The organism is Herbaspirillum lusitanum, from assembly GCF_026127345.1.
In the GTDB taxonomy this organism is placed as follows: Bacteria; Pseudomonadota; Gammaproteobacteria; order Burkholderiales; family Burkholderiaceae_D; genus Herbaspirillum; species Herbaspirillum lusitanum.
In genome coordinates this window covers 112,427-169,505 of the sequence record NZ_QXFG01000010.1, presented here as the reverse complement: position 1 = coordinate 169,505, position 57,079 = coordinate 112,427, and the positions used below count along the sequence as shown (strand labels likewise).

52 protein-coding genes and 1 tRNA gene (1 of these 53 only partly in view) are annotated in these 57,079 nt (G+C 60.5%); 25 read left to right on the top strand and 28 right to left on the bottom strand.

What is annotated here, in order from left to right; genetic code table 11:
* The 3 genes in view from DXT88_RS15565 to DXT88_RS15555 are tightly spaced (at most 21 nt apart) and all read left to right on the top strand, a layout consistent with a single transcriptional unit that may run on beyond the window.
* Positions 1-351 carry the end of an SDR family oxidoreductase gene (locus tag DXT88_RS15565; RefSeq protein WP_265214809.1) on the top strand. Its footprint begins 423 nt before the window's first position, so the window shows 351 of its 774 coding nt (coding positions 424-774); the start codon falls outside the window, past its left edge; it ends in the stop codon at positions 349-351.
* Positions 352-363: 12 nt separating this feature from the next.
* A complete protein-coding gene (fmt, locus tag DXT88_RS15560) occupies positions 364-1,329 on the top strand; it encodes a methionyl-tRNA formyltransferase (protein ID WP_265214807.1) in 966 nt (321 codons plus the stop codon).
* 21 nt (positions 1,330-1,350) lie between these two features.
* Positions 1,351-2,256, top strand: coding sequence for a LysR family transcriptional regulator (locus DXT88_RS15555; protein WP_265214805.1), 906 nt, complete (start codon positions 1,351-1,353; stop codon positions 2,254-2,256).
* Positions 2,257-2,325: 69 nt separating this feature from the next.
* Here DXT88_RS15555 and DXT88_RS15550 read toward each other — a convergent pair whose 3' ends face one another.
* The 3 genes from DXT88_RS15550 to DXT88_RS15540 all read right to left on the bottom strand — a co-directional run bounded on the left by DXT88_RS15550 (position 2,326) and on the right by DXT88_RS15540 (position 4,121).
* Positions 2,326-2,778 (bottom strand): cupin domain-containing protein, encoded by a 453-nt coding sequence (locus DXT88_RS15550; protein ID WP_265214803.1) that lies wholly within the window; start codon positions 2,776-2,778, stop codon positions 2,326-2,328.
* A 24-nt stretch (positions 2,779-2,802) separates the two neighbouring features.
* The gene (locus tag DXT88_RS15545; protein ID WP_265214801.1) at positions 2,803-3,414 is read right to left on the bottom strand and encodes a cysteine hydrolase family protein; all 612 of its coding nucleotides are present in this window, start codon (positions 3,412-3,414) and stop codon (positions 2,803-2,805) included.
* Between the two features lie 92 nt (positions 3,415-3,506).
* Entirely contained in the window at positions 3,507-4,121 is a 615-nt protein-coding gene (locus DXT88_RS15540) for a phosphorylase family protein (RefSeq protein ID WP_265214798.1), read from the bottom strand.
* Between the two features lie 194 nt (positions 4,122-4,315).
* On the opposite strand from DXT88_RS15540, the gene metH reads away from it, so the two are divergent.
* From metH to DXT88_RS15520, 4 genes are all read left to right on the top strand, one after another.
* A complete protein-coding gene (gene metH / locus DXT88_RS15535; RefSeq protein ID WP_265214796.1) occupies positions 4,316-8,062 on the top strand; it encodes a methionine synthase in 3,747 nt (1,248 codons plus the stop codon).
* Positions 8,063-8,116: 54 nt separating this feature from the next.
* Positions 8,117-8,392, top strand: a complete 276-nt coding sequence (locus DXT88_RS15530) for a hypothetical protein (protein ID WP_265214794.1) — start codon at positions 8,117-8,119, stop codon at positions 8,390-8,392.
* 341 nt (positions 8,393-8,733) lie between these two features.
* Positions 8,734-9,915, top strand: a complete 1,182-nt coding sequence (locus tag DXT88_RS15525; RefSeq protein WP_321161119.1) for an MFS transporter — start codon at positions 8,734-8,736, stop codon at positions 9,913-9,915.
* Between the two features lie 105 nt (positions 9,916-10,020).
* Positions 10,021-10,701, top strand: coding sequence for a MarC family protein (locus tag DXT88_RS15520; protein WP_016834912.1), 681 nt, complete (start codon positions 10,021-10,023; stop codon positions 10,699-10,701).
* A gap of 6 nt (positions 10,702-10,707) precedes the next feature.
* Here DXT88_RS15520 and DXT88_RS15515 read toward each other — a convergent pair whose 3' ends face one another.
* The 4 genes from DXT88_RS15515 to DXT88_RS15500 all read right to left on the bottom strand — a co-directional run bounded on the left by DXT88_RS15515 (position 10,708) and on the right by DXT88_RS15500 (position 16,279).
* Positions 10,708-11,322, bottom strand: a complete 615-nt coding sequence (locus DXT88_RS15515) for an LON peptidase substrate-binding domain-containing protein (protein WP_016834911.1) — start codon at positions 11,320-11,322, stop codon at positions 10,708-10,710.
* 128 nt (positions 11,323-11,450) lie between these two features.
* Complete coding sequence (locus DXT88_RS15510; protein WP_193365584.1) at positions 11,451-13,013, bottom strand: SpoVR family protein; 1,563 nt, start codon at positions 13,011-13,013, stop codon at positions 11,451-11,453.
* The gene (locus DXT88_RS15505) at positions 13,010-14,275 is read right to left on the bottom strand and encodes a YeaH/YhbH family protein (protein WP_029363597.1); all 1,266 of its coding nucleotides are present in this window, start codon (positions 14,273-14,275) and stop codon (positions 13,010-13,012) included. The genes DXT88_RS15510 and DXT88_RS15505 overlap by 4 nt, the downstream gene beginning before the upstream one ends.
* Positions 14,276-14,356: 81 nt before the next feature.
* A complete protein-coding gene (locus DXT88_RS15500; protein WP_016834908.1) occupies positions 14,357-16,279 on the bottom strand; it encodes a PrkA family serine protein kinase in 1,923 nt (640 codons plus the stop codon).
* Positions 16,280-17,279: 1,000 nt separating this feature from the next.
* Between DXT88_RS15500 and rpmH the strand changes: the two genes are divergently transcribed.
* The 5 genes from rpmH (at position 17,280) to mnmE (ending at position 21,317) form a co-directional block, all read left to right on the top strand.
* The gene (gene rpmH, locus DXT88_RS15495; RefSeq protein WP_039784652.1) at positions 17,280-17,414 is read left to right on the top strand and encodes a 50S ribosomal protein L34; all 135 of its coding nucleotides are present in this window, start codon (positions 17,280-17,282) and stop codon (positions 17,412-17,414) included.
* Between the two features lie 31 nt (positions 17,415-17,445).
* Positions 17,446-17,856, top strand: a complete 411-nt coding sequence (gene rnpA / locus DXT88_RS15490) for a ribonuclease P protein component (RefSeq protein WP_085944040.1) — start codon at positions 17,446-17,448, stop codon at positions 17,854-17,856.
* Positions 17,856-18,125, top strand: coding sequence for a membrane protein insertion efficiency factor YidD (gene yidD, locus DXT88_RS15485; protein ID WP_083830972.1), 270 nt, complete (start codon positions 17,856-17,858; stop codon positions 18,123-18,125). Before rnpA ends, yidD begins: the two co-directional genes overlap by 1 nt.
* Before the next feature lie 19 nt (positions 18,126-18,144).
* On the top strand, positions 18,145-19,797 hold the full coding sequence (gene yidC, locus DXT88_RS15480) for a membrane protein insertase YidC (protein ID WP_265214785.1): 1,653 nt from the start codon (positions 18,145-18,147) through the stop codon (positions 19,795-19,797).
* 113 nt (positions 19,798-19,910) lie between these two features.
* Positions 19,911-21,317 carry a tRNA uridine-5-carboxymethylaminomethyl(34) synthesis GTPase MnmE gene (gene mnmE, locus DXT88_RS15475; RefSeq protein ID WP_265214783.1) on the top strand — a complete coding sequence of 469 codons (1,407 nt, stop codon included), beginning with the start codon at positions 19,911-19,913 and terminating at the stop codon, positions 21,315-21,317.
* Positions 21,318-21,524: 207 nt separating this feature from the next.
* Here mnmE and DXT88_RS15470 read toward each other — a convergent pair whose 3' ends face one another.
* Complete coding sequence (locus DXT88_RS15470) at positions 21,525-21,716, bottom strand: hypothetical protein (protein WP_265214781.1); 192 nt, start codon at positions 21,714-21,716, stop codon at positions 21,525-21,527.
* A gap of 262 nt (positions 21,717-21,978) precedes the next feature.
* Between DXT88_RS15470 and DXT88_RS15465 the strand changes: the two genes are divergently transcribed.
* On the top strand, positions 21,979-22,575 hold the full coding sequence (locus tag DXT88_RS15465; RefSeq protein WP_265214780.1) for a nitroreductase family protein: 597 nt from the start codon (positions 21,979-21,981) through the stop codon (positions 22,573-22,575).
* A gap of 77 nt (positions 22,576-22,652) precedes the next feature.
* Positions 22,653-22,729: transfer RNA gene (locus tag DXT88_RS15460), tRNA-Asp, on the top strand.
* Between the two features lie 168 nt (positions 22,730-22,897).
* Here DXT88_RS15460 and fusA read toward each other — a convergent pair.
* Entirely contained in the window at positions 22,898-25,006 is a 2,109-nt protein-coding gene (gene fusA / locus DXT88_RS15455) for an elongation factor G (RefSeq protein ID WP_265214779.1), read from the bottom strand.
* A gap of 347 nt (positions 25,007-25,353) precedes the next feature.
* Here fusA and DXT88_RS15450 point away from each other — a divergent pair, with 347 nt between their 5' ends.
* The gene (locus DXT88_RS15450) at positions 25,354-25,986 is read left to right on the top strand and encodes a TetR/AcrR family transcriptional regulator (protein WP_265214776.1); all 633 of its coding nucleotides are present in this window, start codon (positions 25,354-25,356) and stop codon (positions 25,984-25,986) included.
* An 86-nt stretch (positions 25,987-26,072) separates the two neighbouring features.
* On the opposite strand, the gene DXT88_RS15445 is transcribed toward DXT88_RS15450, so the two are convergent.
* The 8 genes from DXT88_RS15445 to DXT88_RS15410 form a co-directional block, all read right to left on the bottom strand.
* Positions 26,073-27,005 carry a recombination-associated protein RdgC gene (locus DXT88_RS15445; protein ID WP_016834899.1) on the bottom strand — a complete coding sequence of 311 codons (933 nt, stop codon included), beginning with the start codon at positions 27,003-27,005 and terminating at the stop codon, positions 26,073-26,075.
* 117 nt (positions 27,006-27,122) lie between these two features.
* Positions 27,123-28,277, bottom strand: coding sequence for a DNA polymerase IV (gene dinB / locus DXT88_RS15440; RefSeq protein ID WP_265214773.1), 1,155 nt, complete (start codon positions 28,275-28,277; stop codon positions 27,123-27,125).
* A 63-nt stretch (positions 28,278-28,340) separates the two neighbouring features.
* Positions 28,341-28,553, bottom strand: a complete 213-nt coding sequence (locus DXT88_RS15435; protein ID WP_265214771.1) for a SlyX family protein — start codon at positions 28,551-28,553, stop codon at positions 28,341-28,343.
* The gene (locus tag DXT88_RS15430; RefSeq protein ID WP_265214769.1) at positions 28,550-29,851 is read right to left on the bottom strand and encodes a TIGR03862 family flavoprotein; all 1,302 of its coding nucleotides are present in this window, start codon (positions 29,849-29,851) and stop codon (positions 28,550-28,552) included. The genes DXT88_RS15435 and DXT88_RS15430 overlap by 4 nt, the downstream gene beginning before the upstream one ends.
* A complete protein-coding gene (locus tag DXT88_RS15425) occupies positions 29,832-30,575 on the bottom strand; it encodes an amino acid ABC transporter permease (protein WP_265215230.1) in 744 nt (247 codons plus the stop codon). Before DXT88_RS15425 ends, DXT88_RS15430 begins: the two co-directional genes overlap by 20 nt.
* A gap of 125 nt (positions 30,576-30,700) precedes the next feature.
* Complete coding sequence (locus DXT88_RS15420; protein WP_265214768.1) at positions 30,701-31,501, bottom strand: basic amino acid ABC transporter substrate-binding protein; 801 nt, start codon at positions 31,499-31,501, stop codon at positions 30,701-30,703.
* Between the two features lie 248 nt (positions 31,502-31,749).
* The gene (locus DXT88_RS15415) at positions 31,750-32,568 is read right to left on the bottom strand and encodes an alpha/beta hydrolase (RefSeq protein WP_265214766.1); all 819 of its coding nucleotides are present in this window, start codon (positions 32,566-32,568) and stop codon (positions 31,750-31,752) included.
* Between the two features lie 180 nt (positions 32,569-32,748).
* On the bottom strand, positions 32,749-34,830 hold the full coding sequence (locus DXT88_RS15410) for a UvrD-helicase domain-containing protein (RefSeq protein WP_265214764.1): 2,082 nt from the start codon (positions 34,828-34,830) through the stop codon (positions 32,749-32,751).
* A 111-nt stretch (positions 34,831-34,941) separates the two neighbouring features.
* Here DXT88_RS15410 and DXT88_RS15405 point away from each other — a divergent pair, with 111 nt between their 5' ends.
* Entirely contained in the window at positions 34,942-35,415 is a 474-nt protein-coding gene (locus tag DXT88_RS15405; RefSeq protein WP_265214763.1) for an SRPBCC family protein, read from the top strand.
* On the opposite strand, the gene DXT88_RS15400 is transcribed toward DXT88_RS15405, so the two are convergent.
* A complete protein-coding gene (locus DXT88_RS15400; RefSeq protein WP_265214762.1) occupies positions 35,404-36,483 on the bottom strand; it encodes a YeiH family protein in 1,080 nt (359 codons plus the stop codon). The two genes, DXT88_RS15405 and DXT88_RS15400, sit on opposite strands and share 12 nt — an antisense overlap.
* A 129-nt stretch (positions 36,484-36,612) precedes the next feature.
* Here DXT88_RS15400 and DXT88_RS15395 point away from each other — a divergent pair, with 129 nt between their 5' ends.
* On the top strand, positions 36,613-37,524 hold the full coding sequence (locus DXT88_RS15395) for a LysR family transcriptional regulator (protein WP_265214761.1): 912 nt from the start codon (positions 36,613-36,615) through the stop codon (positions 37,522-37,524).
* A gap of 274 nt (positions 37,525-37,798) precedes the next feature.
* Here DXT88_RS15395 and DXT88_RS15390 read toward each other — a convergent pair whose 3' ends face one another.
* Positions 37,799-38,503 (bottom strand): DsbA family oxidoreductase, encoded by a 705-nt coding sequence (locus tag DXT88_RS15390; RefSeq protein ID WP_265214760.1) that lies wholly within the window; start codon positions 38,501-38,503, stop codon positions 37,799-37,801.
* 20 nt (positions 38,504-38,523) lie between these two features.
* Entirely contained in the window at positions 38,524-39,474 is a 951-nt protein-coding gene (locus tag DXT88_RS15385; RefSeq protein ID WP_265214759.1) for an SDR family oxidoreductase, read from the bottom strand.
* Positions 39,475-39,584: 110 nt separating this feature from the next.
* Between DXT88_RS15385 and DXT88_RS15380 the strand changes: the two genes are divergently transcribed.
* On the top strand, positions 39,585-39,947 hold the full coding sequence (locus DXT88_RS15380; RefSeq protein WP_265214758.1) for a winged helix-turn-helix transcriptional regulator: 363 nt from the start codon (positions 39,585-39,587) through the stop codon (positions 39,945-39,947).
* 26 nt (positions 39,948-39,973) lie between these two features.
* On the opposite strand, the gene DXT88_RS15375 is transcribed toward DXT88_RS15380, so the two are convergent.
* Both DXT88_RS15375 and DXT88_RS15370 read right to left on the bottom strand, forming a co-directional pair.
* Entirely contained in the window at positions 39,974-40,471 is a 498-nt protein-coding gene (locus DXT88_RS15375) for an asparaginase domain-containing protein (RefSeq protein WP_265214756.1), read from the bottom strand.
* 80 nt (positions 40,472-40,551) lie between these two features.
* On the bottom strand, positions 40,552-43,176 hold the full coding sequence (locus DXT88_RS15370; RefSeq protein ID WP_265214754.1) for a chemotaxis protein CheW: 2,625 nt from the start codon (positions 43,174-43,176) through the stop codon (positions 40,552-40,554).
* Between the two features lie 323 nt (positions 43,177-43,499).
* Between DXT88_RS15370 and DXT88_RS15365 the strand changes: the two genes are divergently transcribed.
* Complete coding sequence (locus tag DXT88_RS15365; protein WP_265214752.1) at positions 43,500-44,255, top strand: L-asparaginase; 756 nt, start codon at positions 43,500-43,502, stop codon at positions 44,253-44,255.
* Here the strand turns inward: DXT88_RS15365 and DXT88_RS15360 are convergent.
* Positions 44,233-45,219: a D-2-hydroxyacid dehydrogenase family protein gene (locus DXT88_RS15360; RefSeq protein WP_265214751.1), complete on the bottom strand. Its 987-nt coding sequence runs from the start codon at positions 45,217-45,219 to the stop codon at positions 44,233-44,235. The two genes, DXT88_RS15365 and DXT88_RS15360, sit on opposite strands and share 23 nt — an antisense overlap.
* A 578-nt stretch (positions 45,220-45,797) precedes the next feature.
* On the opposite strand from DXT88_RS15360, the gene DXT88_RS15355 reads away from it, so the two are divergent.
* Positions 45,798-47,666 carry a phosphoenolpyruvate carboxykinase (GTP) gene (locus tag DXT88_RS15355; protein ID WP_265214750.1) on the top strand — a complete coding sequence of 623 codons (1,869 nt, stop codon included), beginning with the start codon at positions 45,798-45,800 and terminating at the stop codon, positions 47,664-47,666.
* Between the two features lie 60 nt (positions 47,667-47,726).
* Here DXT88_RS15355 and DXT88_RS15350 read toward each other — a convergent pair whose 3' ends face one another.
* A complete protein-coding gene (locus DXT88_RS15350) occupies positions 47,727-48,167 on the bottom strand; it encodes an acyl-CoA thioesterase (protein ID WP_265214748.1) in 441 nt (146 codons plus the stop codon).
* 319 nt (positions 48,168-48,486) lie between these two features.
* Between DXT88_RS15350 and ahpC the strand changes: the two genes are divergently transcribed.
* On the top strand, positions 48,487-49,050 hold the full coding sequence (gene ahpC, locus DXT88_RS15345; protein WP_016834879.1) for an alkyl hydroperoxide reductase subunit C: 564 nt from the start codon (positions 48,487-48,489) through the stop codon (positions 49,048-49,050).
* A gap of 162 nt (positions 49,051-49,212) precedes the next feature.
* Entirely contained in the window at positions 49,213-50,808 is a 1,596-nt protein-coding gene (gene ahpF / locus DXT88_RS15340) for an alkyl hydroperoxide reductase subunit F (protein ID WP_029363584.1), read from the top strand.
* A gap of 122 nt (positions 50,809-50,930) precedes the next feature.
* On the opposite strand, the gene DXT88_RS15335 is transcribed toward ahpF, so the two are convergent.
* The 4 genes from DXT88_RS15335 to DXT88_RS15320 form a co-directional block, all read right to left on the bottom strand.
* Positions 50,931-52,076, bottom strand: a complete 1,146-nt coding sequence (locus DXT88_RS15335) for a D-alanyl-D-alanine carboxypeptidase family protein (protein ID WP_265214746.1) — start codon at positions 52,074-52,076, stop codon at positions 50,931-50,933.
* Between the two features lie 173 nt (positions 52,077-52,249).
* Positions 52,250-52,885 carry an alpha/beta hydrolase gene (locus DXT88_RS15330; RefSeq protein WP_265214745.1) on the bottom strand — a complete coding sequence of 212 codons (636 nt, stop codon included), beginning with the start codon at positions 52,883-52,885 and terminating at the stop codon, positions 52,250-52,252.
* 28 nt (positions 52,886-52,913) lie between these two features.
* Positions 52,914-53,252: a (2Fe-2S) ferredoxin domain-containing protein gene (locus tag DXT88_RS15325; RefSeq protein WP_265214744.1), complete on the bottom strand. Its 339-nt coding sequence runs from the start codon at positions 53,250-53,252 to the stop codon at positions 52,914-52,916.
* 42 nt (positions 53,253-53,294) lie between these two features.
* On the bottom strand, positions 53,295-54,380 hold the full coding sequence (locus DXT88_RS15320) for a VanZ family protein (protein ID WP_265214743.1): 1,086 nt from the start codon (positions 54,378-54,380) through the stop codon (positions 53,295-53,297).
* A gap of 179 nt (positions 54,381-54,559) precedes the next feature.
* Here DXT88_RS15320 and DXT88_RS15315 point away from each other — a divergent pair, with 179 nt between their 5' ends.
* From DXT88_RS15315 to DXT88_RS15305, 3 genes are read left to right on the top strand one after another with little or no spacing between them, the layout of a single operon-like run.
* A complete protein-coding gene (locus DXT88_RS15315) occupies positions 54,560-55,411 on the top strand; it encodes a biotin--[acetyl-CoA-carboxylase] ligase (protein ID WP_407649349.1) in 852 nt (283 codons plus the stop codon).
* Between the two features lie 4 nt (positions 55,412-55,415).
* Positions 55,416-56,177 (top strand): type III pantothenate kinase, encoded by a 762-nt coding sequence (locus tag DXT88_RS15310; protein ID WP_265214741.1) that lies wholly within the window; start codon positions 55,416-55,418, stop codon positions 56,175-56,177.
* 13 nt (positions 56,178-56,190) lie between these two features.
* Positions 56,191-56,976 carry a hypothetical protein gene (locus DXT88_RS15305; protein ID WP_265214740.1) on the top strand — a complete coding sequence of 262 codons (786 nt, stop codon included), beginning with the start codon at positions 56,191-56,193 and terminating at the stop codon, positions 56,974-56,976.
* Positions 56,977-57,079: the final 103 nt, after the last annotated feature.

The window sequence follows — 57,079 nt, the reverse complement described above, 5'->3', positions numbered from 1 at the left end:
GCAGGTATCCGCGGTCTGCCCGGCGCCGAGGCGTATAGTGCATCGAAAGCGGCGGTCATCAGCTATTGCGAATCGCTGCGCATCGAACTGCGCGCCAGCGGCATCAAGGTGGTGACGATTGCGCCCGGGTACATCGACACCCCGATGACGCAGATCAATCACTACCGCATGCCCTTCCTGATGCCGGTGCAGAAATTCGCGGCGCGCGCGTTGACCGCCATCGCCGCCGGCGACAGCTATCGCGTGATCCCGTGGCAAATGGGCGTGGTTGCCAAACTGCTGCGCCTGTTGCCCAACAGTGTGTACGACTTCGCGTTTTCGAAAGCGCCGCACAAGAAACGACATCTCTGAACGAGCAAGACCATGAAAATCATCTACGCCGGAACCCCCGAATTCGCCGCCGTCGCGCTGGAAGCGCTGTATGCCGCAGGCCATGACGTCACGCTGGTGCTGACTCAGCCCGATCGTCCTGCGGGCCGCGGCATGCAGTTGCATGCTTCGCCGGTGAAGCAATGTGCGCTGGCGCACGGCACGCCGGTGGCGCAGCCGGTGTCGCTGCGCCTGGACGGAAAATATCCGGACGTCGCACGCGAGGCGCACGAATTGCTGCGCAACACGCCGCACGACCTCATGATCGTCGCCGCCTACGGCCTGATCCTGCCGCGCAGCGTGCTGGACATTCCGCGCCTGGGTTGCATCAATATCCACGCTTCGCTGCTGCCGCGCTGGCGCGGCGCAGCGCCGATCCATCGCGCCATCGAAGCCGGCGACAGCGAAACCGGCATCACCATCATGCAGATGGAAGAAGGCCTCGACACGGGGCCGATGCTGCTGATCGAATCGCTGCCGATCGCCGCCGACGACACCACCGCCAGCCTGCACGACAAGCTGGCGGCGCTGGGCGGCAAGATGATCGTCGAGGCCGTGCGCAAGCTTGAGCTCGGCGCGTTGCCGGCCACGCCGCAACCGGACGAAGGCGCCAACTACGCCGCCAAGGTCGGCAAGGAAGAAGCTGCGCTGGACTTTACGCAGCCGGCCGCGGTGTTGGCGCGAAAAATCCGCGCATTCAATCCTTTCCCGGGCGCCTCGGCGCAATTTGCAACACCTGCGGGTGATGTCACCGTCAAGCTGTGGCAGGCGCAGGCGCTCCCCGAAAAGACGGGCGCCGCGCCCGGCAGCATACTCACCGCCAATGCGCATGACGGTGTCAAGGTGGCGTGCGGCGAGGGTATGCTGCACGTGACGGAATTACAAAAGCCGGGTGCAAAGCGTTTGCCGGTGGCCGAATTTCTCAAAGGCTTTGCACTGGCGGACGGCACGTTCCGATAACGCAGTTTCTGCGGAGAGACAATGGATCAATTGGCGGCAATGCGCATTTTCAGGCGCGTGGTGGAAAGCGGCGGATTCTCGGCCGCCGCCGACGCGCTCGACATTTCGCACACGGTGGTGTCGCGCCAGGTGCGCCAGCTTGAGGAGTTGCTCGGCGCGCAGTTGCTCAACCGCACCACGCGGCGCTTTTCGCTGACTGAGGTCGGCCAGCTTTATTACCAGCGCTGCATCGACATCATCGACCAGGTGGAAGACGCTGCACGCGTAGTTTCGCATCATCATGCGCGGCCGGCCGGCGTACTGCGCATCAATGCGCCGATGGTGTTCGGCACGCTGGAAATGCCCAACTGGCTGCCGCAGTTCATGCAGGCGTATCCCGAACTGAAAGTCGACGTGGTTTGCAACGACCGCTTTGTCGACCTCATCAGCGAAGAGTTCGACGTTGGCTTGCGCATCACGCGCTCTTTGCCCGACTCGACGCTGGTGGCCAAGCGGCTGACGGTCAGCGACATGGCGCTGGTGGCGACGCCCGCCTATCTGGAAAAGCACGGTACGCCGCGCGAACCGAAGGATTTGCAGCAACACAATTTCCTGGCGTATTCGCTCGCGCTGCAAACCACCGAACTCGTGTTCACCGGTCCCGACGGCCGGGAGCAGCTGGTCAGTCTGAGCGGCAACGTCCAGGCCAACACCGGCCTGATCGTCTGCGCCGCCGCGCGCGCCGGTATGGGTATCACGGCATCGGCCACCTTCGTGGTGCACGAGGACCTGAAGCGCGGCGAGCTGGTCGAAGTGCTGCCCGAATACCGGCTGCAGTCGCGCGACTTGTATGTGCTGTATCCGCGAAACCATCACCTCTCGCCCAAGGTGCGCGCCTTCGTTGATTTCCTGGCGGACTACTACGCTACGCCGCGCTGGCCTGTGTAGAACGGCGCTCAGACGAGAAAAAGGCTGCACCCGCAAAGGTGCAGCCTTTTCTTCATTCATGCAGCGGGATTACTTTTTCTCGACCGGCACCAGGTCGAAATGATCGGCCTGATACTGGAACAGCAGGCAGTCCTCGCCCTTGGTGCAACCGCTGTAATGCGGCATGCTGGCCGGCAGGTTATAGAACGAACCGGCCGGATACTCGATGCGCTTGCCGTCAATGACGGCGTAGAACGTACCTTTCAGGACCACGGTCGGGAGGTTCTGCGTGTGCAGGTGATAAGGATTGTCCTTGCCAGCCGGGAAAATCACGAAGGCGTCATATGCGCCCTTGCCGGTAATGCTGCCGCGCACGTCGGCTACCTTGATGCCGCCGGTGCCGGGCAGTTCACGCCACTTCAGATCGGCGGCCGGAAAGGAAACCAGCGGCTGGGCGACAGGCTTGCCGGCTTTGGCGTTGTTGCCTGCGAAGCTGGAGCCGGCTGCGGCCAGTAACAGCAAGGCGCTTGCGATATGTTTCATGATGATTCTTTCAGTGTGAGAGATTTACTGCACTTGCAGTTCGAGAATGGCGCTGGTGTCGAGCACGTCGCCGAAAGTATCGGCGATGGTCGTCAGCGCGCCGCGATGCAGGACGTCATGCGTAATAACACCACCGCCAGGTGCATCCAGATCGCGCGTGGCCGAGGCGTCAGCGGCCACGATCACTTCGTAACCGGCAGGAACTGCGTCGCGCGCAGCGCCGGCCACGCAGGCATGCGTCATGAGGCCGGAAATGATCAGCGTCTTGACGCCGGCGGCCTTCAGTTGCGCATCGATATCGGTGGTCGGGAATACGCTGACCGAGCTTTTCTGCACCACGCGGTGGTGGGCGGCCGGCTGGATATCCTTGTGGATGGCGACGGTATCGCCGTCCACTGCGAAGATCGGCGTGCCGGATGGCGTTACGTGCTGGACGTGGAACACGGGCATGTTGTGGCGATCGGCGAAGGCAATCAGACGCTTGGCGTTGTTCAGCGCAGCCATGCCGTCGGGGATCGGCATCTTGCCGCTGAAGTATTCATTCTGAAAATCAATGACCAGCAGCGCGGTGCCGGCAGCTTGCAGCGCGACCGGCGCAGCAGCGCCGGCGATGGTGCGGATGGTGGGGTGCGACATGTTCTTCTCCTGGGTTGATAAGCGACAGGGCGAAGAGTAGACGGGTGAGCGCAGCGCGAACAGTAGCGCTGCGTCACAAGATATGTGCTGAATCAGCACATATTCGAAGAATGTCGAGACGCGGCGAGGACATCTGAAGAGACCTGTGCCGCCAGTATCACGCGCAAGCGTTCCCAGAACAGATCGGCGCCGCGATGCACATTGTCGTTCCAGTGGTCGGCAGCGCTGTCGTCGGCAGCGTCCGTGATGAACTTGAATGCGCGCCAGGAGACGCCATATCGGTGACAGGCGTGCACGATGGCGAATAATTCCATATCGACAACATCCACACCCTGTTCGATCAGCCAGGGATCGGCGGCAGTGACGAAGCTGTCGCCAGTGCCACAGCAGGCATTGCCGTGGCCTGATGCGTAAGAATGGGGTTCGTCCGACAAGGGCGTCACTCCGCGCACGGCCAGCGGGATGGCAAGCATGTCGCGCTGGATGACGCTGGCGATGTCGAGCAGGCCGTCGAGGTCCGGATTGATTTTGCCTGCCGTACCGAAATTGATCACAAGTTGCGGCCGGTGCTGCAAAATCGCCGCTGTGGCAGTGGAGGCGGCGTTGACCTTGCCGACCCCGGTGTAAATCACGTCCACGCCGGCCGGAGCGGCAGCGACGTTGAGTTCGGAGGCAAGGGCGGTCAGCACCAGGATTTTTTGTGTCATTGGGGGGCGTCGATATCCGTAATTTGCCAGGGAAGTGCGGCGGTTGGCCAAGGGGTTGGCGGGCGTTTCACGTATAATTTCAAGGCTTAACCGATTAAGATGAACCCGGCATGTTGCGTGACCAGGTTTCTGCATTCGGATTGCATTATTCCACACGTATTATTCCACACTGTTTCACAATGAAGATTCTCGCCATGAAGCCAAACGATCCGTGCCAAACCGAACTGTTGTTGCGCGACCTGATGTCGCAGCGCATCCTGATTCTGGACGGCGCCATGGGCACCATGATCCAGCAGTACAAGCTGACGGAAGAGGATTATCGCGGCGAGCGCTTCAAGGACTTCAGCGTGCCGGGCAAGGAGTTGTTCGTCAAGGGCAACAATGAGTTGCTGAGCCTGACCCAGCCGCACATCATCCAGGAAATCCACGAGCAATACCTGGCCGCCGGCGCCGACCTGGTCGAGACCAACACCTTCGGCGCCACCGGCGTGGCGCAGGACGACTATCACATGGCGCACCTGGTCTACGAGATGAACGTGCAGTCGGCCAAGCTTGCGCGCGCGGCCTGCGACAAGTATTCGACGCCCGACAAGCCGCGCTTCGTCGCCGGCGCGCTCGGCCCGACGCCGAAGACCGCATCGATCTCGCCCGACGTCAATGACCCCGCAGCGCGCAACGTCACCTTCGATCAACTGGTCGCTTCGTATCTGGAACAGACGCGCGCGCTGGTCGAAGGCGGCGCCGACGTACTGCTGGTGGAAACCATCTTCGACACGCTCAATTGCAAGGCGGCGCTGTTTGCGATCGACGTGTTCTTCGAAGAGTCTGGCAAGCGTTTGCCGATCATGATTTCCGGCACCGTCACCGATGCCTCAGGACGCATCCTGTCCGGCCAGACCGTACCGGCCTTCTGGCATTCCATCCGTCATGCGCGTCCTCTGACCGTCGGTCTGAACTGCGCGCTGGGCGCTGCGCTGATGCGTCCGTATGCCGAGGAGTTGTCCAGGATTGCCGACACCTTCGTCTGCATTTACCCGAATGCGGGTTTGCCTAATCCGATGAGCGACACCGGCTTCGACGAGACGCCTGACGTCACTTCGTCGCTGCTGAAAGATTTTGCTGAAAGCGGCTTCGTCAATGTCGCCGGCGGTTGCTGCGGCACGACGCCAGCGCACATCAAGGCCATCGCCGACACAGTCGCCACGATTGCGCCGCGCAAGGTCCCGGAAGCCAAGCACGAGATGTTGTTGTCGGGACTGGAACCCTTCATCATCAACGACCAGTCGCTGTACGTGAACGTCGGCGAGCGCACCAACGTCACCGGCTCCAAGGCCTTTGCGCGCCTGATCCTCAACGAGCAGTACGACGAAGCGCTGGCGGTAGCGCGCCAGCAAGTTGAAAACGGCGCCCAGATCATCGACATCAACATGGATGAAGCGATGCTCGATTCGCTCGCCGCCATGACGCGCTTCCTCAACCTGATCGCTTCCGAGCCCGACATCGCGCGCGTGCCGGTCATGATCGACTCGTCCAAGTGGTCGGTCATCGAAGCCGGCCTCAAATGTGTGCAGGGCAAGTCCATCGTCAACTCGATTTCGATGAAGGAAGGCGAAGAGAAATTCCTGCACGAGGCCAAGCTGTGCCGCCGCTACGGTGCCGCCGTGATCGTCATGGCCTTCGATGAAGTTGGTCAGGCCGACACCTACGAGCGCAAGATCGAAATCTGCGAGCGCGCCTATCGCCTGCTGGTCGACAAGGTCGGCTTTCCGCCGGAAGACATCATCTTCGATCCGAACATCTTCGCCGTCGCCACCGGCATCGAAGAGCACAACAACTACGCCGTCGACTTCATCGAAGCGACCCGCTGGATCCATCAAAATCTTCCGTACGCCAAGATCAGCGGCGGCGTGTCCAACGTCAGCTTCAGCTTCCGCGGCAACGACCCGGCGCGCGAAGCGATCCATACCGTGTTCCTGTACCACGCCGTCAAGGCCGGCATGACCATGGGCATCGTCAACGCCGGCATGATCGGCGTCTATGACGACTTGCCGGCCGAACTGCGCGAAGCTGTCGAAGACGTGGTGCTGAACCGCCGTCCGGACGCCACCGAGCGCATGATCGACATCGCCGCGACCCTGAAGGCCGGCGACAAGAAGGAAGAAGCCACGCTGGAATGGCGCAGCGAGCCGGTCGAGAAGCGACTCGCGCACGCGCTGGTGCTCGGCATCACCCAATGGATCGTGGAAGACACCGAAGAAGCGCGCCAGAATTTGTTGAAGAGCGGCGGCCGCCCGATTCACGTCATCGAAGGTCCGCTGATGGACGGCATGAACGTGGTCGGCGACCTGTTCGGCCAGGGCAAGATGTTCCTGCCGCAGGTGGTGAAATCGGCGCGCGTGATGAAGCAGGCAGTGGCGCATCTGATTCCCTTCATCGAAGAAGAGAAGCGCCTGATCGAGCAGGAAACCGGCATCGTCGCCAAGCCCAAGGGCAAGATCGTCATCGCCACCGTCAAGGGCGACGTCCATGACATCGGCAAGAACATCGTCTCGGTGGTCCTGCAATGCAACAACTTTGAAGTCGTCAACATGGGCGTGATGGTGCCGTGTTCGCAGATCCTGGCCAAGGCCAAGGAAGAGAACGCCGACATCATCGGCCTGTCCGGTCTGATCACGCCGTCGCTGGAAGAAATGGCCTACGTCGCCAAGGAAATGCAGCGCGACAGCTATTTCAGCGGCGTCAAGATGCCGTTGCTGATCGGCGGCGCCACGACTTCGCGTGCGCATACCGCGGTCAAGATCGCGCCGAATTATTCCGGTCCTGTGGTCTACGTGCCGGATGCCTCGCGTGCCGTCTCGGTGGCGCAATCGCTGCTGACGCCGGAGCAGAAGGATCAGTACATCGCCGACATCGCCACCGATTACGAACGCATCCGCGAGCAGCACGCCAACAAGAAGGCCGTGCCGCTGGTCCCGATTGCCGCCGCGCGCGACAACAAGATGCAGCTGGAATTTGCACCGGTCAAACCGAAGTTCATCGGCCGCCGCGTGTTCAAGAACGTCGACCTGGCGACGCTGGCGAAATACATCGACTGGGGGCCGTTCTTCCAGACCTGGGATCTGGCCGGTCCGTATCCCGCCATTCTGAAAGACGAAGTGGTCGGCGAAGCGGCGAGCAAAGTATTCGAAGAAGCCCAGGCCTTGCTGAAGAAAGTCATCGACGGCCGCTGGCTCACCGCCAACGGCATCGTCTCGCTGCTGCCGGCCAACACCGTCAACGACGACGACATCGAGATCTACACCGACGATACGCGCACGCAAGTGGCGCTGACTTACTACGGCGTGCGCCAGCAGACCGAGAAACCGGTGATTGACGGCGTTGCCCGTCCTAACCAGTGCCTGGCCGATTTCATCGCGCCGAAGGCGTCCGGCATTGCCGACTATATCGGCATGTTTGCGGTCACGTCCGGTCTCGGCATCGAGAAGTACGAGAAGCGTTTTGAAGACGCGCACGACGACTATTCATCGATCATGCTGAAGGCCCTGGCCGATCGCCTGGCCGAAGCCTTCGCCGAATATCTTCATGAGCGCGTGCGTACCGATCTGTGGGGCTACGCGTCGCAGGAGTCGCTGAGCACCGAAGAGCTGATCAAGGAAAAATACGTCGGCATCCGTCCCGCCGCAGGTTATCCGGCCTGCCCGGAACACACGGTCAAGGCCGAGGCTTTCAGGGTCATGCAATGCGACGAAATCGGCATGACGGTCACCGAGTCGTACGCGATGTTCCCGGGCGCGTCGGTGTCGGGCTTCTACTTTGCGCACCCCGATTCCAAGTACTTCGTGGTCGGCAAGATCGGCGACGACCAGGTCGCCGACATGGCCGAGCGCCGCGGCGTCAGCAAGGATGATGTCGAGCGCTGGCTGGCGCCGAACTTGTCTTGACGGCTGTTTTTACCTATTCTCTTGTTCAACTTTTATTTCGTTTCTTCTCGCGCCATGATCGATTCCGCCGACAACGTCACCCACATGTTGCCCGTCACCGGGCCGCTGCGCCTGAACTTCTTCACTGACCAGCCCGAGTTGGCGCGGCTGTTCGTCGCCGACCTGACCCAGGATTTGCTGGGCGACTGGATCGTCACGCAATGCTGGACCGGCAAACCTCAGGCGCGCGGTGGCGGCCGCGTGACCGTGGTCAACGACCAGGATGCCGGCTTCCAGATGATCCGGAAGATCGCAGCGAAGAAGGAAAAAGGCGGTTATCGCCTGGTCTGATGCGCTCTTTTGGAGTGCCTCGGCAGCTTGAAAACGGAGAGATTATTCTCTCCGTTTTCTTTTGCGGTATTGCTTTTCTGACCTCGTCTGCATGCCGGCGCGTCTCGTGTTAGGCTGTCCTCCGCTGTTAAATTGACGATAGTGTTGTTCCATTGACCATGCCATCGCGATTCAACAGCGGGAGACAAAACAATATTCTGAACGAGACGGAGAACCCGCGCGTGACTTCCACCCCTGCAGTACATTCCGCTTTCAAAGATGATCCCAAAAAAGATCCTGGCAACAACTTCGGCGCCGATTCATCCTATGCGGTGGTGCGCCTGCTGATCACGCTGGTGCTGATGGTGATCGGCGCCAGCGGCATGTATGTGGTCGCCGTGGTGTTGCCCGCGGTGCAGGCGGAATTCGGCGTCGCACGCGGCGTGGCGTCGATGCCTTATACCTTGTCGATGATCGGCTTCGGCATCGGCGGCATGCTGATGGGCAAGCTGGCCGACCGGTTCGGCGTGATGATTCCGTTGCTGGTTGGTGCAGTGTGTCTGGGCCTCGGTTTCATCCTGGCCGGCATGGCGCCCAACATCATCGTCTTCACGCTCGCGCATGGCTTGCTGATCGGTTTGTGCGGCAGCTCGGCGACATTTTCGCCGCTGATCGCCGACACCTCGCTATGGTTCGTGCGCCGGCGCGGCATCGCGGTCGCGGTGTGCGCCAGCGGCAACTATCTGGGCGGTGCGATCTGGCCGCCGATCGTGCAGCATTTTGTCGATACGGTCGGTTGGCGCCAGACTTATTTCGGCCTCGGGGTGGTGTGCTTCATCGTCATGGGCGGGCTGGCGTTGCTGATGCGCCGGCGTCCGCCGGTAGCGGTTGCCGCGGCTGCGCGCAACGGCGTCAGCCTGACCTCGGAGCGACCCTTCGGTCTGCCGATGGGCAAGGCGCAACTGTTGCTGTGCGTGGCCGGCATCGCCTGCTGCGTGGCGATGGCGATGCCGCAGGTGCATATCGTCGCGTATTGCGGCGACCTCGGCTACGGCGCCGCGCGCGGCGCGCAGATGCTGTCGCTGATGCTGGCGTGCGGCGTGGTGAGCCGGCTGATTTCCGGATTGATTTGCGACCGCATCGGCGGCTTGCGCACCTTGCTGCTGGGTTCGATGCTGCAAGGGATTGCCTTGTTGCTGTTCCTGCCGTTCGACGGCCTGGTGTCGCTCTATGTCATCTCGGCCTTGTTCGGGTTGTTCCAGGGCGGCATCGTGCCGTCCTACGCGATCATCGTGCGCGAGTACTTCCCGGCTTCCGAAGCCGGCGGCCGGGTCGGCGCCGTCATCATGTGCACCATGCTTGGGATGGCGCTGGGCGGCTGGATGTCGGGCCAGATCTTCGACCTGACCGGTTCGTACCATGCCGCCTTCATCAACGGCATCCTGTGGAACCTGCTCAATTTCAGTATCTGCATGTTCTTGCTCCGACGCACTTCGCGCAACAAAAGCGGCAGCGGCAGCGGTTTGCAGACCGCCGGCGCCTGACACGTAAGCCCGGGAGCACCGCCGGTTTGATTTGGCGGCGCTCCTGCATTACGCTATGGGGAATGCAGGCGACCGCCTGCGGTTTCCTTGCTCCCTGGGCCCCAGATGCTGATCATTTTCCTCAAAGCCGTGCTGCTGATCCCGGTGACGCTGTTGCCTATCCTGAATCCGCTCGGCATCGCCCCGGTATTCGCCAACCTGCTGGGCGACGTGCCGCGCCAGATCGAAAACCGCGTGGCGCGCCAGGTGGCGATCAATTGCTGGTTCTTGCTGGTGGGCGCGATTTTCATCGGCTCGCACGTGCTGGCGTTCTTCGGCATTTCTCTGCCGATTGTGCGTATCGGCGGCGGCATCCTGGTGGCGGTGTCGGGTTGGAAATTGCTCAGCGACGGCGGCAACGACGCGGCGATTCCCAAGCAAGTGGCCAAGGCTTACGACGACGAATCGAATGAGGAATTGAAGGCGCGCAGCTTCTATCCGATCAGCTTCCCGCTCACCGTCGGTCCCGGCACGATTGCGGCGTCGATCACGCTCGGTGCGAACACGCCGGCGCGGCTGGTGGACTGGGTTATGTCGATCGGCAGCGCGGCGCTCGGCTCGGCGTTGACGGTGCTGGTGATTTACCTGTGTTATCGCTCGGCCAACAAGATCGTCAGCCTGCTCGGCCGTCTCGGCACCATGGTGGTGTTGCGTTTGTCGGCGTTCATCCTGCTGTGCATCGGCATCCAGATTTTCTGGTCGGGATTCACCGGCTTGCTGGTGGAGACGGGGATGTTGCCGCCGTAGAAATTTTCAATGGAGCAGGCCGCGCTCGCCGAGCAGGTCCTGCACCAGCTCCAGCCGCAGTACGGGGTTGTCGAGCGCCAGCAGGCCTTGCTTCTGCTCCACGCTCATCGGCAGCATTTCGCTCCAGCGGTTGGAGACCCAGCCGCAATCGTCGAGACGATAGGGCGCCGCCACGGGGATGTCGCTTTCCGGAATGGAATGGTTCTTCAGCGACGCCAGCAAATTCATCAGCGCGGTGACGGTATTCTGCAACTCGTCGGGAATCGCAACGCTCTGATCGTTTTCCAGCGGCTCCACCTGCGCCATCCACAAGCCGTGCTTCAGCTGCTCCTTGGCAGCGATGCGAAAGCGCGAAGTGCCGCTGCAAGAGATGCGCAGCAAGCCCTGCACCGGCGCCGACCACTCCCTGATATGCGCCAGCGTGCCGACCGGCACGAAGCTCTCGACCAGGCCGGGTTTGCGGACTTCGTTGCCGGCCGTCAGCGCCACCACGCCGAATGAGGTGCCGTTGGCGATGCATTTGTTGATCATGTCCAGGTAGCGGACTTCGAAAATCTGCAATGGCAGCCGTCCGTCCGGAAACAGCGCCGAGCCTAGCGGGAAAAGCGGGATGGTTTCCATATGTTCAGGTGATACTTTGTGATTCCTGAGAGCGGCTAAAAAACGTCGCTGGCAAGGCGCGCCGCCGACGACAGTACGAATGTACGGCTAGGCGGTGCAACGCCGCCAGCGGCGTTTTATTAGCCGCTCTAAGTGCGCAGGACGTAGCGGTTGTCGCTGATGCATTCATAGCGTTGCACGATGTAGCCATTGTCGTCGACGCTTTCCAGGTAGACGTCGAATTGCCACAGCCGCGCCATGTGGCGCAGGACTTCATTGGTGCTGTCGCCCAGCGAACGGCCGTCGCTGCGGAAATGGCGCAGCGTCAGGCTGCGGTTGCCGCGCGTGTTGACCGACCACACCTGGATATTCGGTTCGCGGTGGTTGATGTCGTACTGCCGCGACAAGGCCTGGCGCACGTATTGATAGCCGCTGTCGTTGTGGATGGCCGAGACTTCCAGTTCGCTGCGGCTTTCGTCGTCGAGCACGGCGAACATGCGCATGTCGCGCATCAGTTTCGGCGACAGGTATTGCGCGACAAAACTCTCGTCCTTGAAGTTGCGCATCACGTAGTGCAATGTGTCCAGCCAATTGCTGCCGGCCATGTCGGGAAACCACTGCTTGTCTTCGGCGGTCGGATTTTCGCAGATGCGACGAATGTCGCTCATCATCGAAAAGCCCAGTGCATAAGGATTGATGCCGTTGTAATACGGCTTGGTGATCGGCGGCTGGAACACCACGTTGCTGTGCGAATGCAGGAATTCCATCATGAAGCTGTCGGTCAGCTTGCCCTGGTCGTACATGGTGTTGAGCAGCGTGTAATGCCAGAACGTGGCCCAGCCTTCGTTCATGACCTGAGTCTGCCGCTGCGGATAAAAATATTGACCGACCTTGCGCACGATGCGGATGACTTCGCGTTCCCACGATTCCAGCAGGGGCGCATTTTTCTCGGCAAAGTACAAAAGATTTTCCTGCGGTTCCGATGGGAAGCGTTCATCCACCTGCGCCGCCGTAGTTTCCTTCTTCGCCGGCAACGTGCGCCACAATTCATTGACCTGAGACTGCGCGTAGGCTTCACGCTCACGCTGTTGCGCGCGTTCCTGCGCCAGCGACATGCGCTGCGGGCGCTTATAACGGTCGACGCCGTAGTTCATCAGCGCATGGCAGGAATCGAGCAGTTCTTCCACGCGATCGAAGCCGTAGCGTTCTTCGCATTCGGCGATGTAACCTTTGGCGTAGACCAGATAGTCGATGATTGCACTGGCGTCGGTCCACAGCTGGAACAGGTAGTTGCCCTTGAAAAAAGAGTTGTGTCCATATGCCGCATGCGCCACCACCAGCGCCTGCATGGTCATCGTATTCTCTTCCATCAGATACGCGATGCAGGGGTTGGAATTGATCACGATTTCGTACGCCAGACCCATCTGGCCTCGCTTGTAGTCGCGCTCGGTGGCGAGAAAATGCTTGCCGAACGACCAGTGACGATAGTTGACCGGCATGCCCGAGGAGGCATAGGCATCCATCATCTGCTCGGCAGAAATGATCTCGAGCTGGATCGGATAGATGTCCAGCTTGTAGCTTGCCGCCACCTTGGCGATTTCCTCGTTGTAGCGCTCGATCAGCTCGAAGCTCCAGTCGGACGGGCAGGGCAGGGGATCACGTCTGGTCGGCGCGGCCGGAGGCACAGGCGGCGTGTTCATTCGCGTATTCATGCATGGACCTGCTTTTCAAAAAGTTCGCGGAAGACCGGATAGATCTCGGACGAGGACTGCACCTTCTTCATCGCAAAGTGCGGATGCTCGTGCAGCAGCTGCGTGTATTCCGTCCACAGGTTTTGCTCCGGCTCGGCCACCTGGATATAGGCAAAGTAACGGCACATCGGAAGAATCGCTTCCTCAAGGATGCTGCGGCATTTCGGCGAATCGTCGTTCCAGTTGTCGCCATCGGAAGCCTGGGCGCCGTAGATGTTCCATTCGTTCGACGGATAGCGCGTCCTGATGATGTCCTGCATCAGTTCCAGCGCGCTGGAGACCACCGTGCCGCCGCTTTCCTGCGAGTGGAAGAAGGTCTCCTCGTCGACTTCATCGGCGCGCGTGTGATGGCGGATGAAGACCACTTCGATGTGTTCGTAATTGCGCATCAGGAACAGATACAACAGGATGAAGAAGCGTTTCGACAAATCCTTGCGCTGTTCGTCCATCGACCCCGACACGTCCATCACGCAAAACATCACGGCGCGGCTCGACGGCTGCGGCTGGCGCACGCGGTTGACGTAGCGCAGGTCGAACGGGTCGATGAAGGGGATGCGCCAGATGCGGCCCTTGAGATGATGGATTTCTTCTTCCAGCAGCAGTATTTCCGAGCGCCTGTCGCCGGGATCATTCTGCAGGGCGCACAACTGTTCTTCCAGCTCGCGCAGTTTGGCCACCAGCGGTCCGCCCAGCGCAATACGCCGGCCCAGCGAGCTGCGCAGCGAACGCACGATGTCGATGTTGGCGGGCGAACCGTCGACCGAATAACCGGCGCGCATGTTCTTCCAGTTGGGGATCGACATCAGGTTGGTCTGGATCAGGCGCGGCAGTTCCAGGTCTTCGAAGAAGTACTGCATGAATTCTTCGCGCGACAATTCGAAGGTGAACTCGTCCTGGCTCTCGCCTTCATTGCTGGCGGTGCTGCCGCCGTCGCCCGAGCCGCCGCTGCGGCGCGGGATGCGATCGCCCTGCAAATAATCCTGATTGCCGGGATGCACGATCTCGCGCTTGCCGCCGCGGCCGTGGTGGAAGGCCGGTTCGGAAATATCCTTGCGCGGAATGGTGATGCTTTTGGAGCTCTCGATGTCCTTGATACTGCGATCCCGCACCGCTTCGGTAACGGAACGCCGGATATCGCTGCGGAAGCGCCTGAGGAAACGCTCCCGGTTGGCGATGCTCTTGTTCTTGCCAGCTAGCCTGCGGTCGATGATCTGGTGGAGCAAATCCATTCTCCTGCTGATGGTACAGCCGGGCGGGTTGCTTTCAGTTGACGCATTCTGTCATCGGCAACCCGTGTTCCTGGTTCAAGAGGATTTGCGTACGCGCAAATACCATTCGCACAGCAAACGCACCTGCTTCGGCGTGTAGCCCTTGCTGACCATGCGATTGACGAAGTCTTCGTGCTTTTGCATTTCTTCGGTCGAACCCTTGGCGTTGAAGGAAATCACCGGCAGCAGATCCTCGGTGTTGGAAAACATCTTCTTCTCGATCACCACGCGCAGCTTTTCGTAGCTGGTCCACAGCGGATTCTTGCCGCCGTTGTTGACGCGCGCACGCAGCACGAAGTTGACGATCTCGTTGCGGAAATCCTTCGGATTGCTGATGCCGGCCGGCTTCTCGATCTTTTCCAGTTCTGCGTTCAGGGAGGCGCGGTCGAAGCTTTCACCCGTGTCGTGGTCACGGAATTCCTGATCCTGGATCCAGAAGTCGGCATAGGTCACGTAGCGGTCGAACACGTTCTGGCCGTATTCCGAATACGACTCCAGGTAGGCGGTCTGGATTTCCTTGCCGATGAACTCCGCATAGCGCGAGGCCAGCGTGTCCTTGACGAAGGACAGGTACTTTTGCTCCTGCTCGGGCGGGAACTGCTCGCGCTCGATCTGCTGCTCCAATATGTACATCAGATGCACCGGATTGGCGGCGATTTCGGTGGTGTCGAAGTTGAACACGCGCGACAGGATCTTGAACGCAAAACGCGTCGAAATGCCGGTCATGCCTTCGTCAACGCCGGCGTAGTCGCGGTATTCCTGATATGACTTGGCCTTGGGGTCGGTATCTTTCAGGTTCTCGCCGTCATACACCTGCATCTTGGAAATCAGGCTGGAGTTTTCGGGTTCGCCCAGACGCGTCAGGATGGAGAATTGCGCCATCATCTTCAGCGTCCCCGGTGCGCAGGTGGCGTTGGCCAGCGACGAGGTGCGCAGCAGTTTTTCGTAGATGCGGATTTCTTCCGACACGCGCAGGCAGTACGGCACCTTGACGATGTAGATACGATCAAGCAGCGCTTCGTTGTTCTTGTTGTTGCGGAAGGCCTTCCACTCCGACTCGTTGGAGTGGGCCAGGATGATGCCGTCGAACGGAATCGCGCCGAAGCCTTCGGTGCCCTTGAAGTTGCCTTCCTGGGTCGCGGTCAGCAGCGGATGCAGCACCTTGATCGGCGCCTTGAACATTTCGACGAACTCCAGCAAGCCCTGGTTCGACAGGCACAGCCCGCCGGAGTAGCTGTAGGCGTCGGCATCGTCCTGCGAGTATTGCTCGAGCTTGCGGATATCGACCTTGCCGACCAGCGTGGAAATATCCTGGTTGTTTTCGTCGCCCGGCTCGGTCTTGGAAATCGCGATCTGGCGCAGGATCGACGGATAGCGCTTGACCACGCGGAACTGGCGGATGTCGCCGTTGAATTCATGCAGGCGCTTGACGGCCCATGGGCTCAGGATGGATTTCAGATAGCGGCGCGGAATGCCGAACTGCTCTTCGAGGATCTGTCCGTCTTCTTCGTAATCGAACAGGCCGAACGGCGATTCATTGACCGGCGAGCCTTTGATCGAATAGAAGGGGATGTGCTCCATGAGCTGTTTGAGGCGTTCGGCGATGGACGACTTGCCGCCGCCGACCGGGCCCAGCAGATACAGGATCTGCTTCTTTTCTTCCAAACCTTGCGAGGCATGGCGGAAATAGGCGACCACCTGTTCGATGACTTCTTCCGCGCCGTAGAATTCCTTGAAGGCGGGGTAGACCTTGATCACCTTGTTGGCGAACAAGCGCGACAAACGGGGATCTTCGCGCGTGTCGACTTTCTCAGGCTCGCCAATCGCCATCAGCATGCGTTCTGCGGCCGATGCGTACACAGCCGGATCGTTCTTGCAAAGACTCAGATACTCTTCAAGCGAAAATTCTTCTTCTCTGGTTTTGTCAAAGCGACTCGCAAAGCTGCTGTAGATATCCATACCACCTCCGTAACTTCAATGAGACAACAAATTGAATACGTGCGTTATGTTTTTAGATTTATCGACCGCGATTTCCTGAGCATCGGCTCCTGACCAGTTTCAGCAGTTTCACCATGCTGCGCGGCATTGGAGTTTTCAATGCTTTTTTCAGTGCGCTGACGATGCGTGCACGCTGTTGAACTTGGACCGGAAAACAAAATTTTCGTTTTTATTCTATTCCTTTTTTTCTGAAGTCATTGTGCTGCTTTTGTTCCAGCGTACTGCTAAATGATTTTCCCGTATCCGAAAACAACCGCCGTTTTCGGAGCCAGCTTTTCGATATGCAAAAGCGTCGAAATTGTGCGGCGCATTTTTTGCCGTACCCCTGTTCGTTAAATGGTTGAGCGTGATGCGCGGTTGACCTTGTTACGTAATTCAGGCGTGCCGCTTGGCAGGCGAATCGGGACAGGCTTTGCGCGCTTGCCGGGTGAGGTTGGCGGACATCGTCCGGCGCGCATTTTTCGGCATTTCAAACCGTCGCAAGAGGCAATGCAAGTTTGATGCCGGGGAATACCCATGGACAGGATGGGGATGGGAGCGAATGCGGTATCGGACCGAATGGCGCTGAATTTTTTTCAATTGCACGCTTGAAACGTTGCTTTTTTACCATGTGACCGCTTCGCAACGCTTAACTCGATAGCTTTCCAGCAAGCTTTACGATTTTTTTGATAGATGGTCTCGATGAACTTACAGTGAAAACGGCCTCCCGGCCCTGTCCCGAGGGCGTTCGCAAGCGATCTGCAGAGAAAGCACGGAGTAGATAAGTCATTGACAAACAAGTGAAAAATGCAGTCTAATTCAGGGTTCACCATCCGTTGAATTGCGTTCGTGCTGTGGCCTTGCGGTTTCGGCTCTCAAATGCCTCTCTGATCTACAGGAAGAGGCATGCGCAGAAAAACAGAAATTCCGCGGAGATTCCGAAGTATTTTTGCCGATTATTGATTAAGTAAGCGAGTCCAACATGAAACGTACCTACCAACCTTCCGTCGTGCGTCGCAAGCGTACCCATGGTTTCCGTGCCCGTATGGCAACCCGTGGTGGCCGCGCTGTCATCAACGCACGCCGCGCAAAAGGCCGCAAGCGTCTGGCTGCTTGATACATAGCCGGCGCAGAGCACTGCTGTTTGTGTGACAGGCGATCGTTCCTATCTCTACTCACGCGATCAGCGAATCGTTAAAACGGATGAGTTTTCATCCGTTTTTCGTTTGCGACCGGTGTATCGGACTGCCCATTTCGTCCTGTACGCGCGCAACAACGACTTGCCGCTAGCGCGTCTGGGTGTCGTCGCCGCCAAACGCATGGCGCCGCGCGCGGTCACCCGGAACACGATCAAACGCGTCACCCGCGAATTGTTCCGGCAAACGGCATTGGCATTGCCCCAGGTGGATTGCATCGTGCGTTTGTCGAAACCGGTCAACAGCAAGAGCGGACCGGCGACCAACGCCAGACTCAAAGCGGAATTGCGCGACGAGTTGTCACAGTTGTTTGCATTTTTGCTGAACGCGAACGCGTTTGCCAGGAAGCCGGAAAATACGTGATGAAAACGCCTTTACTCCTGCTGTTACGTGCCTACAAGCTGGGAGTGAGCCCTTATCTCGGGCAGAATTGCCGTTTTTATCCCAGCTGTTCCGACTATGCCGCCGAAGCCATCCGCCTCCACGGAGCATGGAAGGGCAGCGTCCTGGCCGGCAAACGCCTGTGCAAATGCCATCCCTGGCATCCCGGCGGACTCGATCCGGTACCTGAGTCCTCCGCATCAGATTCCTCCTCTCCCACTGTAGCCGCTGGCGGCCGCAGCCACTCCTGATTTATTGGTCAATACTCTTATGGATATCAAACGTACCGTCCTGTGGGTTGTCTTCTCGTTTTCCCTGCTGCTGCTCTGGGATAGCTGGCAACGTCATAACGGCAAGCCGTCGATGTTTTTCCCGGCGACGACCCAAGAGGCGACTCCGGCTGCTGCCGGCGCTGACCCGTCCAAATCGCCGGTGCCGCAAGCGGCCGGCGCCGCCGGCGCCACTGCCGGCGCAGCCGACGTTGCAGGCGGCTTGCCTGCCGCCAAGGGTGAGACCATCACCATCACGACCGACGTCGTCAAGGCCGACATCGATACCGTCGGCGGCGAACTCAAGCGTCTGGAGCTGCTGAAGCACCGCGACACCGTTGACCCGACCAAGAACCTGGTCCTGTTCGATTCGAGCGCCGGCCACACCTATCTGGCTGAATCCGGCCTGATCGGCGGTCCGTTCCCGACCCACAAGTCGATCTTCACCGCCAAACCGGGCGCACGCGCGCTGGACAACGGCAACGAAGTCCAACTGGTGCTGGAAGCGCAGGAAAACGGCGTCAAGCTGACCAAGACCTACACCTTCAAGCGCGGCGACTACTCGATCGACCTGAAGCACACCGTCACCAACGACAGCGCAGCGGCGATCAATCCTTCGCTGTACCTGCAACTGGTGCGCGACGGCAACAAGCCGGGCGGCGAGTCGCACTTCTACAGCACCTTTACCGGTCCTGCGGTGTACACCGACGCCGACAAATTCCAGAAGCTGACCTTCGAGAAGATCGAAGAAGGCAAGGAACAGCACGCCAACAAGGCCGACAACGGCTGGATCGCACTGGTGCAGCACTATTTCGTGTCGGCCATCATTCCGCCTGAAAAAGCGCAGCGCGACATCTTCACCAAGAAGATCGGCACCAACCTGTACGCCGTCGGCAACATCCTGCCGCTGGGCACAGTTGCGCCGGGCGCCAGCGTCACCATGGACGCGCGCCTGTACTCCGGTCCGCAAGAATCGTCCGTGCTGGAAAAGACCACGCCTGGCCTGGAACTGGTCAAGGACTACGGCTGGCTGACCATCATCGCCAAGCCGATCTTCTGGCTGATGATCCACATCCACGCCTATGTCGGCAACTGGGGCTGGACCATCATCCTGCTGACCATGCTGATCAAGGCGGTGTTCTTCCCGCTGTCGGCCGCCAGCTATCGCAGCATGGCCAAGATGAAGGCCGTCACGCCGAAGATGACCGCGATCCGCGAGCGTCACAAGGGCGATCCGCAAGCGATGAACCGCGAAATGATGTCGCTGTACAAGACCGAGAAGATCAATCCGCTGGGCGGCTGTCTGCCGATCGTGATCCAGATCCCGGTATTCATCTCGCTGTACTGGGTGCTGCTGGCCAGCGTGGAAATGCGCGGCGCGCCATGGCTGGGCTGGATCCACGATCTGACCGCGCCCGACCCGTTCTACATCCTGCCGGTGCTGATGGCGGTGTCGATGTTCATCCAGACCAAGCTCAACCCGACTCCTCCGGATCCGGTCCAGGCCAAGGTCATGATGTTCATGCCTATCGTGTTCTCGGTGATGTTCTTCTTCTTCCCGTCCGGCCTCGTGCTGTACTGGGTCGTGAACAACGTCCTGTCGATCACGCAGCAATGGGTCATCACCAGAAAGCTGCAGGCAGGCAAGGCTTGATGACCTGCTTGTTATCGCCGTCAGGCACTTGTTAGTCGAAAAAGCCCGTGGCATGATTTTCACGGGCTTTTTTTCGTCCCTGTTTTCCTATTTTTTGAAAAGTAGTGCGCATCATGACTCTCGATACTTCCCCCATCGCCGCGATCGCCACCGCCCCCGGACGCGGCGGCATCGGCGTGGTCCGTCTTTCCGGCAAAAATCTGTGGCCGGTGGTGCAGGCCATCTGCGGCAAGGATGAAAGCTCGCTGGCGCCACGCCACGCCAGCTACCTGCCGTTCAAACGCGCCGACGGCAGCCTGATCGACCAGGGCCTGGCGATCTACTTCAAGGCGCCGCATTCCTACACCGGCGAAGACGTGCTGGAGCTGCAAGGCCACGGCGGCCCGGTGGTCATGCAAATGCTGCTGGCGCGCTGCCTGGAAGCGGGCGTCGACATCGGCCTGCGCCTGGCCGAGCCGGGTGAGTTCACCCAGCGCGCCTTCCTCAACGACAAGCTCGACCTGGCGCAGGCCGAGGCGGTCGCCGACCTGATCGAAGCGTCGACCGAAGCGGCCGCCAAGTCAGCTTCCGAATCGCTGTCGGGCGCCTTCTCCAAGGTGATCCACGATCTGGTGAACAAGGTCACCAACCTGCGCATGCTGGTCGAAGCGACGCTGGATTTTCCGGAGGAAGAAATCGACTTCCTCGAGCAATCCGACGCCCGCGGCCAGCTCGCCGCGATCCGCGCCACGCTCGACGATGTCTTCATGCACGCCTCGCAAGGCGCCTTGTTGCGCGACGGCCTCAACGTCGTCCTGGCCGGCAAGCCCAACGTCGGCAAGTCGTCGCTGCTCAATGTGCTGGCCGGCTCCGACGTCGCCATCGTCACGCCGATCGCCGGCACCACGCGCGACAAAGTCACCGAGACCATCCAGATCGAAGGCATGCCGCTCAACATCATCGACACTGCCGGCATCCGCGAAGCCGAAGAAGATGGCGGCGGTCCCGACGAAGTCGAACGCATCGGCATCGAACGCACTTGGGGCGAAGTCGCCAAGGCCGACGTCATCCTGCACATGCTCGACGCCGATCGCGGTCCGACCCTGGAAGACGAAAAGATCACCGAGCGCTTCCCCGACGGCGTGCCGGTCATCCGCATCTGGAACAAGATCGATCGTTCAGGCCACAAGCCTGCGGTCGACAAGATGTCGGACGCCACGCACATTTACCTGTCGGCCACCGACCAGGTCGGCATCGACTTGCTGCGCGGCGAATTGCTGCGCATCGCCGGCTGGCAGCAAACGGTGGAATCGCGCTACCTCGCGCGCGAACGTCATCTGATCGCCTTGAAGGCCGCGCGCGACTATCTGGAAAGCGCCGCCATGCACGCCTCGGTCGACAATCAGGCCAGCGACAAGTCTCTGGATTTGTTTGCGGAAGAATTACGGCTGGCGCAGGAGCGCTTGAGCAGCATCACCGGCAAGTTCACGCCGGACGATTTGCTGGGAGTGATTTTCTCGCGCTTCTGTATCGGGAAGTGATGCTGGACGACCTGCCGGGAAGTATGTGAAACACAATCCTGTAACGGATGTTACAGGGTGTAAAAACCATAGGTGGGCAGGGAAGGGGGCGTTATCTTGAGCACTCCCTCCCCTCCAATTCATCACCCCCCTGAGGATTGGATTTAACCCGCGCGCCGCAAGGCCGCGGGTTTTTTTCTGGGCAACGCCAATAGCGCGAAAGACGCGTCAGACTTCTTCGGAGCGGTCGTGCGGCGCGGTCTGCAGGGTGGCGGCCGGCGGATACAACTGCAGCGCGTTGTGCAGCTTGCCGATGGCGCGGCACATGTCTTCGAAGCCGCTGGCTTCCACTTTCGATTTGAACTGGTAAATCGTGCCGTCGACCCAGACTTCGCGCTCGGCTTCTCTGAGTATGTTCATCGTTTGTCTCCACTCATTCTTGTCAGGGAATGGTAGCACGGTGGTCCGCTGGCGCAAGATGGTGGCGGTTTTGCGACACACCATCGTGTGCCAGGGTACAGCTCCAGACAAGTTTTGGCACCTTGTCATCTGTTGAAAAGTGCAAACCGGCGCTATGCCGACGCGCTTTCTTGCGTTGCCTGCAGAGCCGGAAAACAACTGCTAAGATGCCCCTCTGTCCGATGCCGCAGAGCAGCATCTTTCCCATTTTTCAGGAGTCTTCATGTCGCAAACCAACCCACGCGTTGCCGATCATCCCATCGATCCACAATTCCTGAATCGCTGGTCGCCGCGCGCCTACACCGGCGCCGACATCTCCGAAGAAACCGTCCTGAGTTTCCTCGAAGCTGCGCGTTGGGCGCCGTCGTCCTACAATTCGCAGCCATGGCGCTTCGTCTACGCGCGTCGCGGCACGCCGCAATGGGACAGCCTGCTGGGCTTGCTCAACGACTTCAACCGCAGCTGGGCGGAGAAGGCCTCGGTGCTGATCATCGTGCTGTCCAAGACCACCTTCACGCCGCCGGGCGCCGCTGCGCCCGGACCTGCGCCGACGCATTCCTTCGACGCCGGCTCGGCCTGGGCCTACCTGGCGTTGCAAGCGAGCCTGTCGGGCTGGCATGCGCACGGCATGGCAGGTTTCGACAAGGAAAAAACCCGTACCGAGCTGGGCGTTCCTGCCGATTTCGCGATCGAAGCGGCGATTGCCATCGGCAAAATCGGCGACAAATCGATCCTGCCGGAAGGCTTGCAAGCCCGCGAACTGCCGTCTCCGCGCGAGCCGCTGAGTAAATTGGCGTTTGAAGGCAAATTTCAGGCTTAATTTGTAGAAAAGGACTGGAATTCCTGGAAAAGCTCCGCTATAATTGCGGTCTTTCAGCGAGACTGAAAACCAGATCTGGAGTGGTAGTTCAGTTGGTTAGAATACCGGCCTGTCACGCCGGGGGTCGCGGGTTCGAGCCCCGTCCGCTCCGCCAAAACACAAACGCCTGCGCAAGCAGGCGTTTTTGTTTTTAAGCTCCCTATTCCTGCCCGAAGGGCATGCATTATGCCCCACACAAGTAAAAGCCCTGCTTGATGCAACCAAGCAGGGCTTTTACGTCTTGCAAAGAGCTAACGAAGTTAGCGAGCGGCCGGGCCGAACCTCACTTCCCCTTCTTCTCCGTGGTCAGCTGCTCAATCACATGCCGCGGCGCCTCGGCATAATGCTTGAACTCCATCGTATAAGTAGCGCGCCCCTGCGTCGCCGAACGCAATGACGTCGAGTACCCGAACATCTCCGACAGCGGCACTTCGGCCTTGATGATCTTGCCGCCGCCGCCGGCGATTTCATCCATGCCCTGCACCATGCCGCGGCGTGACGACAGATCGCCCATCACGCTGCCGGCATAGTCTTCCGGCGTTTCCACTTCGACCGCCATCATCGGCTCCAGCAGCACCGGGCTGGCCCGGCGCATGCCTTCCTTGAACGCCATCGAGCCGGCCATGCGGAAGGCATTTTCGTTCGAGTCGACGTCATGGTAAGAACCGAAGGTCAGCGTCGCGCGGATATCCACCACCGGATAACCGGCCAGCACACCGCTGCCCAGCGTTTCCTGGATGCCCTTGTCGACCGCCGGAATGAACTCGCGCGGCACCACGCCGCCCTTGATGGCGTCAATGAACTCGTAGCCCGTACCGGGCGGCAGCGGTTCCAGCTTCAGCACCACGTGGCCGTACTGGCCGCGTCCGCCGGATTGCTTGACGAATTTGCCTTCGACATCTTCAATCGTCTTGCGAATTGCTTCGCGGTAAGCCACCTGCGGCTTGCCGACGGTGGCTTCGACGTTGAACTCGCGCTTCATGCGATCGACCAGAATTTCCAGATGCAACTCGCCCATGCCGGAAATGATGGTCTGGCCCGATTCTTCATCGGTGCGCACGCGGAACGACGGATCCTCCTGCGCCAGACGATTCAGGGCGATGCCCATCTTCTCCTGGTCGGCCTTGGTCTTCGGTTCCACCGCCTGCGAAATCACCGGCTCGGGGAATACCATGCGTTCGAGGATGATCACGTCATCCGGATCGGACAGCGTGTCGCCCGTGGTGACATCCTTCAGCCCGACCGCAGCCGCGATATCTCCCGCATAGACTTCCTTGATTTCCTTGCGCTCGTTCGCATGCATTTGCAGGATGCGGCCGAGGCGTTCCTTCTTGCCCTTGATCGGGTTGTACACGGTGTCGCCCGAATTGATCATGCCCGAATACACGCGGAAGAAAATCAGCTGGCCGACGAACGGATCGGTCATGATCTTGAATGCCAGCGCCGAGAATTTTTCATCGTCGGCGGGATGGCGCTCAATCTCGTTGTCTTCTTCATCGTGACCCTTGATCGCCGGCACGTCGATCGGCGACGGCAGATAGTCGATCACGGCGTCGAGCATGGCCTGCACGCCCTTGTTCTTGAACGCGCTGCCGCACAGCATCGGCACGATCTCGCCGGCGATGGTGCGCAGGCGCAGGCCTTGCTTGACGTCTTCTTCGGTCAGCGGCGTGCCGCTGAGGTATTTTTCCAGCAACTGTTCATTGGCTTCGGCGGCCTGTTCGATCATCTTGTCGTGCCACTCGCGCGCCGTCTCTTCCAGTTCGACCGGAATCGGCTGGTACTCGAACTTCACGCCTTGGCTGGCTTCATCCCAGATGATCGCTTTCATCTTGACCAGATCGATCACGCCCTGGAAATGGTCTTCCGCGCCGATCGGAATCTGGATCGGCACGGCATTGCCTTTCAGGCGCTCGCCGATCTGTTTCTGCACGCGGAAAAAATCCGCGCCGACGCGATCCATCTTGTTGACGAAGGCCATGCGCGGGACGCCATATTTGTTCGCCTGGCGCCACACGGTTTCGGATTGCGGCTGCACGCCGCCGACCGAGTCGTACACCATGACCGCGCCGTCGAGCACGCGCATCGAGCGTTCGACCTCGATGGTGAAGTCGACGTGGCCCGGCGTGTCGATGATGTTGATGCGGTGTTCCGGATAATTGCCGGCCATGCCTTTCCAGAAGGCGGTGGTGGCGGCGGACGTGATGGTGATGCCGCGTTCCTGCTCCTGCTCCATCCAGTCCATGGTCGCAGCGCCGTCATGCACTTCGCCAATCTTGTGATTGACGCCGGTATAAAACAGGATGCGCTCGGTGGTGGTGGTTTTACCGGCATCGATGTGCGCGCTGATACCAATGTTCCGGTAATGTTCTATACGGGTCTTGCGTGTCATGACATTTTCCTTTTCGTTGCATCGTTGGATGGAACCGGCAGAAAGCAATCGCGGCGGAGTCACATTATGCGCATATTTTTGCATCTATGCTGTCCGCCGTAGTTGACTGATGCTGGCTGAAAATCCAGCCTGCAATCCTTCCCTGGTTCGCCTGGCGGCTTTCTGTCCCGCAAGACAAAGCGAGGAGCGAAAAGCCTGCGCATCATCATGGCCTATATTTATGTAATGCGTGTTACATAATATATTTCGACTGAAATTGCTGTCAATGTATTTTTGTAATTCAAGTTATATTAAGCTACACTGAACATTGATACCCACCGCAGTCGTTGTAAAAAAGGAGAATTCCCATGCAGCAAACCAGAGGGCGGCCGCGCAGTTTCGACCGAGACGAAGCGCTACGCCTGGCAATGCAGGTTTTTTGGAACAAGGGTTACGAAGGCACCACCATGGCCGACCTGACGGCCGCCATCGGGGTCAAGGCGCCGAGTTTGTATGCCGCATTCGGCGACAAGAACGCGCTGTTCCGCGAAGCCATCGATTTCTATTCGGCAACCACTGCCATCGGGCCGATCAACGCCTTGAAAGAGGGCAAGGGCATGCGCGAGGATTTGCACAACATGCTGCAGACCAGCGTCGCGCTGTATGCCGATCCGGCTAACGGCAAGGGCTGCATGGTGGTCGTCTCGGCCATCAACTGCGCGCCCGAAAATGCCGCCCACGCGGAAGAAATGACGGTACGCCGCCAGAAGAAGCGGCAAGAGTTGGCCAAGCGTTTCCGCAAGGCGCAGGAGCAGAACGAATTAAGCGCCGATGCCGACATCGACGGCCTGGCCGATTTCTACACCGCCGTACTGCACGGCCTGTCGCTGAGCGCGCGCGACGGCGTCAGCTGCGAACGCCTGGCAAACACCATTTGCCACGCCATGAAGGCGCTTGATGCAGTATTGATTGCGCCGAAGAAAAAACGCGCCGTGCAATGAGTTGAGATTTTTTGCCGCGCCATGAAAAAACGCCGGGCCGATCTTGCGATCGCCCGGCGTTTTTCGCTAGCTGAAGGGGAGATGAATCAGGCCGCAGCAGCCAATGCAGCAGTACCGTCATTCTCGCGCAATTGTCCGCCCAATGCCTCGATCAGGTCGGCCAGCATCTTGCTGACTTCGCCGGTCATGAGCATGAAATCGCCGTCGAAGCGTTCGTCGTCGTTCTTCGCCGTGACGTCGCTGTCTTCCTTCAACACGTCCAGCGGCGCGATCTTCTTCACGCTCAGGTTTTCGGTCAGCACGAACGACACTCGGTCGTTCCAGGTCAGCGCCAGGCGCGTGCATTGCTTGCCCGATTCGATGTGACGCTGCACGTCTTCCGGCTCCAGCGTGTGGCGCACGAAACGCACGGTCGCCTTGCTGTCGCCGCTGGCGCGCAATTCGGTGTCCTGATCGACGGTGAAGCCGCTCGGAGCTTCGTCCGAGGCCAGCCAGTCGGTCATCGAGGACAACGGCGAGCGCACCGTGCGCAGCGTCTCCAGCGGGAATTTCGGGATCGCCTTGAGCAGCAGCTTCAATACTTCTTCGGCCTTGCCGGGACTGCCGGCATCGACGATCAGCCAACCGTTGACCGGATCGATCCAGGTCCAGGTGCTGCGTACGATGCTGAAGGCGCGCGGCAGCAACTCATCGGTGACTTGCTCTTTCAATTCCTTGGTCTGCTTGCGGCCCGGCGCAAAACCTTGTTGTTCTTCCAACTCGGCGGCGCGTGCCTTGGTCACCTGATTGATCACGGTGCTCGGCAGCAGTTTTTTTTCGGTGTCCAGCTTGAGCAGGAACTGGCGATTGACGACATGCACCAGGCGCTCGTTGCCGCGCGGCGAAACCCAGCCCTGCGACTGCATTTCCAGGCTGGAGCAGGCAGCAAAAGCCTGCGGAGCGAGATTGGATTCGAGCTGGTCGGCGCTGATGGCCCAAGGGGCCGGCAGGCGGTAAATCTGAAGGTTCTTAAACCACATGGCGTTCGGGCAAAAGCGTCCATTTTACACGGAGCCCGGGGGACGTCTGATATTCACGCCGACTTTATCTGCGTGTGCTGGCGCAGGCCGCGCGCAGCCTGATTTGGCCTGATTTACCTACTCGAAACCCAATTCGCCTTGCGAAAAATCCTCGCGCTCAGGCGTGCCGCCGTTCTTCGACAACGCGCCCACGCGCACGCCCAGCAGGCGGATGCGTTGCTCCAGCGGCACCCGTCGCAGGCATTCGCCGGCGGCGCGGCGGATCGCGGCGGGATCGTTCACCGATGCCGGCAAGGTGACGTCGCGCGTCACCGTCGAGAAGTCGGCATAGCGCAGCTTGATGCCGATGGTGCGTCCGAGATAGCCCTTGCGGTGCAGGTCTTCCGACACGCGCGTGCACAGCGCGGTGAAAATGCCGGACAGCTTGTCGCGGTCGTGACGCGCGTGCAGGTCGCGCTCGAAGGTGGTCTCGCGGCTGATCGATTTCGGCTCCGAACTGGTCGAGACCGGACGGTCGTCGACGCCTTGTGCGACATTGCCGAGCCAGGCCGAATAGCTGCGGCCGAAATGGTCCTGCAACACACCGGCATCGGTGCGCGCCAGGTCGCCGATGGTGAGGATGCCGAGCGCGGTCAGCTTCTCGGCTGCCTTCGGACCGATGCCGTTGATCTTGCGCGCCGGCAGCGGCCAGATGCGTGTAGGCACGTCGGCCATGGTCAGGATGGTCAGGCCGTTGGGCTTTTCCAGGTCGGAGCAGATCTTGGCCAGCAGCTTGTTGGGAGCGACGCCGATCGAGCAGGACAGGCCGGTGGTCTCGTTGACGGCGTTCTTGATGCGGGTGGCCAATGCGCGTGTTTCTTCTTCGTGTTCGCTGAGGTCGATGTAGATCTCGTCAATCCCGCGATCCTCGATCAACGGCGCGATGCCGGCAACGGCCTTCTTGAACAATCGGGAATAGTGGCGATAAGAATCGAAATCCACCGGCAGCAGGACGGCGTCGGGCGCCAGTTGCGCCGCCTTCATCATGCCCATGGCGGAAAACACGCCCAGCGCGCGCGCTTCGTAAGTCGAGGTGGTGATGACGCCGCGCCCGACATAGTCGCGCAGGATCGAGAATTCGCGCGTGCCGTCAGCACGCGTGACCGGCTGATGCACCGAGCGGCCGCCGATGACCACGGCCCGGCCGCGCAATTCCGGATAGCGCAGCAACTCCACCGATGCATAGAACGCATCCATGTCGAGGTGCGCAATGCGGCGGGCGTTGGCGTTCATGAAAAAAAAGGAGCGGAAGATGGGTAGCTTGAGGACGGCGGATCGCCGCCATCGTATCGCGCATCAATAATGCGGCGGTCTTTCATTCTCGATGCTGCGCGGCTCGCTGACGCTGTTGGCGGCATCCTTCACCTGCCGCGCCAGCGCGGTCAGCAGCTTTTCGAGTTCGTCGATTTTCTTTTGCTGCTCGTAGACGATCTTGTTGAGCGCATCCACGGTGTCTTCCTGATGCGTCAGTTTCAGTTCGATGTCGACCAGACGTTCTTCGTCGATCATGGTGTGTTCTCCTTTGTGGCCGCAGTATCGGCCTCTGTCTCGCCCAGCCAGCGTAACGCGCCTTGGGCGGCCTTGCGCCCGCTGGCGAAGCAGGCCGTCAGCAGGTAGCCGCCGGTCGGCGCTTCCCAATCCAGCATCTCGCCGGCGCAGAATACGCCGGGCAACTGACGCAGCATCAGGTGATGTTCTCCGGCGTCCTGCATTGCCTCGAATGGTACACCTCCGGCGCTGCTGATGGCCTCGTCGAGCGGCCGCGGCGCGCGCAGCTTGACAGGCAATTCCTTGATCGCCTGCGCCAGCTTGTACATGTCCCGGAAGTCTTCCGCGCTGGTGCATTCGCGCAGCAGCGCCGCCTTTGCGCCCTTGAGCTTGAGCCGGCTTTGCAGATGGCTGGACATTGAGCGGGCGCCGCGGGGATGTTGCAGCTCGCTCAGCACGCGCGCCGGCAGCCAATCGGGCAACAGATCAAGATACAGCGTGGCCGGTGCGGACGGCGTGATGGCGTCGCGCAAAGGCGCCGACAGCGCATAGATCAGGCCGCCTTCGATGCCGCTGTCGGTGATGATGCATTCGCCTTGACGGCGCAAGGGCGTGCCGTCGTTCAGCATGACGGTGGCGGCAATGGTCTTGAGCGGTTCGCCGGCGGCGCGGCTGCGGAAATGCGCACTCCAGTCGACGTCGAAGCCGCAGTTTGACGGCTGCAAGGGCGCCAGCCCGACGCCGCGTTCGGCCAGCAGCGGCATCCACGCGCCGTCCGAGCCGAGGCGCGCCCAGCTGCCGCCGCCCAGCGCAAGAATGACGGTCGATGCGGCTACGGAAATTTCACCCTCGGGCGTGGCGAAACGCAGCTTGCCATCCGCATCCCAACCCTGCCAGCGATGCCGCATGTGGAAACGCACGCCCGCTTCGCGCAGGCGATGCAGCCAGGCGCGCAATAGTGGCGCCGCTTTCATGTCGGTGGGGAAGACACGCCCGGAACTGCCGACGAAGGTGTCGATGCCGAGTCCGTGTATCCACGCACGCAAATCTTCTGGCGTGAAATCCTTGAGCAACGCGGCAACCGCATTGCGGCGCGCGCCGTAGCGAGAGAGGAAGCCGTCGAGGTCTTCCGAATGGGTGATGTTCATGCCGCCCTTGCCGGCCAGCAGGAACTTGCGTCCGGCCGATGGCATGGCGTCGTAGAGGTCGACCTGCACGCCGGCTAGCGCCAGCACTTCGGCGGCCATCAGGCCGGCCGGACCGCCGCCGATGATGGCGACCGCAGGCGAACGTCCGGGATCAGTGGCGGGATGGAGCACTGTATTTCTTTTCCAGCCTGGCCACCAGCATCGCCAGGCAAATCGTCATGCTGAAATACACCACCGAAATCGTGATGTACGGTTCCCAATAGCGCGAATAGCTGCCGGCCACGGTGCGCGCGGCATAGGCCAGTTCGGCCAGGCCGATGGTCGACACCAGCGAGGAATCCTTGAGCAGCGTGATGGCTTCGTTGCCCAGCGGCGGCAGCATGCGGCGAAACGCCTGCGGCAAAATGATGTAGCGCATGCGCAGGCGATAGCCCATGCCGAGACTCGACGCGGCATAGCTCTGGCCGCGGTCGATCGACTGGATGCCGGCGCGGAAGATTTCGGAGATGTATGCCGCTGCATTGAGCGACAAGGCCACGATGCCGGACACGAACGCGCCGTAATCCTGCTTGATGGTGCGCGCCAGTTCACCGGAAATCAGCAGTCCGTTGTCCTGATGGATCAGCACTGGCATCACGGCGAAATGGATCAGCAGGATCTGCACGAACAGCGGCGTGCCGCGGAAGAAAGCAACGTAAAAACTTGCGATCCACTTGGTCACGCGCAGGATGTATTTCCACATGCCGTGCTGCACGTCGGCCAGCCGCAACATGCCCAGCAAGAGGCCCATCACGGTGCCCGCGACGATGCTGATCACGGCCACCTCGAGCGTCATGAAGAAGCCCTTGATGAACAGCGGCGCGTAGCCCTCGATGATGCTCCAGCGGAAATCCATGGCGGAAAATTGAATGGTGGACATGAAAAATGCGCAATCCGGCGGACTGCGCATTTGTCGGGATTATACCGTAGCGCCGCAGCTGCACTGTGGTTGCAGCGGTAGCACTACGGCAGGCGGCGAGCTTATTTCCTGGCGCCGAAGTATTGCGTGCTGATCTTGTCGAAAGTGCCGTCGGCCTTCAGGTCGGCCATGCCCTTGTTGACCTTGTTGAGCAGCTCGGTGTTGCCCTTGCGCACGGCGATGCCGTAATACTCTTTCGGGAAGTTGGCGTCCGACACGGTACGCAGTTTGCTCGACGGATTGTTGGTGATGTAGTTCTTGACCACGGCGTCATCGGCGACCACGGCATCAACGCCGCCGGTTTCCAGTTCCTTCAATGCCAGCGGAGTGGAGTCGAGGCGCTTGATGTTGGGATTGTTCTTGCCCAGCAACTGCTGCACGATTTCGTCGCCGGAGGTGGCGCTTTGCACGCCGACCTTGAGGTTCTTGAGGTCGTCGAATTTCTGCACCTTGGCATCGGCTGCCGGCACCGCGATCAGCTGGCTCGCTTCAAAGTACGGCTCGGAGAAATCGACGGTCTGCTTGCGCTCGTCGGTGATGGTGATGGCCGAGATCAGCAGATCGCGATCGCCCTGCGCCAGGAAATTGAAGAAGCCTTCAAATGGCGTCGGCACGAACTTCACTTCGATGCCGATCTTTTGCGCCAGCGCCTTCATCACGTCGATGTCGAAGCCGACCACTTCCTTCTTTTCGTTTTCCGCAGAGAACGGCGCGTAGGCCGATTCCACGCCGACCAGGTAGACCTTGGCGGCGGCAGCGGCAGGCGCTTGTGCTGCATCTTCTTTCTTGCCGCAGGCGGACAATGCGGCGATGGCGGCGACCAGCGCCAGTGCAGGAGCGAATTGCTTGAAGAACTTGTTCATGACCAACCTTGTAAAAATAGGAGCAGCAGATGAAAACCGGGACCGGATAAGCCGCCGCCGCGCAAGCGCATCGGGGGGGCGGGGCGGCCGGAAAGGGGAGGATTGTAAACGTTTCCAGTCCGGTTCAACGCCATTTGTGGCGCAAAATCAGGTGCAATCGCATTTTCGGTGCGCAGGTATTGAAAAATGTGCAACAAATGCGAGAGGGCGAGGGCCTGTCCGCCGCATCAGGGCGGACAGGCTGCAGCTTATTGCTCAGGACGGCGGACGGTCTGGAAAATGTATTTGAGGGCATCGCCGATAGTCGATTCCCACACCGGCCAGGCATGGGCGCCGTTGACGATGCGTAGTTCGGCCGGTTGCTTGTTCTTGCGCAGCAGTGCATAGAACTGGGTGGCTTCGCTCTCGATCATGAAATCGTCATCGTCGCCGGAGTTGATGTACATCGGCACTTTGATGTTCTTCTTCAGGAATTCGTCCCACAGCGCCGGATAGTTGTGCGCCTTCCAGATGGCCGGATCGAAGTCGGGCGAGCCGAACACCTTGACGAAGCGCGCCGATGAGGTGGCGGGAGGCTCCGGATTGTAGATGGCCGGACTCAGCAGCGCGGCGGCCTGGAATTTTTCCGGATACTTGAGCGCAAAACGCATGGCGCCATAGCCGCCCATCGACAGCCCGCCGACCAGGCGACCGTCGCGTCCGGTCAGGGTGCGAAAGCGTTTCTGCACTTGTGGAATCAGATCGGCAAAAAAGGCGGTCTCGACTTTTTCCTTGAGGTCAACGAACCAGGTGGTGCCGGCGTCCGGCATGATGATGATGGCCGGGGGAATATCTCCGGAGGCGATCAGCGCGTCGGCGGTGGCCTGAATGCGTCCCTTGACAGGCCAGTCGTTGCGGTGGCCGTCATTGCCGTGCAGCAGATACAGCACCGGGTAACGCAGGCTGGATGTTTCATAGCCGGTCGGCAGGTAGACGTTGTAGTTCCATGCGCGCCCCAATGCGGGCGACTGGAATTCGACGTTGGTGATGCTGCTCGCTTGCGCGCCGGCGGATGCCAGCAACAGCATTGTCAGTAGCGAAAGCAGTGAACGCAATGACAGAAGTGAACGATATGGCCGGGTAAACCGTTTCCTGAAAATGGACTGCATGTCTTCTCCTTCTTATTGTTGTCGGAGACTGCGGATGCTCGGATGTCATCTTGCAGCCGGGGCACTGCCCCGCAGAAAATTATACGCGGTGCAGGCGCATCAGTCGTTGGACGGCGTCGGCGTGCTGCGCGGCTGTTGCAGCAAGGCCTTCAGATTGGCCAGCCGGTTCTGCGGCGTGATCTTTTCTTCCTCCCTGGGCACGGCGTCGCCGACGTCGAGGTTCATTTCCTTGATGAAGCGCGACGGGTCGCAGGCGGTGAATTCGCGCGCGCGCTTGCGCCGTTTGCACCAAGTGATTTGGAGGCTGCGCTGGGCGCGTGTGATGCCGACGTACATCAGGCGGCGTTCTTCTTCGATGCGCGCGGCGATGGTCTCGGCCGGGGCATCGGGATCGCCCTTGTGCGGCAAAATGCCTTCCTCCACGCCGATCAGGAACACGTGCGGATATTCCAGTCCCTTGGAGGCGTGCAGCGTTGACATGCGCACCGCGTCCTGCTCTTCGTCCTTGCCTTCGAGCATGGTCATGAGCGCGACCATCTGGGTCAACTCCAGCAAGTTCTTTTCTTCGCCTTCGCCATCCTTGCCGCCGCAGCCGCGCTCCTTGAGCCAGCTGGTGAAGTCGACCACGTTCTGCCACTTGCTTTGCGCCTGGCGTTCGTCGAAGGCGTCATAGCAGTAACCTTCGTAGTTGATCGCTTCCATCATGTCGTCGAGCACCTGCGCGGCATTCTCGCCGCTGCCGGAAGGGCCCGGGCGGCTGGCGCGCGATTCGAGGTTGTTGATGAAGTCGCAGAACTGGCGCAGCGGCAGCAATTGCTTGTCGGGCAGCTTGTCTTCCAGCGCGCCTTTGTAGACCGCTTCAAACAGCGAGCACTGCCATTGGCCGGCAACCGTACCGAGCACTTCCAGCGTGGCCTGGCCGATGCCGCGACGCGGCGTGGTGACGGCGCGGATGAAAGCCGGGTCGTCGTCCTGGTTGGCGATCAGGCGCAGGTAGCTGATGATGTCCTTGATTTCGGCGCGGTCGAAGTAACTCTGGCCGCCCGACATCACATAAGGAATGCGTTCGCGCCGCAGGGCCTTTTCGAAGATGCGCGCCTGATGATTGCCGCGGTACAGGATCGCGTAGTCGGAGAACTTTGCGCGCCGCTCGAAGCGATGCGCCGACAGCATGATGGCGACCTGATCGGCTTCGGCCTCGTCGTCGTCCATCGCCATGACCTTGACCGGATCGCCCAGTCCGTGTTCCGACCAGAGGGCTTTTTCAAACAGCTTGGGATTGTTGGAAATCACCGAATTGGCCGCTTGCAGAATGCGCGTGCTGGAGCGGTAATTCTGCTCCAGCTTGATCAGATGCAAATTGGGGAAATCGATCTGCAAGGTTTTCAGATTTTCGATGGTGGCGCCGCGCCAGGCGTAGATCGCCTGGTCGTCGTCGCCCACGGCGGTGAACATCGGCTTCTTGCCGATGCCGCTGACCATCAGCTTGACCAGCTCGTACTGGCAGGTGTTGGTGTCCTGGTATTCATCCACCAGCAGATAACGCAGACGGCGCTGCCAGCGATCGCGCACTTCTTCGTTGCCGCGAAACAGTTCCACCGGCAAGCGGATCAGATCGTCGAAGTCGACCGCCTGATAGGCCGAGAGCGTGGCGACATAGCTGCGATAGATGCGCGCGGCCACCGCTTCTTCTTCGTCGACCGCGTTCCTGAGCGCAAGATCGGGATCGATCAGGCCGTTCTTCCACAGCGACATGGCATTCTGGATGCGACGGATCAATTGCTTGTCGGTCGTCACCGCCAGATCTTGCACCAGCGAAAAACAATCGTCGCTGTCCATGATCGAAAAGCGATCTTTCAGGCCGAGGTGCTTGGCTTCCTGGCGCAGAATTTTTACTCCCAGCGAGTGGAAGGTCGACACCGTCAGATGCTTGGCCTGTTTCGGCTCCTTGAGCAGCTTGGCGATGCGCTCCTGCATTTCCAGCGCGGCCTTGTTGGTGAAGGTCAGCGCGGCGATGTGGCGCGATTCGTAGCCGCAGTTTTCGATCAGGTGGGCGATTTTCTGCGTGATGACGCGGGTCTTGCCCGAACCGGCGCCGGCCAGCACCAGGCAAGGGCCGTTCATGTACAAAACGGCTTCGCTTTGCGGGGCGTTGAGACCAAATGCGGGGGCGGAAGACATGCAGGGATCGATTGGGAGGGGACGAGGGATAACACGCCATTGTAGCAGGCCGGCCCTGCCCGGCCGGGCCTTCTGTGGGACAATAACGGCATCCGGAAACAGGTCTAAAGCATGAAATTCAATCACTTGATTCAAATCAACGATCCGCTCAACCCGCTGATCGACAACCTGACCCGCGAACAACTGTGGCGCGGCCTCGTCATGCGCGCCGAAGCGCCGCAATTGTTCATGGAGCATCTCGACGAATGCGTGCTGTCCGACAAGACGGATGCCGCGGTCAAGCGCATGCTGCGCTATGGCGAATTGCGCATCCATGACGTCGTGACTTATGAAGCGCTGCAGCGCGTGCACTACCACGTGCCGGCGCAGGGCGAAATCCCCACGTCCAGCCTGAGCATGACGATCGAGGAACCCGAGGAAGAGGCGCTGTTCGTGCGTTTCGAATACGACGACGGCACGCCGGAAGAAGAAGCCGGAACTGAAAAAGCCTTCTACGACCAGTTCCGCCGTTCGGCGTATGAGGAGGCGGATATTGACACCATCCGCATCATTCGCGAATTGATCGTCAAGGGATCAGTGCATTAGGAAGGTGATGGCGGCGTTCACGGCTCCGCCGCCCGCGATCAGCCACACAAACAGCAAGCCCCCCAGCAGCAGCGGCTGCATGCCCGCACGGCGCACGGATGAAAGATGCGTGGTCAGGCCCAGCGCAGCCATTGCCATGGCCAGCAAGAAGGTATCGGCGTCGAGCAGGGCGCCGGTTACGGCGGTCGGGATCGGCAGCAGCGAGTTCAGCGCCACCATACCGATGAAGGCGAAGGCGAACCACGGGATGCCGGCCAGGCGCGAGGTATTGGAGCCCTTCGCAGCAGTGGTTGCAGAACGGCTGCGCTGCACGCAAGCCGACAAGATCAGCAGGAACGGCGCCAGCATCATCACGCGCACCATCTTCGCGATCACTGCAGTATTGGCGGTGTGATCGTCGATTGAGCGTGCTGCCGCCACCACCTGCGCCACTTCGTGCACGGTCGAGCCGATATAGACGCCGAAGTCGGCATGGCCCCGCAGAAAGTCCAGGCTGTGCAGCAGCGGGTATAAGAAGATTGCTGCCGAGCCGAACACCACCACCGTCGACACCGCCACCGTTACCTGTTCACTGCGCGCACGCAGCACCGGCTCGGTCGCCATCACGGCCGCCGCGCCGCAGATCGAACTGCCGGCGCCGATCAGCATCACCGCGTTGCGATCCAGCTTGAACACCTTCACGCCAAGAAAATAAGCGATCGCGAATGTCGACATCAGCATGCTGGCATCGATCAGTACACCGCTCACGCCGACTTGTGCAATGTCCTGGAAAGTGAGGCGCAGGCCGTACAGCACGATGCCCAGGCGCAGCAGATTCTGTTTGGAAAAGGCCACGCCGCCGCTACAGTCGGCGGCCACGCGCGGATAGACGGTATTTCCGACCAGCATGCCGAGCACGATCGCAATCGTCAGCGCGCTGAAACCATGCGCCTGCAACCAAGCGAGGCGGCCGGCTTCAATCGAGGCCAGCGCCAGCGCGGCGCTCAGGGCCAAGCCGGGGAGGACGCGGTTCAACTGCGCCGGCGGGGCTGACGGGGTGGAGACGACGGTAAGCGACGGGGTGTTCATGATGTGCCTGACATGGTTGACTGAGCAATGAAGGCACTTTAGCGCTCTGCTATATAAAAGAAAAACGCGTTATTTTGTTAATATCAACCTGAATAATAAGTAGATCAATGAATCATCAAGCGACTCGATATGAAAATTACCCTTCGGCAATTACAAATCTTCCTGGCGGTGGCGCAATCCGGCAGTACGACCGCCGCCGCCGATCTGGTCGCGTTGTCGCAGTCGGCCGCCAGCGCTGCACTCAATGAACTCGAGAACACGCTCGCCGTGCAACTGTTCGATCGCGTCGGCAAGCGCCTCATGCTCAACGACAACGGCCGCCTGCTGCTGCCGCAGGCGCAGCACCTGCTCGACGCCGCCAACACCATCGAACAGCAATTCCTGACACCCGACCAGGTGGGCGCCGAATTGCACATCGGCGCCAGCACCACCATCGGCAGCTACATGCTGCCGCAAATGGTGGCGGCTTATCGGCGTGACCATCCGCAGTTGCGCGTGCGCGCGCTGGTGGCCAACACCGCCGATATCGTCAATGCCGTCAGCAATTTTGAAGTCGACGCCGCGCTGATCGAAGGACCGTGCCATGCCAGCGACGTTGACGTCGAGCAGTGGATGACGGATGAACTGATCGTGGTCGCTTCGCCGCACCACGCGCTGGCGGCGCAGGGCAAGAAGCTGACGCTGACGACCTTGAGCGAAGCCGACTGGCTGCTGCGGGAGGCGGGTTCCGGCACGCGCGAAGCGGTCGAGCACGCCTTGCTGCCTTACCTGCATCACCTGCCGTCGGCCTGCGAGTTCGGCAATTCGGAGGCGATCAAGCGCGCCACCGCCGAAGGCATGGGCATCAGTTGCCTGTCGCGCGCGGTGGTCGCGGACCTGCTGGAGTCGGGGCGGTTGATCGAACTGGCGACACCGTTGCCGCCCTTGCGCCGGCATTTCTACCTGGTGCGCAACAAGCATCGGGTGCTGTCGGTCAGGCTGGCGTCATTGCTGGATTTTTGCCGCGATTGGGCAGCGCGGCACGAGCAGCGCCAGGACTGAGGATTCAGCCGCGCTTCGATGCCGGGATATCGCCGGCAGCATCGAAGGAAGATCGATTCGTTTGGCGACCGCATTCTGCGCGAGTTCGAGCGCCACCTTGTGCGCGGCATCGGTGAGCGACACCGGGGCCGACGCCGCCTTCGACCAATTCGCGCAAAACTCGTGGATCGTTAGGCGTGGGATCGAAATCGGACAGATCGGTCGGCGTACGCGATTCGACTTCGCCGCGCAACTGCATCAGCGGCGTGATGCATGCGCCGGCGATTGCAACCACTCAGCACTGACCGTCGAGGGTGCAGCTTTCTCCCGGCATCGTTTTCTTCGCGGGCGATGGAATGTTCTGATTCCATCCATCAAACGCGGCTTGCAACAGTGCGGTAAATTCTGCGATCGACTGCGCTCCGGATAGCGCCTGTTGCCGGTCCAGCACAAAGAACGGAATCCCGTTAACGCCGATCTGTCTCGCCTGCGCCACGTCGTTCTCCACCTCGTCGGCGTAGGCTACGGACGTCAGCATTGTTTTTGCTGCCTGTGCATCGAGTCCGACTTCTTTTCCCAGTTGCGCCAGGATCTGGTGATCCTCCAGATTCTGGCCTTCTTCAAAGAACGCCTGGAACAGACGTTCCTTCATTTCGCTGGCCAGATCGCGGGTCGCAGCGAAGTGCACCAGTCTCAATGAATCAAGGGTGTCGACTATTTTCAGACGATCGAAGTCGAACCGGATGCCGACGTCGCGACCCAGCGCCGTGACGTGCGCCATCGCTTGTCGCATGGAGGATGTCGCCAGGCCCTTGACCTTGGCAAGGACCGCGCAGGCATCGCTGCCTTCACGGTAGCGGACCTCGGGAAAAAGACGATAGCTTCTCCAGACGACCTGGATCTTGTCTTTGTGGCCGAAGGCGGCGAGAGCCTCATCAAACTTGCGTTTGCCGATGAAACAGAAGGGGCACATGATGTCGCTCCAGATTTCAACCGGCATCTTTTCGGATGTATTTGCATTCATGCAGATTTCTCGGAGGGGGCCGTGGCGCTTTCGGCCAGGTTCTTCCACGGAACCTGCGCGGCCCAGCTGTCAATCGACGTTTGTGGCACAGCAAATTCAGCCCTTGCCGCGCGCAGGTCGACGTTGAGGATGTCGCCATGCGCGGGATTGGTCATGTAGCGATACAGATTGGCGAGGGCGCCGCCGGTTTCTGCGCCGAAGGCGGCGGAGAGTCCGGCTTCGAATTGCCCGATTGGCAGCGGGAAATAAGAAACGCTGCGACCCACGGCTTTGCCGATGGCTGTGGCCAGTTCATTGCCCGTGATCGCTTGCGCGCCGCCAATGTCGAATGAGGGACGTGTTGCTGCCAGGTCCGGGCGTTGCAAGGCGGCGACGACATAGGCGGCGGTTTCTTCCCAACTGATCCAGGATACTTTCTGGCCGGCGGGAACAGGGTAGGCCAACACGCCGTCATTGACGATCGACGGCGTCGCGAAAGGCGCGGTCAGGTTGCCCAGGTACAGCGTTGGCCGCAATACGATGCTGGGAATCGGCGCCTGCTTCAGATAACGTTCCAGCGCGGACTTGATGTCGATTGCAACGCTTCCGGTTGTCTGGCCCGCCTCGGCTGCGCCGACGATGCTGGTATTGAAGACCATCAGCGGCGCCTTGGCTGCGACGGCGGCATCGATCGCATTCCTGCCCCAGAGAATCGCCCTGTCGGCGTTGAACTGCAGCGGCAGGGCAAAGTAGACGCCGGCGACATCGCGGCTCGCTTCCAGCAGTTGCGCCGGCGAATCCAGGTCGCCGATGGCGACTTCCACGCCAGGAGCCTCAAACGAGGATTTGCCGTCGGTATTGCGCAGCAGCACGCGCACTTTTTTGCCGCTTGCCCTTAGCGCGCTCATCACTGCGCCGCCTTGTGCGCCCGTGGCTCCATACACCAGATAGATTTTTTCTTGCATCATCGACTCCAAAAACGTGGTTAAGAAGTCAACAGTGTAGGAGCCTGGTCTGAGATTGAATAGAATGTACATTCCTGTGCGCTACCCACAAAAATGTACCTATTGGAACCGTCATGAAAGCTGCATCATCCGATCGTTGTCCCGTGGACATGGCGCTGGATCTGGTCGGCGGCAAGTGGAAATCGCTGGTGTTGTACCGCCTCAGCGCCGGGACGTTGCGCTTCGGCCAATTGCAGAGAAGCATTCCGGAAGTAACGCAGCGCATGCTGACGCTGCAGCTGCGCGAGCTGGAGCGCGACGGCCTGGTGCGCCGGGTGGTGTATGCGGAGGTCCCGCCCAGGGTGGAGTACAGCCTGACGCCGCCGGGCCGGTCATTGACGCCCGTGCTTGAGCAACTGGGTGGGTGGTTCCATCAGAATGTGTCGGCGTTGCAGGACTATGCGCATGCCGGAACGGCGGAAAGCGGAGAAGACTGAACATCGTCTCCTCCGGTGAGATGCCCTCAGTCTTCCGTTTCGATTTCTTCAAACACGCCCACACCGCGGTTCTTGGCGACTTTGTCCCAGGCGAACACACGGCCATTCATCGCGACATACACGCCATGCGGCATCAGTTGCGCCACGCCGCAGGCGAAGCCGAAATTGAATTGCGCATCCGAGCCGTGGATGGCGTAAGGAATCATGGCGCCGGTCAGCACGATGGTCTTGGTCAGTTGCGCCGCGCCGAGCACGCGCGCGGTGTCCTGCATGGTGTCGGTGCCGTGGATGACGACGATGGCGTTTTCTTCCGAACGGTCGCAGGAGGCGAGCACGCGGCGCCGATCGATGTCCTGCATGTCGAGCGAGTCGAGCAGCGGCAGTTCTTCCAGCGTGGCGGAAACGGTCAGGCGTGCGCGTGCGATGACCTCGGGCAAGTGGCTGTTGGCGAAGACGAGCTGGCCGGCAATCTCGTCGTAATGTTTGTCGAAGGTGCCGCCGGTGGCGATGATGCGTAAAGTCATGATCACGAAAAATCAAGAAAAGTCCCAGCCATCATACCCCACATCTCGTCACCAGCGGCTCGCCCAAATCCAACTCCGGATTACGCCGCCATGAGCTCGACCGGACGCTCGCCATCGGCCGGCGCTACCGTATCCGTCTGCTGTGCAACGGCTTCCGCCGATTCAGGCGGCAGTGCAATCTGGCCGTCGATCAGCAGCGCGAACAAACGCTCGACGTCGATCGCCTGGATCAGCAACTGGCCGTTGTTGGCTTTGATGACCTGAGTCACCAGCATCGAGGCGCCTTGCATGGCGAACGGCGTGTGCATGATCTGCGCAGGATTGAATTGCGGCACGGCGTGCAACTCGTCGACCAGCAGGCCGATGGTGTGTTCGCCTTCGCGCACGATCATCACCTGGCTGCTGCCGCTGACCGCGGAACGGGTGCCGCGCATCATCTGGCCGAGGTCGAACACCCAGACGAATTCCTTGCGCTTGCCGTCGCCGTCGTCGCGTCGCAGGTTGAGCACGCCGATTTGTTCCGGACGCGTTCCCATCGAGGTCGGCAGTACTTCGCTGAACGGCACCGCTTCCACCACATGGGCGGCGGAGATGGCGAACAGGTTGTGGTCGCTGAAGAAGGTGGCGTATTCGTTGCCGTCGGTGATGGTCGGATCGGTTTCGAGCAGGTATTGGCGGCCGTCGGTTTGCGAGCCCGCGCCTTGCACTGCGCCGAAGGATTCGAACACCACCGCGATGACGTCTTCCTGATAACCGTCGCTGACCTTGAATTCGCGATAGCCGTTCGAGACCGAGCAGGCGACGATGGCGTATTCGCCATCGTGCACCGCGACCTGCGACGCACGGCCGCCGTTGGCGATCGTCAGCAGCGCCGGATCGATGGCCAGCGTCTCGCCGACGCTGCGCGCGCTGTCGGTGGTCGAGATGATGCGCGCATTACGGTCGATGTAATAGGCCTTCATGTTCTTCTTGGCGGTGATGCCGCTGGCGAGCATGTTGGAAAACTCCGGCGTCGAGTCGAACACGATGCCGATGCCGCCGACCACCACGGCTTCGTTCTCGAGGTCGCGCACCGCTGCGTGATAAACGTACGTGTCCTTGCCGTTGTACAACGCGCTCGGCGTGAAGGCGCTGACGTGGTATTGCTGTTGCGTGCGCAGCGACAGCACCTGGTGCAGGCTGTCTTCGTCGATGTTGCTGCCGACGATTTCATCGGTGTTGTCGCCGGTGCTGGCGATGATGCGGCCGTGGCGGTCATAGACGAAGATGCGCGTGTATACGGTGTACAGGCCGTTGATGTAGGTCAGGATGTTGGTCATCTTGTCGACCGCGGCCTGGTCCTGCACCGGTTGCGCCAGCGCGCTGCGCAGTTCGGGCGTGAGTGCCCACCAGCGGCAGTCGTCGGAGCGTTCGTACAGATTGCGGTCGAGCAGGTCGACCAGCAGGCTGGTGGTGAATTCGGCGTCGCGCATGCCCGACACCAGCACCGTCTGGTAGAGATCGTGGATCGATTGTGCGAACAGTTCGTTGCTGCGGTTGCCGGTCTCGCTGATCTGGTCGAGGATGGTCTTGAGCTTGAGCATTTCGCCGCGTTGGCCGGCGGTCATGACCTGGCCGTTCCAGACGATGCGCTGGATGGTCTTGGCGGCGGTCATGATGTCGTACAGCGGCGGGCAGAATGAATGCGCATGCGACAGCAGGCCTTCGGCGATTTCCGGCGACAGCTTGGTGAGCACGTCGCTGATCACGCCGCTGAAAGCGACTTCGACAGGAATCATCACCTGGCCTTGCCAGCCGCCCGGGCCGGGATAGCCTTGATAGCCGTCGGAGGACACCGTTCGCACCAGGTATTCGCGGCCGCAGAACAGCATCAGCGCGGCGTTGCCGTCGCGATTGACCGGCACTTCGGTGCCGACCGGGATCCACAACTTGTCGGCGCTGGCGATGACGCGGTTGTCGGCGTCCAGCAGCAGCATGTTGGAACGCGCTTCGGCGTCGCGATGCGAAGAGAAGATGCCGGCCATTTCTTCTTCGAAGTGGAAGCACAGACACAGGATGCCGACTACCGCACCAGTTTGGGGATGCTGCATGCGGCGCGAATAAATCAGTGCACGTTCCTTGCCGGGACGCAGGTCGCTGAAACGGAAAGTCTCGACATACGTATCGGAGTTGAGCGTCTCGGCGATCAACGCATCCGCGCTATGTTCCAGCGGCGTGGCGGGATCGATCTGCACCAGCACGTTGCCCTCGGTGTCGAGCAGCATGATCTCGTCGTAGACGGTGTATTTGTTGCGGTACTCACGCAGGCGATAGCGGATCGCCTCGACGCTGTCGGTGACGCCGGCGACGAAATTGCACAGTTCTCGATCAGTGGCGAGGAAGCCGACATCGGCGGTGCGCTCGAACAGGTTGCGCACCACGATGTCGATCACGTACTGCGCCTTGGTGCCGATTTCGGTGAGCACATTGCGGACTTTTTCCTGGACCAGGCTGACCACCAGCTCGCGTTCGAGCCGGCTGAAGCCGGTACGCGTCGCCGCCATGGTCGGCAGGATGGTCTTGGCTTCGCTGGGGCAATTCATTTTTGCCGAGGCTTCAATCACACGCCACATCAGATTCAGTTCCTGCAACGACTGTTCGCATTTTGTGACGTCGCGCATATAGGGCAGGAAGGTTTCGGTTTGAATCGCTACGTGTTCAGTCATGTTGTCCCTTTTTATTGAAGAAGCCCGCAAGAACTTGTCCGCACCGTACTTATATTTAGTAATTAATGTCGGCACTCAGTTGTTATTACGCAAATTGCGTGCCACGCATTCTATTGGTAAAACGCTATGCGGGTTGTCTACAAGATCGTCCGCAAAGCCGCATGCAGATTGGCTTTGTTTAATTTCCATACGGAAATTTCAGGCCGTGTTTTTTTCGTCCGCAGGAGCTGCGCACACCATTGTTTTTTCAACTGCTCACGCGATGCCGCTCTCGTTGCTCACCGTGCGCAGTCAGAATTTTGATAGTTGGATAAAATCGAGACATGAAACCGATTGCTCCCGGCACCGTCATCTTCCATCGCCATCGCGGCTATGGCGTCATCGTCTCCGTCAACTTGCTGACGGGATGGATTTCTGCGCGCTTCGGCAGCGAGGTGCGTACGCTTGATCTCAATCTGTCGTCCGATGAAGTGCAGCACGCCGACGGCACGCCTATCCTGTTCCGCCGCCAGCCGCCCGATCGCATGCCGCATGCGCGGCTGATGGCGATGGTGCGCGAGTTGCACGCGGCCGGTTATCAGCGCTTGTATCTATATAGCTGGCCCAAGCCATCGGGTCTGCACTGGCGCTGGCATTTGTTCGCCGGACCGCGCCACTGGAACGAACGTCCGTGGCGCGAAGGCTGGTACGGCTCGGGCGCGGACTACAACTTCAATCCGATTTTCGGTTGGGGCGACACGCCCGGCGCGAGCGCGCAGGATCTCGCCGGCGCATTGGCGCAATTCGATCCGCAGGGTCTTGCTCAGGCGCTCGGCCGCGATGAAGATCACACGGCGTGGTTTGCGTCGGTGTGCGATGCGCTGTTACCGCATCATGCGTACAGCATGGGATGGGATCACGCCGGATCGATGCCGGAACATTTGCCGGTCATCGCCGTGCGCAAGGGAGTGGAGCCGTATGCCGGGCCGCCGCTGTCATGGCCGCCCGGCTGGATGCATCTATGGAAGGTGTCGCACGCCCAGCATCTGCAGTATGCACCGCCGACGCTAGTGCGCGTCAGGCCAACGCCTCAGGATTGAGGACATTCTTCGGCGCGCCGTTGGCGAAGTCGACAATGTTCTGGAAGGCCGCGCGGAAGTACAACTCATAGCCGTCTTTTTCCACGTAGCCGAGATGCGGCGTGGCCACCACGTTGTCCATGCGCAGCAGCGGCGAGTCGTGCGGCAGCGGTTCGGTCTCGAACACGTCGATACCGGCGAATCCCGGTCGGCCTTGTTGCAGCGCTGTTTCCAGCGCACCGCTTGCCACCAGTTCGGCACGGCTGGTGTTGATGAAGGTGGCGGTCGGTTTCATCAGCGCCAGGTCTTGCGCGGTGACGATGCCGCGCGTGGCGTCGTTGAGACGCAGATGCACCGAGATGAAGTCGGTCGTCGAGAAGAATTCTTCCTTGCTGGCGGCCGCGGTGTAACCGTCTTTCTGCGCTTGCTCCAGGCTGGCGTCGCGTCCCCACACCACGATCTTCATGCCGAAGGCCTTGCCGTAACCGGCCACCATGCGACCGATTTTTCCGTAGCCCCAGATGCCGAGCGTGCGGCCCTTGAGGGCGACGCCGATGGCATTGCGCTCCGGCGCGGCCGACACTTGCTGCCAGATGCCGGCCTTGAGGTTGGCGGTGTATTGCGGGATGCGGCGTGCTGCCGCCATGATCAGCGCCCAGGTCAGTTCAGCCGGCGCGGTCGGATCGCCGACGCCTTCGACGATGGCGATGCGCTGCGCGGTGGCGGCGGCGACGTCGACGTGGCCGCTGATCTTGCCGGTTTGCGAAATCAGTTTCAGCGCCGGCAGTTTATCCAGGATCGCCTTGGTGAAGACCGTGCGTTCGCGGATCAGCACCAGCGCCTCGAACGGCGCCAGGCGCGCAACCAGCTGGCCGGCGCCGCGCACGGTGTTGTTGAATACCTTGACGTCATGGCCGTCCAGCAGCTTGAAGCAGTCGAGTTGGCGGACGCTGTCCTGGTAGTCGTCGAGGATGGCGATCTTCATGTGGTCTCCGGAAGGCAGTCGATATCGTTAATGCGACATCATAAAGCGCCTGCCGGATTTTTGCCGCGTTGGCTCAGTCCATGAAGTTACCTGGTCGAAGCCGAAGCGGAGAACCATCGCGCGGCCAAGATCAAGGCCTTCGTCGATTTCGTCGCCTGCTGCGCAGCAATGTCGGTGAATCGCTGACGCCATGTCGGCGGCTTGTCCTGTGGCACTTTGCTGCGCGCGGGATGTCTCATTCAAGGCCCGGGCAGGCAAAAGTCCTTTTGCTGCGCTGCTTCGTAATGAAAAAACGCAATCGCGTCAAAAGCGTATTTCCTACTACATTAGTCGGTTACTTTTCACTACAAACAAGCAGGGTACGGGTGTACAATCGCCGCCTGATTTTCATAAAGTCAGCCGCTGCGGAACAATCTTTCGCGCCTGATTTTATGGATGGCTTTCAGTCGCGACTGAAGCATTCGACAAGACCGCCGTACCACCGGCTGATGGCGCCACCCGCCTCGCCGGCTGCATGCAACGACGATCCTGCCGTGCCAACGAATTCGATTTAACTTTAGGCATTGGAGGTAGTGTTTATGAATCAACCTGTCATGGAAAGCGTCGCCGCATTGAACGCTCCGGCTTTCGTCAAACACCAAAAACTGATCAACTGGGTCGCCGAGATCGCCGCGCTGACCAAGCCGGAAAGCATCTACTGGTGCGATGGTTCGCAGGAAGAATACGATCGCCTGTGCGCCGAAATGGTCGCCGCCGGCACCATGAAGAAACTCAATCAGGACAAGCGTCCGAACAGCTACCTGGCCTGTTCCGATCCGTCCGACGTGGCGCGCGTGGAAGACCGCACCTTCATCTGCTCGAAGAACAAGGACGACGCCGGCCCGACCAACAACTGGACCGACCCCGCCGAAATGCGCACGACCCTCAACGGTCTGTTTGACGGCAGCATGCGCGGGCGCACCTTGTACGTGGTGCCGTTCTCGATGGGCCCGCTGGGTTCGCCGATCGCCCATATCGGCGTCGAGCTGTCCGATTCTCCTTACGTCGCCGTGAACATGCGCATCATGACCCGCATGGGGAAGGCCGTGTATGACGTGCTGGGTACTGACGGCGATTTCGTGCCATGCGTGCATACCGTTGGCGCACCGCTGCAAGCCGGCGAGAAAGACGTCGCCTGGCCATGCAACCCGACCAAGTACATCGTCCATTATCCCGAGACCCACGAAATCTGGTCCTACGGTTCAGGCTACGGCGGCAATGCGCTGCTGGGCAAGAAGTGCTTTGCGCTGCGCATCGCATCGACCATGGGCCGTGATCAGGGCTGGCTGGCGGAACACATGCTGATCCTCGGCGTCGAATCGCCAGAGGGCAAGAAGCATTATGTCGCAGCGGCGTTCCCGTCGGCCTGCGGCAAGACCAACTTCGCCATGCTGATTCCGCCGAAGTCCTTCGACGGCTGGAAAGTCACCACCATCGGCGACGACATCGCCTGGATCAAACCGGGTGAGGACGGCCGTCTCTACGCGATCAATCCTGAAGCGGGTTATTTCGGCGTGGCTCCGGGCACCAACGAAAAGACCAACTTCAACTGCATGGCCTCGCTGCGCGCCAACACCATCTTCACCAACGTCGCGCTCACCGACGACGGCGACGTCTGGTGGGAGGGCATGACCAAGGAAGCGCCTGCCCATCTGATCGACTGGCAGGGCAAGGACTGGACGCCGGCAATCGCCAAGGAAACCGGCCGCAAGGCGGCGCATCCGAACGCGCGCTTCACCGTCGCCGCGACACAGAATCCCGTCATCGATGCCGCCTGGGATGATCCGGCCGGCGTGCCGATTTCGGCCTTCATCTTCGGCGGTCGCCGTTCGACCACGGTGCCGCTGGTGACCGAGGCGCGCAACTGGGTGGAAGGCGTCTACATGGCTGCGACCATGGGATCCGAAACCACTGCTGCCGCCGTCGGCCAGCAAGGCGTGGTGCGCCGCGATCCGTTCGCGATGCTGCCGTTCGCCGGCTACAACATGAGCGACTACTTCCAGCACTGGCTGAACCTCGGTCGCAAGATCGCCGCATCGCCGGCCGAACTGCCGAAGATCTACTGCGTCAACTGGTTCCGCACCGACGCCGACGGCAAGTTCGTCTGGCCCGGATTCGGCGACAACATGCGCGTGCTGAAGTGGATGCTGGAACGCATTGAAGATCCGCAAGGCGTGCGCGTCGGCGGCGTTCCACACATCTTCGGGGTGTCGCCGCGTTACGAAGACCTGCAATGGGACGGCATCGACTTCACGCCGGAACAGTTCGCCACGATCACTTCGATCGACAAGGCGGCCTGGGCCCGGGAGGTTGAATTGCACACCGAGCTGTTCGACAAGCTCAAGCACAATCTGCCGCGTGAACTGATGGAAGTGAAGGTGGCGCTGCAGAAGAAGCTGGCGGCGTAATCGTTCAAGCTGCGTTCTGTACTGCCAAGCAAAATCGGCCATCGAAAGATGGCCGTTTTTTTATGCCCGCAAAATCGTCTGAAGCACCGAGCGCATGCGCTCCGGCACCGTCACCGGCCGTCGTGTCGCAGCGTCGACGTAGACGTGGATGAAGTGTCCCTGCGCTGCGGCGGTGTCGCCGCCTTCACGGAAAATGCCCACCTCGTAGCGCACGCTGGAGTTGCCCACGCTCGCTACGCGCACGCCGATCTGCACCGTGTCCGGAAAGCTGACCGGCGCGAAATAATTGCAGTGAGTCTCAATGACCAGGCCGATGACGTCGCCGCCCGGGATGTCGAGCGCCCGGCTTGCCATCAGGAAATGATTCACAGCGGTGTCGAACCAGCTGTAATACACGACGTTGTTGACGTGGCCGTAGACGTCGTTGTCCATCCAGTGCGTCTGCAGGGCGTGGAAATGGGGATAATCGGCGCGGCGGGAAGCGGTCGGTTTGCTGGTCATCGTCTATTTTGCCTCGTCACACGCGTGTTGCCGTGCTGAAGTAATATTGCGACGGGAACGAACCCCGTCTCCTGATTTCAATCGAACGGTGAGCCGGCAGTGTAAGCGATCCGCAGTTCCGTCGCAGCAAGCCCCGGCGGTTGCATCCGGCGCTTTCGCGCCCATATGCAGCGTATCCCTTGGTATGACGGCAAGCCGTTCCACACGAATGTTGATAGTCAAACGCAATCGAAAGTATTAAACAAATAAATTTGATTAATATATAGAGGCGCTTTACTATCTCTTCACTCTCTTTCAACCCCTAAGTAAAGGAAACGCAATGTCCCTGATCAATACGACAGTCAAGCCATTCAAAGCAACTGCTTACCACGACGGCAAATTCGTCGACATCACCGAAGCAAGCCTGAAGGGCAAATGGTCCGTGTTCGTGTTCTACCCAGCTGACTTTACTTTCGTCTGCCCGACCGAACTGGAAGACCTGGCCAACAACTACGCTGAATTCAAGAAGATGGGCGTGGAAATCTACGGCGTGTCGACCGATACCCATTTCGCGCACAAGGCATGGCACGACACTTCGGACGCCATCAAGAAAGTGCAATACCCACTGGTCGGCGACCCAACCGCAACGCTGGCTCGCAACTTCGAAGTCCTGATCGAAGAAGAAGGTCTGGCACTGCGCGGTACTTTCGTGATCAATCCGGAAGGCCAGATCAAGGTTCTGGAAATCCATGACAACGGTATCGGCCGCGACGCTTCCGAACTGCTGCGCAAGGTCAAGGCAGCGCAATACGTTGCTTCGCACCCAGGTGAAGTTTGCCCAGCCAAATGGACCGAAGGCGCAGAAACTCTGAAGCCATCGTTGGATCTGGTCGGCAAGATCTGATTTGAATCGCAAAGCGATTTAATGCAGTGATCAAGAAGTACAGAAACAAAAACTGAAGCACCCGTCCGGATTGGGCGCAAGCAACGCCGCAGAGCTCACGAGGCCGAGCGGCGGAGTCCGGACAATATTGAAGTCTCACATCAGAGGAAAGTGGAAATCATCATGCTGGATGCCAATCTCAAAGCCCAATTGAAAGCCTACCTGGAAAAGGTCACGCAGCCTATCGAGATCGTCGCGTCGCTGGATGATGGCGCCAAGTCTCATGAGTTGCAGGAGCTGCTGCAGGAAATCGTCACGCTGTCCGAGCGCATCACGCTGGTCGAGCGCAACGATCACGCCGTGCGCAAGCCATCCTTTTCATTGAATCGCCCCGGTACCGATATCAGCGTGCAGTTCGCCGGTATCCCGATGGGCCACGAATTTACGTCGCTGGTGCTGGCGCTGCTGCAAGTCGGCGGCCACCCCATCAAGCTCGACGACAAGGTGATCGAACAAATCCGCAATCTGGATGGCGATTACTCGTTTGAAACCTATATCTCGCTGACTTGCCAGAACTGCCCGGAAGTCGTGCAGGCGCTCAACGTGATGTCGATCATCAACCCGCGCATCCGCTCGGTGACGGTGGACGGCGCGCTGTTCCAGGACGAAGTCGAGAAGCGCCAGATCATGGCCGTGCCGACCGTCTACATGAACGGCGAAGTGTTCGGCCAGGGCCGCACCGGCGTGGAAGAAATCCTCGCCAAGCTCGATACCGGCGCCGCCGCCCGCAAGGGCGAAGAGCTGAGCGCGAAAGAAGCCTACGACGTGCTGATCGTCGGCGGCGGTCCCGCCGGCGCAGCGGCTGCGATCTATGCAGCGCGCAAGGGCATTCGCACCGGCGTCGTCGCCGAACGTTTCGGCGGCCAGGTGCTGGATACGCTGGCGATTGAAAACTTCGTCTCCGTCAAGGAAACCGAAGGTCCGCAATTCGCCACCGCGCTGGAACAACACGTCCGCACCTACGACGTCGACATCATGAACACGCAACGCGCCGAAGCGCTGGTGCCCGGCGATGGCATGATCGAAGTCAGGCTGGCCAACGGCGGCGTGCTGAAGGGCAAGACCGTGATCCTGTCGACCGGTGCGCGCTGGAGGCAAGTCAACGTGCCGGGCGAGGACGAATACCGCAACCACGGCGTAGCGTACTGCCCGCATTGCGACGGCCCGCTGTTCAAGGGCAAGCGCGTGTCGGTGATCGGCGGCGGCAATTCCGGCGTGGAAGCGGCAATCGACCTGGCCGGCATCGTCAGCCATGTCACGCTGCTGGAATTCGCGGCTGAACTCAAGGCCGACGCCGTGCTGGTGCGCAAGCTGAAGAGCCTGCCCAACGTCACCATCATCACCTCGGCGCAGACCAGCGAAATCACCGGCGACGGCAAGAAGGTCAACGGCATCAGCTACAAGGAACGCATCAGCGGCGAAGTGAAGCACATCGAACTGGAAGGCGTATTCGTCCAGATCGGCCTGGTGCCGAACACTGAGTGGTTGAAGGGTACTGTTGCGCTGAGCAAGCACGGCGAAATCGAAATCGACGCCAAGGGCCAGACCTCGATTCCCGGCGTGTTCGCTGCCGGCGACGTGACGACGGTGCCGTACAAGCAGATCGTGATCGCGGTCGGTGAAGGTTCCAAGGCGGCATTGAGCGCATTCGATCACCTGATTCGAAGCTCGGCACCGGAAGAGGCACCGGTTGTCGCCAAGGAAGCAGCGGTAGCGTAAGCAGCAATTGCGAGCCGGTTGTCCGTTGCCCCTTCGGCGGACGGCCGTAAAAAAGCCACCTCGCGGTGGCTTTTTTTGTGGGCGCGAGCTGCACGCTGCACGTCGCGCCCGACTGGCCTGGATTACTTGAACAGCAAACGCAGCGAATCCCAGGCGCGGCCGAAGATGCCGGCCGGGCCGACCGATTCCAGCGCCACCAGCGGCAATTCGGTGACGGCCTTGTCGTCGATCATGATCTTCAGTGTACCGACCTTGGCGTTTTCCGAAATCGGCGCGATCAGCGGATCGTTGCGTTCAACGCGCGGCTTGATCTTGTCGGCGGTGCCCTTCGGCACTGTCACGTAGACGTCGCGCATGAAGCCGATCTTGATCTTGCCTTGCGAACCCTTCCACACGTCAGGCGTGTCGACTGCCTGGCCCTTGCTGTACAGCTTCACGGCGTCGAAATTCTGGAAGCCCCAGTTCAGCAGCTTCTGGCTTTCCTGCGTGCGGACCTGGTCGGATACGGTGCCGATGACGACCGAGATCAGGCGGCGTTCGCCGTTGGCGACCGGACGCTTGGCCGAGGTGATCAGCGAATAGCCGGCGCTGTCGGTGTGGCCGGTCTTCATGCCGTCGACGGTCGGGTCGAGCCACAGCAGGCGGTTGCGGTTGGGCTGGGTGATGTTGTTATAGGTGAACTTCTTGACCGAGTAATAGGTTTTGTAGAAGTCGGGGAAGTCGTTGATCAGGTTGCGGCACAGGATCGCCAGGTCGCGCGCAGTCGTGTACGTGTCCGGGCTCGGCAAACCGTGCGGGTTGCTGAAGTGGGTGCCGGTCAGGCCCTGGCGTTGCGCTTCGCGGTTCATCAGCACGACGAAAGCGTCGGTGGTGCCGGAGACGGCTTCGGACAGCGCCACGGCGGCGTCATTGCCGGAAACCGAGATCAGACCGTACAGCAGGTTGTTGACCGAGACCGGCTTGTTCGGCTCGATGAACATCTTGGAGCTGCTCGGATCGACTTTCCAGGCATTGACCGAGACGCTGATTTCCTGGTTCAGGTCGAGACGCTTGTCGCGCACGGCGGCAAAGGCCAGGTAAGCGGTCATCAGCTTGACCAGCGAAGCCGGTTCGACGCGCGTGTCGGCTTCCTGCGAAGCGATGATCTGATTGCTCGACGCATCCAGCAGCAGCCACGATTTGGCGGCGACGCTGGGAGGTGGAAGGCTCTGGGCGGCTGCCGAGAAGCTCAGGACGGTTGCGGCAATGGCCGCGAGTAGTTTTTTCATCTTTGGGTGTAAAAAAATGTGTCCCGCCGGACTGCATGCGGGACTGTCGTTTGAAAAGAGATGAGTGAACATCGCACCGGATTATAAACGTCGAGCCTGACAACAAGGCTGTGCGGCGTCCGTTTGCGTGCTTCAAACCTGCTTTGGGGCTCGCTGCAAGAGCCAAAGCAGGTTCAGCGATGCCACATTTGGACTATCAGTGTTTTGATATGTTGCAATTTACGGTGAAAAAAGTGATCCGCGCCGGGGATCACGATGACCGGCAGTTCCTGCGGGCGCGCCCAGTCCAGCACCGCCGTGAGCGGAATGGTGTCGTCCAGCTCGCCATGGATCAGGATGGTGTCGGCCGGGACCGGCGGCATCGGCCATTTGCCGGCGGCGGTGCCGACCAGGGCTAGGCGTTCGGCGGGTGTGCCTTCTGCAATCAGGCGCTGCTGCAGTTGGGCCTGCACGAAGGTGCCGAACGAGAAGCCGCCCAGCGCCAGCGGCAGGTCGGGATATTGCGTGCGCATGTGCGCCAGCAAGAGCGCCATGTCGTCGGTTTCGCCGTGGCCGTGGTCATGCACGCCTGCGGATTTGCCGACGCCCCGGAAATTCATCCGGACGGTGACATAGCCGAGTGCCAGGAACGAGCGCGCCAGCGTTTGTGCGACCTTGTTGTCCATGGTGCCGCCGTACAGCGGATGCGGATGGGCCACCAGCGCGAGACCGCGCGGCGCGGCGAACTGCTCGGAATCCGGCAGGTCCAGCGCGCATTCCAGCTGGCCGGCGGCGCCGGGGATCAGAAAGGCTTGTGTTTGTGCGTTCATGCGTTTATGCGCCCGGGAAGAGGCGTATTCAGATTTTGAGGCGGTCGGCGATCTTGCCGCCGACGATGTGCGAATCGATGATTTCATCGATGTCTTCGTTGTCGACGTAGGTGTACCAGGTGCCTTGCGGATAGATGACCACGACCGGGCCTTCTTCGCAGCGCTCCAGGCAGCCGGCCTTGTTGATGCGCACCTTGCCTTCGCCGGCCAGGCCGAGTTGCTTGATGCGCTTCTTGGCATGTTCCTGCGCGGCCTGTGCGCCCTTGTCGGCGCAGCAGGTGCGTTCGCCCGGCTTGCGCTGGTTCAGGCAGAAAAAGACGTGATGTTCGTAGAACGGCTTGTCGGCGGTGTCAGGAGTGTCTGCCATGGCGATGTTCCGAGTAGATCAAAGGCGTCATGATACACCTCGTCATTTGGGGGCGCCTTGGCCGCCGGCCTTGCGATGCACCGGGTGATACAGGAACCACAGCGCCAGGAACGGCCACAGCACCGAGAGGAATTGCGCGGCGCCGTCGAAATTGAGGAATTTTCCCTGTACCCAGGTTTGTAGCGTCGAGACGAAATACGGATTGGCCGGCACCGCATTGGTCGCCAGCAGGCTGAAGATCAGTGCCAGCCCGGCGATGCGTCGTTGCGCCACCGGCGGTGCGAACGACAGGCCGGCCAGCATCAGGCCGCCGACGATCATGCCGCCGGCCGCGCCCGGCGTGAACCAGGCGAAGGCGTTTTCCGGCGCGAAGAACAATGCGCATGAGAGCGACTTGATGAACACCGCACCGAACAGGTAGATCGCCATCAGCATGTTGCGCGGCGCCGGCTTGCGCAGCAGCAGGAGCATGGTCAGTACGGCGCCGGTGAGGCCGCAGGCGGTGACGATGATTTCGGCCAGCCAGTATTGCTCGGCGCTGAGCTGGGCGTTGTTGGTCCACCAAGTGGCGAGATCGATCGGCGTGTCGAGCAGGTCCGACAGCAAGCTCGACAGCGGCGGCACCACGTGGCCGAGGCCGAACAGATGGTTTTGCGGATAGATCAGCGCCAGCGGCCACAGCCCGACCACCACCAGACCGCGGCTGGCTTCGCGCGAGAACCAGCTGCGCCGTATTTCCAGCAAGCGGCTCTGGCGCAGGAAGTAGCGACTGGTCCAGGCGCCGATCAGCGCGCCCAGCAAGGTGCCGCAACTGTTGGTGATGAGATCGAGATTGGAGGGAATGCGCGTGGGCAGGTAGGTTTGCACTGCTTCCATCACGGCCGACAAGGCCACGCCGGCCAGCGTGCCAAGCAGCACCGCCCACACGGAACGCACCCGTGGATACAGTGCATACACCACCAGTGCGCCGAATGGCGCATAGCCGATCACATTGGTCCAGAGGTCGAAGCCGGTCCAGTAATACGGCAGGCGCGCCCACAGATAGTCGTAGGGCAGCAATCCCATGTCGCGCCAGCCCGAAAACGGATACCAGCTGGCGTACACGATCAGCAGCGCATAGATCAGCAAACTGACGCGTGCAAACGAGGAAGCCGCCGGCCGGGCGACTGCGGTTGCGATGGAAGCGGAGGCAGGGGCAGAGGCGGGCGGGGCGGCTGGCGCGGGTGATTGTGGCGGTCGGTAAGGAGCGTCCATGCCAGCGAGGGTAACCGATTTCTCCTTCGCTTGCACCTTGCACAACCGTTACAATGTGCGCCATGCACGCCACCGAAACTTCACTCGCCACGACGATTTCCGCCCAGCGCATCGCCGCATTGATCGCCAGTTCCAGCAACGACAACGCCAAGACCGTGGCGGTCGAAGTGGTTGCCGAAACCGGTTCGACCAATGCCGATCTGCTGGCGCGCGTCACCGCTGTCGACGGCGCCAGGCTGGTGGCGCCGGTCCTGCTGGTGGCCGAGTCGCAGACCGCCGGTCGCGGGCGCGCGGGGCGGCCGTGGCAGACCACCAAAACGTCGGCGCTGACATTCTCGCTGGCGTGGAAATTCGGGCGTCCGCTGCATGCGCTGATCGGCTTGCCGCTGGCCGTCGGCGTTGCGCTGGCCGAGGCGCTCGGCATCTTCGGCATTGATGTCGAATTGAAATGGCCCAACGACGTCCTGCGCGACGGCGCCAAGCTGGCCGGCATCCTGATCGAGACCGCGCAGGATAAAGGCGCGGGTGCTGCCGGCACCTGGACCGTCATCGGCATCGGCGTCAACCTGACCATGCCGCCGGATCTGCAGCAGCGCATCGGCCGCGCCGTGGCCGACGTGTCGGAGTTGCTGACGCATGATCGCGAGCGCCTGCTGGCGATTTTGCTGAGCGCCTTGTCGGATGCGCTGGCCGATTTCGATGCGCGCGGATTTACGCATTTCGTGGCGCGCTGGAATCGTTTGCACGCTTATACGGGGCGCGCCGTGCGCATTCTCGACGACGGTCGCATGCTGCACGAGGGCGTCGCCGTCGGCGTCGATGAGCAGGGCTGTTTCCTGATGGACACCGCAAGCGGGCGCGTGGCCGTCACCGCCGGCGATGTGTCCTTGCGTTTGCGGGAGTAGCGACATGTTGCTGCTGATCGATGTCGGCAATACGCTGATCAAATGGGGCGTTCCGGCGGAACAAATTTTCTCGGTTGCCGGCGCGGGCCGCTGGCGTCATGTCGGGGCAGTGGCGCGCGGTGAGGTCGCTGCATTGACACAGGCCTGGCAGGGTTTGCCTGTGGTGCGCGTGCTGGTCTCGAACGTGGCCGGTCCTGCGGTTCGGGAGGCTTTGCAGGCAACGCTGCATGCGGCCTTCGGCAAGGAGTTGCGCATCGACTGGTTCGCATCGCAACCGCAACTGGCGGGTGTGCGCAATCGTTACAAGAATCCCGGCCAGCTCGGCTGCGATCGTTTCGCGTCGGCTATCGGCGCGCATGCGCTGTTTCCGCAGCGTGCGCTGATCGTGGCCACTTGCGGTACCGCTACTACGGTCGACGCGGTCACGTCCGACGGCGATTTTCTGGGCGGCATGATCTTGCCGGGACTCGGCGTGATGGCGACGTCGCTGGCGCTCAATACCGCGCAGTTGCCGCAGATACACAGCATCAGCGCGGTCGCCACGCCTTTTGCCGACAACACCACCGACGCCATCATCGCCGGCTGTATTGCGGCGCAGACCGGCGCCATCGAGCGCGCCGTCGCTGCGCACCGGCAAACGCACGGCGAGGTGCTGTGCGTGCTGGCGGGCGGCGCCGGGCCGGTGCTGGCGCCGTATTTGTCAATGCCCTGCGAAAAAGTCGATAATCTGGTGCTGATCGGCCTGCATGTGGCGGCGACGGAATGAAGGCGATGAAATCATGTTGAAATTGCTTTTTTGGCTACTGTTGATCGGCAATGCGGCCCTGTTCGCCATGCAACGAGGCTATCTCGGCGCGACAGCCTCCGAGCGCCACGAGCCCAAACGCCTGGCGCAGCAGCTGCATCCCGAAACCCTGACCATCCTGCCGGCCAACAGCGAAAAATTGGTGTCCCCGGCCAAGTCCGATGCACCTGCAGGCACGGTCGCGGTCGCCGCGGCGGAGGATGCCGCCAAGGACGCAAAGCAAAGCAAGCCGGATGCGACGCCGCCGGAAGCCAAGGTGCCCGCCGATGCTGCTGCTCCTGCAGTCCCGCTCATCGCCTGCACTGAAATCGGCAACTTCAACGCCGTCGAAGTGCGCAAATTCGACGTCCAACTGAGCAGTCTCAATCTGCCGGTCAAGCCCACCACGCGCAGCGTGCAGGAAGCCGCCAGCCACATGGTCTATATCCCCACGCAGGACGGCAAGGAGGGCGCCGACCGCAAGACGGCCGAACTGCGCCGTCTCGGCATCCAGGACTTCTACGTGATGCCCGAATCCCAGCCCAATCCGGCCTTGCGCTGGGCCATTTCGCTGGGCGTATTCAAGACCGAAGAAGCGGCCAAGGCCTACATCGGCCGGCTGATTCCTCAGGGTGTGCGCAGCGCGCGCATCATGGCGCGCAACGTCACGTCGAACAAGCAGGCTTATCAATGGCGCAATGTCGATGCGGCAACCAAGACGGCGCTGGACGGCCTCAAGGCCAAATTCCCCAACCAGGAAATGCGCAGCTGCACGGGCTGAGTCTCGCCCATGCATGGCCGGTGCGGGTTGCCGGGCGCAGGCCGATTTTGCATGGGGGCGATAAAACGTCATATCCGCCACAATCGGATCGCGCTTTCCATGT

Coding starts and splice junctions, on each gene's coding strand:
- fmt (WP_265214807.1), top strand. CDS start 364: ATGAAAATCATCTACGCCGGAACCCCCGAATTCGCCGCCGTCGCGCTG.
- DXT88_RS15555 (WP_265214805.1), top strand. CDS start 1,351: ATGGATCAATTGGCGGCAATGCGCATTTTCAGGCGCGTGGTGGAAAGC.
- DXT88_RS15550 (WP_265214803.1), bottom strand. CDS start 2,778: ATGAAACATATCGCAAGCGCCTTGCTGTTACTGGCCGCAGCCGGCTCC.
- DXT88_RS15545 (WP_265214801.1), bottom strand. CDS start 3,414: ATGTCGCACCCCACCATCCGCACCATCGCCGGCGCTGCTGCGCCGGTC.
- DXT88_RS15540 (WP_265214798.1), bottom strand. CDS start 4,121: ATGACACAAAAAATCCTGGTGCTGACCGCCCTTGCCTCCGAACTCAAC.
- metH (WP_265214796.1), top strand. CDS start 4,316: ATGAAGCCAAACGATCCGTGCCAAACCGAACTGTTGTTGCGCGACCTG.
- DXT88_RS15530 (WP_265214794.1), top strand. CDS start 8,117: ATGATCGATTCCGCCGACAACGTCACCCACATGTTGCCCGTCACCGGG.
- DXT88_RS15525 (WP_321161119.1), top strand. CDS start 8,734: ATGGTGATCGGCGCCAGCGGCATGTATGTGGTCGCCGTGGTGTTGCCC.
- DXT88_RS15520 (WP_016834912.1), top strand. CDS start 10,021: ATGCTGATCATTTTCCTCAAAGCCGTGCTGCTGATCCCGGTGACGCTG.
- DXT88_RS15515 (WP_016834911.1), bottom strand. CDS start 11,322: ATGGAAACCATCCCGCTTTTCCCGCTAGGCTCGGCGCTGTTTCCGGAC.
- DXT88_RS15510 (WP_193365584.1), bottom strand. CDS start 13,013: ATGAATACGCGAATGAACACGCCGCCTGTGCCTCCGGCCGCGCCGACC.
- DXT88_RS15500 (WP_016834908.1), bottom strand. CDS start 16,279: ATGGATATCTACAGCAGCTTTGCGAGTCGCTTTGACAAAACCAGAGAA.
- rpmH (WP_039784652.1), top strand. CDS start 17,280: ATGAAACGTACCTACCAACCTTCCGTCGTGCGTCGCAAGCGTACCCAT.
- yidD (WP_083830972.1), top strand. CDS start 17,856: ATGAAAACGCCTTTACTCCTGCTGTTACGTGCCTACAAGCTGGGAGTG.
- yidC (WP_265214785.1), top strand. CDS start 18,145: ATGGATATCAAACGTACCGTCCTGTGGGTTGTCTTCTCGTTTTCCCTG.
- mnmE (WP_265214783.1), top strand. CDS start 19,911: ATGACTCTCGATACTTCCCCCATCGCCGCGATCGCCACCGCCCCCGGA.
- DXT88_RS15470 (WP_265214781.1), bottom strand. CDS start 21,716: ATGAACATACTCAGAGAAGCCGAGCGCGAAGTCTGGGTCGACGGCACG.
- DXT88_RS15465 (WP_265214780.1), top strand. CDS start 21,979: ATGTCGCAAACCAACCCACGCGTTGCCGATCATCCCATCGATCCACAA.
- fusA (WP_265214779.1), bottom strand. CDS start 25,006: ATGACACGCAAGACCCGTATAGAACATTACCGGAACATTGGTATCAGC.
- DXT88_RS15450 (WP_265214776.1), top strand. CDS start 25,354: ATGCAGCAAACCAGAGGGCGGCCGCGCAGTTTCGACCGAGACGAAGCG.
- DXT88_RS15445 (WP_016834899.1), bottom strand. CDS start 27,005: ATGTGGTTTAAGAACCTTCAGATTTACCGCCTGCCGGCCCCTTGGGCC.
- dinB (WP_265214773.1), bottom strand. CDS start 28,277: ATGAACGCCAACGCCCGCCGCATTGCGCACCTCGACATGGATGCGTTC.
- DXT88_RS15435 (WP_265214771.1), bottom strand. CDS start 28,553: ATGATCGACGAAGAACGTCTGGTCGACATCGAACTGAAACTGACGCAT.
- DXT88_RS15425 (WP_265215230.1), bottom strand. CDS start 30,575: ATGGATTTCCGCTGGAGCATCATCGAGGGCTACGCGCCGCTGTTCATC.
- DXT88_RS15420 (WP_265214768.1), bottom strand. CDS start 31,501: ATGAACAAGTTCTTCAAGCAATTCGCTCCTGCACTGGCGCTGGTCGCC.
- DXT88_RS15415 (WP_265214766.1), bottom strand. CDS start 32,568: ATGCTGTTGCTGGCATCCGCCGGCGCGCAAGCGAGCAGCATCACCAAC.
- DXT88_RS15410 (WP_265214764.1), bottom strand. CDS start 34,830: ATGTCTTCCGCCCCCGCATTTGGTCTCAACGCCCCGCAAAGCGAAGCC.
- DXT88_RS15405 (WP_265214763.1), top strand. CDS start 34,942: ATGAAATTCAATCACTTGATTCAAATCAACGATCCGCTCAACCCGCTG.
- DXT88_RS15400 (WP_265214762.1), bottom strand. CDS start 36,483: ATGAACACCCCGTCGCTTACCGTCGTCTCCACCCCGTCAGCCCCGCCG.
- DXT88_RS15395 (WP_265214761.1), top strand. CDS start 36,613: ATGAAAATTACCCTTCGGCAATTACAAATCTTCCTGGCGGTGGCGCAA.
- DXT88_RS15390 (WP_265214760.1), bottom strand. CDS start 38,503: ATGCCGGTTGAAATCTGGAGCGACATCATGTGCCCCTTCTGTTTCATC.
- DXT88_RS15385 (WP_265214759.1), bottom strand. CDS start 39,474: ATGATGCAAGAAAAAATCTATCTGGTGTATGGAGCCACGGGCGCACAA.
- DXT88_RS15380 (WP_265214758.1), top strand. CDS start 39,585: ATGAAAGCTGCATCATCCGATCGTTGTCCCGTGGACATGGCGCTGGAT.
- DXT88_RS15375 (WP_265214756.1), bottom strand. CDS start 40,471: ATGACTTTACGCATCATCGCCACCGGCGGCACCTTCGACAAACATTAC.
- DXT88_RS15370 (WP_265214754.1), bottom strand. CDS start 43,176: ATGACTGAACACGTAGCGATTCAAACCGAAACCTTCCTGCCCTATATG.
- DXT88_RS15365 (WP_265214752.1), top strand. CDS start 43,500: ATGAAACCGATTGCTCCCGGCACCGTCATCTTCCATCGCCATCGCGGC.
- DXT88_RS15360 (WP_265214751.1), bottom strand. CDS start 45,219: ATGAAGATCGCCATCCTCGACGACTACCAGGACAGCGTCCGCCAACTC.
- DXT88_RS15355 (WP_265214750.1), top strand. CDS start 45,798: ATGAATCAACCTGTCATGGAAAGCGTCGCCGCATTGAACGCTCCGGCT.
- DXT88_RS15350 (WP_265214748.1), bottom strand. CDS start 48,167: ATGACCAGCAAACCGACCGCTTCCCGCCGCGCCGATTATCCCCATTTC.
- ahpC (WP_016834879.1), top strand. CDS start 48,487: ATGTCCCTGATCAATACGACAGTCAAGCCATTCAAAGCAACTGCTTAC.
- ahpF (WP_029363584.1), top strand. CDS start 49,213: ATGCTGGATGCCAATCTCAAAGCCCAATTGAAAGCCTACCTGGAAAAG.
- DXT88_RS15335 (WP_265214746.1), bottom strand. CDS start 52,076: ATGAAAAAACTACTCGCGGCCATTGCCGCAACCGTCCTGAGCTTCTCG.
- DXT88_RS15330 (WP_265214745.1), bottom strand. CDS start 52,885: ATGAACGCACAAACACAAGCCTTTCTGATCCCCGGCGCCGCCGGCCAG.
- DXT88_RS15325 (WP_265214744.1), bottom strand. CDS start 53,252: ATGGCAGACACTCCTGACACCGCCGACAAGCCGTTCTACGAACATCAC.
- DXT88_RS15315 (WP_407649349.1), top strand. CDS start 54,560: ATGTGCGCCATGCACGCCACCGAAACTTCACTCGCCACGACGATTTCC.
- DXT88_RS15310 (WP_265214741.1), top strand. CDS start 55,416: ATGTTGCTGCTGATCGATGTCGGCAATACGCTGATCAAATGGGGCGTT.
- DXT88_RS15305 (WP_265214740.1), top strand. CDS start 56,191: ATGTTGAAATTGCTTTTTTGGCTACTGTTGATCGGCAATGCGGCCCTG.